We start from the raw sequence: 53,409 nt of genomic DNA, 5'->3' as shown, positions 1-53,409 counted from the left end.
GAAATTATGGCTCTATTGGTCAAGCTAGTGCGGCTAGCGTAGAGGAATAGGACGGGGAGAGGGGGAGAGGAAGCGGGGACGCGGGGACGCGGAGACGCGGAGAGCTTGATTAGCAACGCCTCCCTCATCCCCCTTTCTCCCCATCCCCCTTTCTCCGTGTCCGCCTTTACTCTTAAAAAAAACGCGGAGAGAAATTTGCAGCTTATTGTTAGTGCTACGATCAAACCCTGAGCCTTAGCAAGCGGGACAATCAAGACATCAAGCTATCGGTTTCTATGGCTATTTTTTGGTGTTGCAAAAATTGAGGAATTCAAATGAGTACGATTCAAGTTGAAATTCCAGACGAAGTTTTAATCAGCCTCAAAGAAACCGCTGAAACGATGCCAGAAGAGTTGTGTCTTATGGCGGCCATTAAACTGTTTGAGTTAGGCAAGTTGTCATCCGGTCGAGCCGCTCAGTTAGCAGGAATTTCTAGAGTTACTTTTTTAATGAAAATTGGTCGTTATCAAGTTTCGCCCTTTGCACTGACGGCAGAACAGCTTGCTGATGATGTGAGGAATGCCTGAACCTCTGGTGATTGTGAATACATCCCCTTTGCTCTATCTGTATCAGGCAGGTTATTTAGCCCTGCTTAAACAGCTCTATGGCAAGGTCATTACCCCTATGGCGGTCAAGAAAGAGTTAGACGCCGGACAGCAACAGGGTATTCAAGTACCTGATCTCAGCCAGTTGGAATGGCTGAAGGTAGTGACTGCTCAGTCTTCAGCGTTAGTTCCGGTCGTTACTGATTTAGGAGCAGGTGAGACTGAAGTGCTGGCGCTTTGTCTAGAAAACCCCAATAGCTTGATGATCTTGGACGATCAACTAGCTAGACGAATGGCGAATATTTATCAGCTCAAGTACACAGGAACCCTGGGCGTTTTAATAAAAGCAAAACAAGCAGGATATCTAGAATCTATTGCACCTGTTATCACCAAATTCCAGAGTTTAGGTATGTGGCTTTCAGCCAACATCATGAGTGAAGTTCTAAATTTGGCAGGTGAAGCAGATTAAATTCTGCCAATATTTTTGTAGGCTATAGGGCGTCGCCCCTAATTCTTAGCCTTACATGACTTCCCTGAGAAATTACATTAATGGCCAGTGGCTTGCCTCTAGCGCTTCAGAGCATTTGCTGGTTACTAATCCGGCTACGGCTGAAACCCTGGCAAAGGTGCCGCTCTCGCCTGCCGAGGAGGTAGCCCAGGCTGTCGAAGCTGCTGCCGAGGCATTTAAACAGTGGCGACGGGTGCCGCCGACTGAGCGGGTGCAGTTTTTGTTTAAGCTCAAAGGCTTGCTAGAAGCCAACGTAGACGACATTGCTCACACCATTACCTTAGAGTGCGGCAAAACCCTAAAAGAATCGGCAGCAGAGCTACACCGAGCAATTGAGAATGTCGAAGTTGCTTGCGGCATTCCGACGCTGATGCAAGGTCGCAACCTCGAAGACATTGCCCGTGGCATTGATGAGTTTATGTTTCGTCAGCCTTTAGGTGTTGCTGCTGCGATCGCCCCTTTTAACTTTCCGGCGATGATTCCTTTTTGGTTTTTGCCCTACGCGATCGCCTGTGGCAACACCTACCTGGTCAAGCCGTCTGAAAAAGTGCCGCTGACGATGCAAAAGATCTTTAACTTAATTGATCAGCTCGATTTGCCCGCCGGGGTCATCAACTTGGTCAACGGCAGCAAAGCCACCGTAGACGCAATTTTGGATCATCCCCAAATTCGTGCCATTAGCTTTGTCGGTTCAACGCCTGTGGCTCGTTATATCTATAGTCGGGCAGCAGCCAACGGCAAGCGGGTGCAGTGCCAGGGAGGTGCCAAAAATCCGCTGATTGTGCTGCCAGATGCCGACATGGAAATGACCACACGCATTGTCGCCGATAGCGCCTTTGGCTGTGCCGGACAGCGTTGCTTGGCCGCTTCGTTGGCGATTACCGTGGGCGAAGCCAGCCAGACCTTTACCGAGGCGATCGCCGAAGCCGCCACCAATCGCGTCGTCGGCAACGGCCTCGACCCAGCCGTGCAGATGGGGCCTGTAATTACAGCGCCAAGTCGCCAGCGAATTGAAGGCTTAATTCAGCAGGGGGTTGATGACGGTGCCGATATTCTAGTAGATGGTCGCCATCCTGAAATTGAAGGCAGCGAGGCAGGGCACTTTGTCAGGCCAACGCTGCTGGCTAACTTAGCGGCTGAAAGTGCGATCGCCCATACTGAGATCTTTGGCCCCGTTTTGGGGTTAATGGCTGTCGATACGGTCGATCAAGCGATCGCCTTAGTAAACCGTAGCCACTGGGGCAACATGGCCTGCCTATTCACTAGCAGCGGCGCGGCAGCTCGCAAATTTCGCTACGAAGCCGAAGCAGGCAATATCGGCATTAATATTGGCGTAGCTGCACCGATGGCTTTCTTTCCCTTTAGCGGTTGGAAAGATAGTTTCTTTGGGGATTTGCACGGTCAAAGCGATCACGCCGTTGAATTTTTTACCCAAACAAAGGTGGTGGTCGAGCGCTGGCCGCGGGAGTGGTCGAGGCAGTTTTAGGTCAGGAAGATAGAGAAGGTAGGGGAGAGAGGGGGTGCCGACCGTTGGGGGCGACTGGGTATTGCAACGCTAGAGAAACCAGGCAAGTGAAAGACAATATTCAAATTAGCGGTATTCGCGCCTATGGCTACACAGGGGCGCTACCCGAAGAACAGGTGCTGGGGCAATGGTTTGAAGTGACGTTGACGCTGTGGCTCGATCTTTCGGTGGCGGGGCAAAGCGATCGCCTATCAGACACCCACGACTATGTCAGCATCGTTCAGGCAACCCAGCAGATTATTCAAAGCCAAAAATACGCCCTGCTGGAAAAGCTGGCAGAGGCGATCGCCCAAGCTGCCCTTGCTAACGATCAGCGGCTCACGCAAGTTCAGGTGCGGCTAACCAAGCTAACGCCCCCCATCCCCAACTTTAGCGGCCATATCACAATAGAAATTTTGCGTTCTGCATCTGTCTGTCAGTAGCAGCCTATCAGTAGCAGCTCTGTAAGTAGCAGCCCTGTCATTTCAAACACCAGTAGAGGGAGTCAGACAGGGCTGGAGACGCAGTTAGGAGGTATCTGCAAAACACTCTAACGGTAGAATTGCCGCGTCTAGAGACTCTTAACAAGTTCTTAACGTCTCAATTAGCATCAGCAGTTGAAATGTTTACATTTCGACTTATTAAACAATCTATACGTTTTGCCGTCGTCTCCTGCTTTCTGCTGCCACATTAGAGAAAGAAAAGAAATTTCCGGCTTTGAAGCAGCCTGTCAACAAACGCTACGTCACTTGCCATCAGTGATGGATTGGCTAAGTTTTCTGGCATTCATACAAGCGCGAGTGAAATCTAGCACAGGGCTTCAGAGCATTGGAACGGCATTTGCAGGAGGTCGGATATGGGTATTGCCAGTATTAACCCTACCACTGGTGAAAAATTACAGGTTTTTGCAGCGCTCACAGACGAGGCGATCGCCGCCAAGATCGCTTTAGCCCAGCAAACGTTTGCAGACTATCGCCAGACTTCATTTGAGCAGCGATCGCAGTGGCTACAGGCTGCTGCAGAGGCGCTAGAGCAAAGACAAGATCACCTGGGTCGGCTGATGACCCTGGAAATGGGCAAGCCGCTCAAATCAGCGATCGCTGAAGTAAAAAAATGTGCCTGGGTGTGCCGCTTTTATGCTGAAAATGCAGCGACGTTTTTAGCCGACGAAAGCGCCGAAACAGACGCTAGCCAGAGCTATGTGCGCTACTTGCCCCTGGGCATTGTTTTAGCGGTCATGCCCTGGAACTTTCCCTTTTGGCAGGTTTTTCGGTTTGCCGCGCCAGCGCTGATGGCAGGTAATGTCGGTTTGTTAAAACATGCTTCTAACGTGCCGCAGTGTGCCCTGGCTATTGAAGAAATTTTTCAGCAAGCCGGGTTTCCAGCCGGGGCGTTTCAAACGTTGCTGATTGGGGCTGACCAAGTTGAGGCCATTGTCAAAGATGCGCGGGTAAAAGCAGCCACCCTCACGGGCAGTGAAGCCGCCGGAGCCAGTTTGGCTTCTATAGCCGGAGCCGAAATCAAAAAAACGGTGCTAGAACTTGGCGGTAGCGATCCGTTTATTGTGCTGCCCAGTGCCGATATTGACACTGCCGTTGAAACGGCGGTTACAGCAAGAATGCTCAACAACGGCCAATCTTGCATTGCCGCCAAGCGGTTTATTGTACATACAGCGATCGCCGACGAGTTTACCGCCCAGCTCATCGAAAAATTCCGCGCCCTCAAAACAGGAGATCCGCTGGCAGACGACACCGACCTCGGCCCGCTGGCAACACCTGCCATTTTGCACGACATTGATCAGCAAGTGCAGGCTTGTGTGCAAGCAGGTGCAAAAGCGCTAGTAGGTGGAGATATCGCTGCTTTGCAAGCCCAGCTACCAGACTCGCTGAAAAAAGGTAACTTTTACCCAGCCACCCTGTTAAGCCAGATTCCCCCCCATACCCCCGCTGCCGAAGAAGAATTTTTTGGCCCAGTGGCGCTGCTCTTTTGCGTAGACAACTTAGACGCCGCCATTGAACTAGCCAATTCCACCCCGTTGGGGCTAGGGGCGAGTGCCTGGACCCAAGACGAAGCCGAGCGCGATCGCCTGATTAACGAACTCGAAGCCGGGGCTGTTTTTATTAATGGTCTGGTTAAATCCGACCCGCGCTTGCCCTTTGGAGGCATTAAGCGATCGGGCTATGGCCGCGAACTCGGTCATCATGGCATTCAAGAGTTCGTCAATATCAAAACTGTCTGGGTAAAATAGCGCCCCCAGCGCCGACCATGGCCGATATCTCTACGGGCAGGTTGAGCCGAACAGCGTTGCCTACGACGGTTCACTAGCCGCTAGATGTTGCTTCTATAACCTGCCTTTAACCTGCCTTTCCCTTGTCTGTGTACGGGCGAGTTGAGCCGCTGCTGGTTCGCTCAGAGCCACTAACGTTTTTTCAAAACCTGCCCCTACTGTTTACCTTACGTTCTTTTTCATCACTCCTATGACCGAACTTAATACTGCTGAATTGCTCGTTCGCTGCCTTGAAAACGAAGGCGTTGAGTACATTTTTGGCGTTCCTGGCGAAGAAAACCTGCAAGTCCTGCAAGCCCTCAAGCACTCCTCCATTCAGTTCATCACCACCCGTCATGAACAAGGAGCCGCTTTTATGGCCGATGTTTACGGTCGGTTAACGGGCAAAGCAGGCGTTTGTCTTTCAACCTTAGGCCCCGGTGCCACCAACCTGATGACGGGCGTAGCGGATGCCAATCTCGATCGCGCCCCTTTAGTTGCCATCACCGGGCAAGTCGGCACCGATCGCATGCACATTGAATCACACCAATATCTGGACTTGGTGGCAATGTTTTCACCCGTCACCAAGTGGAATACGCAAATTGTGCGGCCTAGCAACACACCCGAAATTGTCCGCAAAGCCTTTAAGCTAGCCCAAACCGAAAAACCAGGTGCCGTTCATATTGACCTCCCTGAAAACATCGCCAGTATGGCGGCTAAAGGCTTACCGCTACGACCCGACAGCCGCGAGAAAACTTTTGCTTCCATTCATAGCTTGCAGCAGGCAGCGGTGGCCATTTCTCAAGCCACCAATCCGATGATTTTGGTGGGCAATGGGGCTATTCGCGCCAACGCCAGCGACGTGCTGACCGAATTTGCCACTCAGCTCAATATTCCAGTGGCAAACACCTTTATGGGTAAAGGGGTGATTCCCTATACTCACGCGCTTTCCCTCTGGACGCTGGGGTTGCAACAGCGCGACTTTATTAGCTGTGCCTTAGAAAAAGCCGACTTAGTCATTGCCGTCGGCTATGATTTAGTCGAATTTTCGCCCAAACGCTGGAACCCTAACGGCGAAATTCCCATTATCCATATTGGGCTAACGCAGGCTGAAATTGACAGTAGCTACATTCCCAGAGTGGAAGTGGTGGGCGATATTTCAGACTCTTTGCAAGAAATTTTGAAGCGAGTCGATCGCCAGGGTTTGCCAGAATCTTATGCGGTGAGTTTGCGGCAAGACATTCGATCCGACTACGAACAGTACGCCGACGATACTGAGTTTCCGGTTAAACCGCAAAAGCTGATTTATGATCTGCGTCAGGTGATGGGCGCAGAAGACATTGTCATTTCAGATGTGGGCGCTCACAAAATGTGGATTGCCCGTAACTATCACTGTATGCGACCCAATACCTGCCTGATTTCTAATGGTTTTGCAGCAATGGGGATTGCCATTCCAGGGGCGATCGCCGCTAAACTGGTGCATCCTAGCCGCAAAGTGGTCGCCGCCACAGGCGATGGGGGCTTCATGATGAACTGCCAGGAGCTAGAAACCGCTCTGCGGGTTGGCGCTAACTTTGTCACGATTATTTTTAATGATGGCGGCTACGGTCTGATTGAATGGAAGCAGCATAACCACTACGGCGAATCGGCTTTTGTTCACTTCAAGAATCCAGACTTTGTCAAATTTGCCGAAAGCATGGGACTGAAAGGCTATCGCATCCAATCTACCGAAGACTTTGCCCCTACGCTTAAAGAAGCCCTAGAACAAGACGTTCCGGTTGTGATTGATTGCCCGGTTGATTACCGCGAAAATTTGCTCTTTAGCCAAAAAACTGAAGACTTGAGCTGCTTAGTTTAGAAAAATTTTTCTACACTTTGGCCATAACTTAGTCAACAATTTTGGCCAATCTCCCCCCATCTCAAGCGGTAGCGGTTATCTTGAAACTACGTTATTCATTCAACTAAACCGCTACCGACTTGAAAAAGTCAGGGCGAACTTTAACGAACAGCCTATATCGCTGGCTCACCGTTCACTATAAATAGACAACATTAACTGTTTTGCAGAGGCTTTGTTGCTCTAGCCATTAAGGTTGAAATACCTCAATTTCTGCCAGCCTCTTAGAGAAAACCTTTCCTTCTGGCTTCTGCCTTTAGCTTTAACTGCCAAGGGGTTGAATGATGATTTCTCAAATTTCTCAGACCGTATCGGCTGCAGGTCTTTCTGCTCTAGCCCAAACGACTCAGCCCGCCCAGCCCTATTCGCGCGATCGCGGCCTTTATTGCTCTATTAACTATGCTCAGCACCATAGCGCTCAGCACTATAGCTATTTAGAGCTATTGGTTGGAGATGGCTAAAAGACTTAGCCAGTAACCAATCGGCTCTGTTTGAGCGGCAGAACATCGCTGGCTAACCTGGCTCAAGCCTGGGGATTAGCTTAAGACTGAGCCGGGTTGGCAAGATTGGCCTAACAATAGAAAAGATGCGTTGGGCGATCGCGGTCTATGACCCTTACTCAAGTTTGGGGTGCCCTGCTAATTTTTGTGCTGTGTCCGCTGCTGGGCGGCTTGCCCCTGACAGGTTGGCTAACCCGTTTAGTCAGCGGTAAACGGCTGAGCCAAATTGGCACAGGTAACGTGGGGGTTTCAGCCGCGTTTTATCATGGTGGGCGCTGGGCAGGCATTTTAGCCGTTGGGGCAGAAGCGTTTAAGGGGGTTGCGGCGGTGCTGCTGGCTCGCTACTATTTCCCTACTGACCCGACCTGGGAAATTGTGGCGCTGATTGCGCTGGTTTTAGGCCGCTACTGGATAGCCAAAGGGGCAGGCACCACCAACGTAGTCTGGGGCATTTGGGTACACGACTGGATTACCGCAGGGCTAACTTTTTTAATCAGCGGCATTGGCTTTACCCTGGTGCGCGAGCGGCGGCAGGGGCGGATTTTGGTGCTGATTTTGCTGCCGCTGATTACAATGCTGCGCCATAGCCAAGCAGGAGAGTTAGTCTTAGCAATGGTTTGCCTAAGTGGTCTGATTGCTTGGATTTATCAAAAACTGCCCGATGATTTAGATTTGTCAGCAGAATCAGGTCGCGTTGAGTCTCAAAAGATGTTTCGATTTTTTCAGGGCGATCGCGCTTTGCGATCGCTCGATCAGCAATTAAAAGCCGATCAGGTTGGAGCCAAAGCGGCAACCCTGGCGCAGTTGCGTCGCTGGGGTTACCCGGTGCCTTTGGGCTATGTGCTGCCTGCGGGGGATGACCCTGCTCCTCTAGTCGCCATTACTCAGCCCTCGCCGCAACAACCCGTGATTGTGCGCTCCTCCGCCGTGGGCGAAGATTCTGCAACGGCTTCGGCAGCAGGTCAGTATGTTTCTATTGCCAATGTGACTCACCAAGCCACGCTAACAGCGGCGATCGCCCGTTGTTTTGCCTCTTATAACAGTGAATCCGCCCAGCAATATCGCCGCGATCGCGCTTTGCCAGACGCTCAAATGGCGGTGCTGGTGCAAAGTCAGGTGCAGGGCGTTTTTTCGGGGGTGGCTTTTAGCCGCGATCCGATTGCCCGTCACGGCGATGCTGTCGTCATTGAAGCGCTACCCGGAGGAGCCGCTCAGGTCGTTTCTGGCCAGGTCACCCCCCAGACTTATCAGGTAATCGTGCAACCTGAAGATATCCCGGAGTTTGAACGCACAGAGCCGTCAGAGACTTGGCAGTTGCCATCGGCGCTGACCCTACAGATAGCGGCTCAAGCAGGTGATGATGACACCATTCCGTCTCGCCTCTTGCAGCAGGTGGCCTTTCTCGCCCGCCATCTAGAAACCCGTTACTACGGCATTCCTCAAGATATGGAGTGGAGCTATGACGGTCAGCAGCTTTGGGTGTTGCAAAGCCGCCCGATTACCACCTTGCTGCCCATCTGGACGCGCAAAATTGCGGCAGAGGTGATTCCGGGCTACATTCGGCCTTTAACCTGGTCAATTAATCGGCCTTTGACCTGTGGCGTTTGGGGCGATATTTTTACCCTGGTGCTGGGCGATCGCGCGAGCGATCTAGACTTTGAGCAAACTGCAACCTTACAGGCGTCTCAAGCCTACTTCAACGCTTCTCTGCTGGGTGACATTTTTCGCCGTATGGGGCTACCGCCAGAGAGCTTAGAATTTTTGACCAGAGGAGCCAAGTTTAGCAAGCCACCGCTGGCCTCTACACTACGAAATCTGCCGGGGCTGCTGCGCTTAGCCAGCCGAGAACTGCGGCTGCGGCGTCAGTTTTACCGAGACAATCGCCGTCAGTTTCAGCCTGCTTTAAACCAGTTCACGGCTCGTCCAGCGAGTCAGTGTAGCCCTGTAGACCTCTTGGCACGGGTAGATAGATTACTCGAACTGCTACGACAGGCGACTTATTACAGCATTTTGTCGCCTCTCAGCTTAGCTATCCGCCAAGCCATGCTCAAAGTTGACGAAGCTAGCTTAGACACCGCTGCCTTGCCCGAAGTTGCTTCAATGCGAACGCTACGGGCGATCGCCCAAGACTCGCGCCCAATTTTATCCAGCTTGCCTGTCCGTCCAGACAATAGCGCTTCCCTTTTTGCCGCCCTGTCAGAAACGACCGATGCCCAGCCTATTCTAGAAAAAATAGACCAGTTTTTAGAGCGTTACGGCTACCTCAGCGAGGTCGGCACCGACATTGCCGTTCCCACCTGGCGAGAAAATCCTCACCCGGTGCGCGAACTGTTTGCCCAGTTTTTGCTTAATCCACCACCGGAGTCAACAAAAACGCGTCCGGCCTCGCGTCCCAAAGGCTGGAAAATCCGCCAGGTACAACGCCGGGTCAACCTCAAAGGGCAGGTAACCGCCGTCTATAGTCGCCTGCTAGCTGAATTGCGGTGGAGCTTTATCGCCCTAGAACAGCAGTGGCTACAGACCGGACAACTGGAAAAATCGGGCGACATTTTTTTCTTAGAGCTAGCCGAAATTCGCCAGATGATTCAGCCCAGCGGCCAAACGCTGCCCGTCTCGCTGCCAGCGTTAGTGCAAGCAAGGCGATCGCGCTTTGAGCAAGACCAAACACTCAAACCCACCCCTTACATTGTCTATGGCAACCAGCCCCCTAGCCGCTGGACGCTGGCAACGTCGCAGCATCCGGTACAAACCCTCAAGGGGATTGGAGCCAGTCCGGGGCAGGTGGTAGGACGCATCCAAATTTTAGAAACCTTACAAAACCTACCTGAAATCTCAGCCGAGACGATTTTGGTGGTGCCCTACACCGACTCTGGCTGGGCACCGCTGCTATCGAGAGCCGGGGGGCTGATTGCAGAAGTGGGGGGGCGGCTCTCTCACGGGGCAATCGTGGCGCGAGAGTATGGCATTCCGGCAGTGATGGATGTCACCCATGCGTTGCAACGGCTGCACGACGGGCAGCGGGTACGCCTTGATGGGCAGCAAGGGACGATTGAGGTACTGGATTAAGGTTGTCTTGTATCTAGGTTTTAGAGAGCGACTGCGATCGCCAAAGAGAGAACTCTCCAGCTAACAATGGGGGAGTTTAACCTCACCCTGATGCAGGCAAAGCCGCGATGAACAAGTTTGGGGCTAAACTCAAAGCACCACGCTGGTAACGCCAAACGTTTCTAAAAACATCCAGATCACAAAGCCCACATATAGCCCCAGCAGCACCACGCTTTCACGCTTTTGCAACATCAGCCCCGTACGCATAAAGGCAAACAAAACAATCGTGGCAAAGGTTAGAATCGCCATCATCGGTGCGGCCACCGCAAAATCAATTGGCGAAGCCCCGGCAATCAACACCCCGACCGGAATCGCCACCAGCAGATCAAAAATATTGCTGCCCAAGACGTTGGCTAAACTGATTGTGCCTTGCCCCTTTTTCGCCGCCCGAATGCTCACCAGCATATCTGGCAAGCTAGTACCCGCCGCGATCACCGTTAAGCCCCAAAGAAACGTCGGCGTATTGAAAAGTTCACCAAAACCGATCGCCGATCGCACCAAACCCTCCACACTAAAGACAATCAGCACCAAACTCAGCAACAGACGTAGCCACTGTCGGCCTGGGTTGATCTCTCGTCTAGCCAAATTTTCGGGATGCCCCCCCAACTCAGCCTGATATTCTGCCGTATCTTGCTGCTGCAAAAAAATATAAAGTCCGTACATTGCTAGGGGCATGAGGGCAATCGGGCGGGTCATTAAGCCCTCCCACTCGGTATTGGGCACAGGGTTGTAGATTAAGGCAAAGGTAAAGGCCAAAAGCAACACTGTGACACTGGTGATATAAAACTGAGCGTCTTTGTAAACCAACAGGCGATCGGCGGCCAAGCGCCCCCCCAGCAAACCCGAAACCCCCGGAATCACCAAAATGTTAAAGATAGCAGAGCCGACAATTGCGGCAATCCCCAACTCAAATTCCCCGTGAACTAAAGTTGCCAGCACCGTACTTGACAACTCTGGAAAACTAGACCCCACCGCTGCGATCACCGCCCCTTGCACCACTTCGGGTAGCTGATAATAGAGGGCTAGCTTTTCTGAAGCTTCTTCTAGCAGGGCACTCGACTTCCAAACGACAGTGGTTGAGACAATCGCTAGAGCGAGGTAAAGCAAAAGTTGTAAAGCGTCCATGCTGGGTCTGGTTGAGACGGGCGATCGCAGGGCAGACCTTTCTGTCCCTCACGAATTTATCACCTGTTGGTTACAGCGCCCATTTGCAAGTGAGCTTTAGCAACCAGCGCAAAGATAAATCCATCAAAAAGCCAATCAGCCCCAGCACAATCAAACAAGCAAAAATTTCGTCGGTTCTAAAAAACTTTTGAGCAATCAAGATGCGTTTACCCAAGCCCACCTCTGCCGCCACCAACTCCGCCACGACCACTAAATTCCAGGAAGAGGCCATGTTGATGCGAAAGGTGTCGATAATGTTAGGCAACACATAAGGGGCAATCACCTGAAACAAAATTTGGCGGCGCTTACCCCCCAGCGTGTAAGTGGTTTCAATTAGGTCTTTGGGCACAAACTTAACCGCATCCATAATCATCAGCGTGTTAAAGAAAACTGTGCCAATGAAAATTAAGGCGATTTTCGGTTCTTCCCCCAGCCCCAGATAAATAATTAAAAGTGGAATAAAGGCCGGAGCAGGCATATAGCGAACAATGCCAATAATCGGTTCAAACAGTGCCCGAATGCTGGGAAAAGCCCCCATCGCAATCCCCAGGGGTACAGACAATATCCCAGCCAAAACAAAGCCAGCCAGCACCCGGCCAAAGCTAGCCAGCGTATCTCCTAGCAAGTAGCCCTGCGTCCAAAGCTCAATTAGAGCCTGGATCACCATTACCGGAGACGGCAAAAACTTAGGGTTAACCCAGCCCGAACTGGCCAACCCCCACCACAAGCCAAACGGAATTGCAATCGACAAGCACAAAAGCAAAAGACTCAGCGATCGCGGCACTTCCTCCCCAATGCGCCAAAATACCGTGGGCTTGAGATTGCTTTGCACCGTTGCAACCGACTCGAGCGGATTCGCTGCCGGGTTTGCCATAGTTGTTAAGGGTTAATCGCTACAGGAAAACGTCTCCATCTTGCCAAAGACATCGAGATGGGGATTGCATCAAAGGCTACGCAGACTCGGCATAGGCTTGCACAAACTGATCATCTAAGATCACTTCTAAATCGGGCACCTCTGGAATAAAACCCACACTCACCATAAAGTCAGCCATCTTTTGGGCAGCAAACGACATGTATTGCATCTCTTCGCCACTGCTAAAGGCTTCTAAGTTGTCTTCGATGGTGAAAAAGCGCGTGCCTTCGAGATAAAGGTCAAACTCATCCGGGCTGACGCTGGCTCGCTTGGCCATGATGGCGTTGGCGGCTTCGGGGTTTTCGGTCATAAAGGCGCGAACGTCAAACCAGGTTTTGACCAGCGCTTGCACCTGATCAGGCCGCTCATCGATCAGGGTTTGAGTCACCACCAGCAAGTCGGGGATCGCTCCTGGAAATTGCTCAGAGCTAAGCAGTTCTTTGCTGCCTTCGCGCTCTAGCGCTGTAGCCCAAAACGGCACCCAGCCCGAAAAAGCATCGGTTTGTCCGGCAGCAAAAGCTGAGGCAGCGGCTCCGGTTTCTAAGTTGCGAATGGTGACATCATCGCGAGAGAGTCCGGCATCTTCGAGGGCAAGTGATAGCAAAAAGTCACCGACGACGCCTTCTTCGAGCGCCACTTCTTTGCCTTGCAAATCAGGCACGCTGTTAATTTCTTCAGCCACAATCACCTTGTCGTTGCCGGCTGAGTTGTCGTTAACCAGCACCGCCACTTCACCGTTAACAGCATCGGCGGCAAATGAAATTGTGTCGTTGAGGGTTTGGCAGTTGGCGTCAAGTCGCCCAGAAGCGAGCGATTCCATCGATTCTAGGTAGCCATCAAACCAGATTAGCTCCACATTCAAGCCATTGGCGGCAAAGAGTCCTTCTTCCTCAGCGATCGCCCACGGCCACCAGCCCGCCCAACTGCTATAGCCCATGCGAATTGGCTGATCATCAACCTGTTCGACAGCGGGTTCTGCAGCTTCTTCGGCGGGGGTCTCTGGCTCAGAGGTACGCTGGCCGCAGCCAACTGTAACCAGCACAGTGCAGAGAAAGGCTAAACAAAGCGGAATTAATCGGCGTCGATTCATCGTTGTTACCTCGTATTTAGTTACAGCTTTCGCAGCGCGATCGCGCTGCGACAAAAGTTTTTACCCAGTCAAACCAAAGCGGCAAGCCGTCTCCTGACTTAGCCGAAACTGGAATCACCGTCACCTGGGGGTTCACCTGCCTGACATTGGCTTCGATTTGGTTTAAATCAATGTCGAGGTAAGGGGCTAAGTCAGTTTTAGTGATCAGCAAGCAGTCGGCTTCGCGAAACATGATGGGATATTTCAGCGGTTTGTCTTCGCCTTCGGTAACACTCAGGAGGGCGACTTTGGCATGTTCACCCACTTCAAATTCGGCAGGGCAAACCAGATTACCCACGTTTTCGACAATCACCAACTCAAAGTCTGTAGGCGTGTATTGTTGGCTAAGCTGATGCAGCCCGCCCGCCACCATTTTGGCGTCGAGATGGCAGGCTCGTCCGGTATTAATGGCAATCACAGGCACGTTGAACTGACGCAGGCGATCGGCGTCGAGTTCGGTGGTCATATCGCCTTCAATCACCGCTAGGGTAATTTGCGAACTCAAAGCGGCCACAGTCCGCTCTAGCAAAGCAGTTTTACCTGCCCCAGGGCTGCTCATCAGGTTTAAGCAGGTAATGCCCCATTGGTCAAAGTGAGCCTGGTTGTGTTCGGCATCGGTCTGGTTGGCATGGAGCAGGTTGATGCCCAGGGCAGCGTCAAAGGTTTGGTGCATGAGTTGAATCTAGACAGGGCAGGCGATCGCAAGCAGGTATAGCTAAAAGCAGCAGGCTGAGGGCAGACGGAAAGCTTTTGGGTCAGCGGCTTTCAGCACTTAAAGGTTTCAACGCTGGTGGCTACCGCTATCAAAACAGGGTTAGCAAAGGCGATCGCATTTTAATTAAACAACAGCTTGACCAAGCCAGTCCTTATGGCCGCAGCTTGCCAGAATTAGCCCCAGCAGCAGGTTGAGTACATTCAATGCGATCGATTTTTAGCTCTCGGCCAGCACGAATCTCTTCCATTGGTGACTGACAGGTGGGGCACGCATACTGCAACCCTATCTGCGGTGCATATTCCTGCTGACAAGCGTGACAAAATGCCACCAGCGGCACCTCTTGAATCACCAATTCAGCTTTAGCCAAAAACGTGCTTTGAACTTGGGCTTGAAAGGCATATTGCAAACTGGCAGGCTCAACACAGGTAAATTGACCCACCATTAGATGAATTTTTTCAATCTGGGGGGACGCTGGCTGCGACTCCCACCAGTCACGCACGGTGAGAATCAAAGCTTTGGTCATATCCACTTCATGCATAGCTTAAGACCACCGCTGATCGACATTCATATTGGCTTCAGCCTGAATATAGGCAGGCTTTTCTGAACGGGGTAGCTGGCCTGAAACCACCAGATGCGCCATCGTGTCACAAATCACGCGAGTCGCCATCAGCGCCGTCATATCGCTGACATCATAGGGAGGCGAGACTTCTACCACTTCCAGGCCACAAATGGGGGCATTTTGCACAATCTTTTTGAGCAGATACAGGGCTTCACGAGGCAGCAAGCCACCGGGTTCCGGCCAGCCTGTGCCAGGGACAAACCCAGCGTCAATGCAGTCAATATCAAAGCTAATCCAGACACAGTCGGTACCGTCTAGCGCTTTTTCTAAGGCAAAGTCAGCCGCCGCGTCTAAGCCCATTTCCATAATGTCGGTAACGGTCAAAATGTTAGTCGCCCGTTCACGGCAAACCTTAACCCCCTGACGCGGTACCTGCCAGCCGCCAATACCGAGCTGTACCAGGTTTTTGGCTGGGGCATTGGCCATGTTGGTAGCGTGGAACCAAGGGCAGGTGTGCATGCGCTCGTCGAGGTCGGTTTCTTGGGTGTCAACATGGCGATCGAAGTGAATAATGCCCACTTTTTTGTCTCCCAGGTGGCGGCAAATGCCCCGCACTGTGGGAAAGCCAATGGAATGATCGCCGCCTAAAATGATCGGGAACGCGCCTGAGCTAAAAATGTGGGCAATGCCTTTGGAAATTTGGTCAAAAGACTTTTCGTTATTGGCTGGAATGGTAAAAATATCGCCAACATCGCAAAGGGTAATTTGCTCTCGCAGATCTACGCCTAGCTCAAAGTTGTAGGGCGTATAAAGAGCCGAAATGCGGCGAATCCCTTGAGGCCCAAAGCGGGTACCAGGGCGATAAGTGGTGCCAGAGTCGTGCGGGACACCGACGATCGCCACATCGTAGTTTCCTACTTTGCGGACGTCTTCAATGTAGGGCGCTTTGAGAAAGGTATTAATTCCAGCGAAGTGGGGCAGTTCACCTCGCGAAAAGGTAGAAATTGAGCGATCGCGGATACTCTCTGCGGCTTCTAGGCCAAACTCTAAACCTTGAGAAACCTCCTGCTGCCAGCCCGTCAGCGGCAGTTGAGCTTCTTTGGCTAAGGCTTGGTTGGCTTCTGTAGCAGCCGAATCAGAGCTAGAGGCAGGCGTACGAGATTCTTCAGTCATAACAGACCCGTAATAGAGGTATAAGGCAGCAAGGAAGGCAATGAAATCAAGCCGGGAAGAATGGACGGCAGGGAGAGGCTCTGGCTAGAAACCCTGGGGGAAAGTAGCGGCGATCAGGGTTGAGTATTGCCCTAAAGCTCAGACCTGACAGGGCCAGACCCTTGACTAAAAAACCCAGAAGAGATGCTGTGGAAAACGACCACTGCTCTCTCCCGGGCTTTTATCCCTCCGTGTAACCAGCGTCGCCAAGATATCGCTCAATTGATTAGCCTAAAGCGGCGATCGCTGGGAGCTTCTCTTGGACCAGACATTTGCAAAGCACTATACGCCTTCAAACCGGAACCCTAGAAGCCAGGTTTCTAATTTTTAGCAAACGTTAACTCAGGTTTAACCTTATTTAACTCGTTTGATGAAAGATTTCTGGCTCAACAAATAGCAAAGTTCCTTGCAGCAAAGCGTAGTCATCACTACCAAATCCTAGAAGGCGACTTGCCGCAACCCAGAGGCGATCGCATTTTTTCGCCTCCTGACTGGCAAATGCCTAAGTTAACCGAGCATTTGCGCCTAAACCCCATTAAAATCATGGATAGTTAAACAACAGTGGTATGGACACCAACTCCTCGCAAGTGAGCGCCATTGAGTATCCACTGGCAACGCTTGAGCGGGCAAACCGAGCAGTGCAATGTTCCCCGTTCAGGCTAAAGCTACTCGCCGACATGCGCAGCCAAAGTGTCTCTATCAAAGCGATCGCAGATGATCGCGGTATTAGTAACGGCTACACGCTGCGTCCGCTAGCCGAACTTATTGCCGAAGATGAATTGCTTTGGCTGATTCAAGTCGGTCTATTGCGCCGAGAAGTCGATGGCCAAGGATTGACGGATAGCTTTCGCCTGACCCCACTCGGTCGCCAACTGGTGGAGAGGTGGGCAGCAACCGGATTTCCGGATCGGCGTCCGTCCCTTCGGGATCAATTATATAATGCCTTGAACCGCTGGCTAAGGCTGCCAAACTGGCTACAGTAATCAGCAGGTTCGTTTCTCAGCATCAGTCGTTGGCCCAATTTGAGCAATCTGTCCTGGAGGACTCCGCATGAAGGCAATTATGGTAGTGGGGACAACTTCACATGCCGGTAAATCCTTGTTAGTCACTGCCTTGTGTCGTATCTTGAGTCGTCGAGGCTGGCGCGTTTCCCCCTTTAAGGGGCAAAACATGGCGCTTAATGCTTATGTCACCACCACTGGGGCAGAAATCGGCCATGCGCAAGCGGTGCAAGCTTGGGCCGCTGGGGTAGCCCCCCAGGTTGAAATGAACCCAATTTTGCTTAAACCCCAAGGGGATGCTACTTCTCAGGTCATTCTTAAAGGACGGGCAGTTGGACGTACAACAGCCACCAACTATTATGAGCAATATTTCGAAGCGGGCTGGCAGGCCATTCAAGAATCACTGGCTCGCTTGGGGCAAGAATTTGATCTGATTGTGTGTGAGGGGGCAGGTAGTCCGGCAGAGATCAACCTTAAGCACCGCGACCTCACCAACATGCGGGTTGCCACTTACCTAAAAGCCCCTACAATTTTGATTGCCGATATCGATCGCGGCGGCGTTTTTGCCCATATCGTTGGCACGCTAGAGCTATTAGAGCCAGAAGAGCGATCGCTGATTAAAGGCATCGTCATCAACAAATTTCGCGGCCAACGAGAACTCCTCCAGCCCGGTATTGAATGGTTGCAAGAACGAACTGGCATTCCGGTGATTGGGGTGATTCCCTGGCTTGACGAATCCTTTCCGGCGGAAGATTCGTTGTCGCTTCTCGATCGACAGCAGTCTAGCGACAATAGCGAAATCAACGTCGCGGTGATTCGACTGCCTCGCATTTCTAACTTTACCGACTTCGATCCGCTAGAGGCGGAACCTAGCGTTTCAGTTCGCTATGTCGGCCCCAAAGAAACGTTGGGGTATCCAGATGCCGTGATTTTGCCGGGATCTAAAGCCGCGATCGCCGATTTAATTTTGCTCCAGCGCACAGGCATGGCTGAAGCCATTCAAAACTATGCAGCCGCTGGTGGTACCGTTATGGGCATTTGCGGTGGATTTCAAATTATGGGTCAACTGCTAGCCGACCCCGAAGGCATTGAAGGTCATGAAGGTCGCTACAAAGGACTAGGCTTGATTCCGCTGCGCACCGTCATCACATCGCAAAAGATTGCCCGCCAGCGTTCAGTCACCTCTAAATATCCTCAAACTGGGCTGCCCGTAGTGGGCTACGAAATTCATCAAGGTCGCACCCAACTGGTGACTAACGACAAAGAAGAAACCGAAGCGCCCGTCTATCACTCTCTGTTTGACGACCGCAGTTTGGGCGTGGTAGATGATAGCCTCTCAATTTGGGGCACTTATTTACACGGCATTTTTGACAACGGCCCCTGGCGGCGAGCCTGGCTCAATCGCCTGCGCCAGCAGCGAGGCTTGGGTTCTCTGCCAACCGGGATTTCTAATCACCGTGAACAGCGCGAAGCCATGTTAAATGCCCTAGCCGAGACAATTGAATCTCACCTTGACCTTAGCCCCATTATTGAAACCGCCCCCTAAAGTTGTGGCCTTGCCTTGCTTAACCTCACTAGGCGCTAGGAATGCCGCGATCGCTGACGCCTAGCTGCCTCTCGGTTAAACCTAACCTTACGGTACTGCGGCGATCGCGCCACTGCGACGGGCATCGCCAGCCCCCTCAATGCGTCCGTCAGCATGAGCCATAACGGCGTGGACACCCCCAAAAAACATATTTTGCTGCTGCCACCAGATCCAGCGATCGACAGTCCAATGGGGAGCAGCTTCTAAGCTGGAACGATCAAAGCCAGGTTCTAAGTTTAAAACACCCCGCTCCCAGTGAATCCGGGGGGCTTTGACAGCGGCCTCAATGGGCATACCAAAATCAATTAGATTTGAAATCACCTGCAAAATAGCCGTGCGAATTCGGTTAGAGCCGCCCGAACCCAGCGCTAAACAAGGGCGTCCCTCTAATAGCAGCAACGTTGGTGCCATCATTGAAGACATCCGCTGATTTTCCTGCCACTGGTGAAAACCTTGCGGATTAAGGTCTTCTTCGCCCAGCATATTGTTCATCATCATGCCCGTACCCGGAATAATATAGGACGAGCCTTCACCGTTAGAAGTGGTGATGCTAGCGGCATTGCCCTCGGCGTCAATCACGCTAATGTGCGTGGTGCTGCCCCATTTGCGGCCAATAGGGCTAAGGTCAGCGCTATAGCTGGTTAAATGGCTAGGCGATAGAAAAAAATCGGCAATATTCTTTTGATATAAGTTGGCATCGTAGCCGTCACGACGCGCCTCATTGGTTAGCCGCATAACAGTGGCTAACGTTTGCAGATGGGCAGGGCTACCCGGTTCTAAATTGCTAAAATCAACGTGTTCTAGCAGTTTGAGGGCAAAAGCAATCAGGGTGCCCCCCGAACTGGGCGGCGGGTTAGTTAAAAGCGTCGCTCCCCGATAGCAAATTTTCAACGGCGATCGCTCGATCACCTGATAATTGGCCAAGTCAGCCGCTGTAAGATAACCGCCCTGCTGCTGACAATCTTGCACAATCTGCTGGGCGATCGCCCCTTGATAAAACTGTTCCGGTGCCTGCACCAGCGCAGCTAAAGCCGTCGCAAAATCGGCCAAATAAAACTGTTCTCCCGCCTGTAAAGGAAAACCTTGCGGCGCATAAATGGCCTGGGTGGCCGGGTTGGCCGTCAAAATTGGCTGTAGCAGGTCATAGCAATAAGCCTGAAAATCATTCACCCGAATTCCGGCTGTGGCCCAGTGCATCGCGGGTTCAGCCACGACTGACAACGGTAGCCGCCCCAACTGACGGTGTACCTGCACCAATCCTTTGAGTACGCCAGGTGTGGCGATCGCCCCCAAACCAATATGAAACTGCTGGACAGCATCACCAAAGTTAGCTTCAATCGGATAAAAATTCAGCGGTTGCAGGGTCTGCTTTTGGCGCGGCGTTTGGGTAAAAAAATCAAACAAGGTATCGCGACCCTCTGCCGTATGAGCTAGTAAAAAGCCGCCACCCGCCAGGGATGTCAGCACCGACTCGCTGACACAGGCAGTCAAAACAGCCGCGATCGCCGCGTCAAAAGCATTCCCGCCCGCTTCTAGCATGGTTGCCCCCGCTGCGGCTGTTGTCGGATGCCCCGCAGCAACACAACCTTTATTTTGTTTTCCTCTCATTATCCCCACCCCCCGCATTTCTCCGCTGAGAGACTAGTGGTAACGTAATCAGCAGCCACCGCGAAATTTTGGCTTGACCCAATTTGATCTCAGTTCTATCCATCCTTATAAACGTATCCATTATCTTTTCAGGACTGGATCGATTTTTAGCTGAGTATGCGTTCTCTTTGTTTGACCGCTTTTGCGCTGACCGTTGGGGATTAGACTACCACTTGAGGAGAAACGAAGATGAATCGACCAGCCTCTATCTTGTTGTCTGGAGCGGCTGTCGTAACAGCTTTTTTAGGCGGATGTACTGCCTCCGATCAGCCACAAACGCAGACTGCTGATGAGCCTGGAACGTTGGCACTAAGAGCAAATGGCGAAGATTTTGTTCGCCAAGGATTTGTCACCAAGGATGGCTGGCAAATTGATTTTGAGCATGTCTACGTCAACCTGGCTGATGTCAAAGCCTATCAAAGTGATCCCCCTTTTGATGCCAACGCCAATGAGTCGCTTAAAGCGATCGCAGAAATCCCATTAACCCAAACGCAAACAGTTGACCTAGCCGAGGGAGACGAAAACGCTGAGCCAATCTTAGTAAGTGAGGTAGAAGCACCTGCCGGACAGTACAATGCCCTTTCCTGGGATATGGTGCCAGCCCAAGCAGGGCCAGCAGCGGGTCAAGTGATCATGCTAGTAGGTACCGCTAATAAAGACGGTCGCACCGTAGACTTTACGCTCAAGTTTGATCAGCCCTATAGCTACGTCTGTGGTGACTTTGTCGGCGAAAGTCGCAAGGGTATTTTGCAACCGCAAGCCAATGCTGACCTAGAAGCGACCTTCCACTTTGATCATCTCTTTGGCGATGGCGAAGCCGCTGCCGACGATGAAATTAATACGGGTGCTTTAGGATTTGATCCTATTGCAGATCTAGCCGCAGGCTCAGAAGTTGAAGCCGACCTAGCCCAGCTAGAACAGCAGCTCTCGGCTGAAAACTACCAGCTTTTGAAAAACGCTCTGATGGGGTTAGCCCACGTGGGCGAAGGGCACTGCAAAGAAACTGAGGTAACGACTTAAGCCGGGTTGCAGCCATCTTGATGGGGTAACCGTTGCCGCTGCAAAACTGATTCGCTAGCTTTAAATAATTTGCAAAGAAGGTAAGTGTGAAAGGCAAACTCATAGTGCCACTCGTGGCCTTCGCCTGCTTAGGTGCTCAAACTCAGGCGATCGCCCACGGCGCTAAAATTGACTATCAAGTTCAGTCAGCCGTTGCCATCCAAAGTAGCTATGACAACGGCGAACCCATGAGACAAGCCCAGGTAGCTGTTTACGCGCCGGATAATCCCTCAGAGCCGTGGCTGACGGGGCAAACCGATGATGCAGGCAAGTTCGTTTTTACGCCCGATCCAGCGATCGCAGGCAATTGGGAAGTGCAGGTTCGTCAAGCTGGCCACGGTGACATTGTCGCGATTCCTCTCAATGCCGATTCAGAACTCCAGGCTGCCATTGTTAAAGGCAGTACGGGGTACAGCTTGCCGCAACTAGTGCTGATGGGGCTAGCCGGGATTTGGGGCTTTGTCGGTACAGCGCTTTTCTTCTCACGGGGGAAACGCTAATGCATATTCCTGATGGCATTTTACCTGCGTCCGTTGTGCTGACTGGATATGCGGGCACAGGTTTGGCTACCTGGTATTCACTGCTACAGATCAATCAACTGGAGAATCCGCAAGCGGCTGTACCCAAGGCATCTCTGCTGACAGCCGCTTTTTTTGTCGCCTCCTGGATCCACATTCCCGTTCCCCCCACCAGCGTCCATCTGATTCTTAATGGTCTGCTAGGCACGCTGTTGGGCTATTTTGCTTTTCCAGCCATTCTCATTGGCTTGCTGTTTCAGGCTGTCATGTTTCAGCATGGGGGTCTGTCTACCTTAGGCGTCAATGCTTTGATGATGGGTATTCCTGCGATCGCAGCGCATCATGTTTTTCAACTGCGCTATCGCTTTAAGCTTACTCAAGCCAAAGGGCTAGCGGTATTGGGCTTCATTTCCGGCGCGTTAGGACTCGGCCTCGCTGTTTTGATTTTTTTCAGCTTGCTGATCACCTTTTTGCCAGCCGGACTGAATCCTCAAACAGAGCGGGCTGCCATTACCGGATTAGCGCTGGCTCACCTTCCAGTGGTGGTGCTAGAAGGATTTTTCACCGCCTTGCTGGTGTCGTTTATTTATCGAGTCAAACCAGAACTTTTACCGCAGCGATGAAACTTGGGCTTGATGACTACGCTCGTTTAGATTCTCCTATCCATCGGTGGCTGCCCAAATATAAGCTAGTGGGACTGATGGCCTTGATTCTCGCTTTTTCATTTGTTCGCAGTCTGGCTTTGTTACCGGTGATGGCGCTTAGCACCTTTGGGTTCTATCGCAGTGCTGGGCTGCCTTTTCAGTTTTGGCGACAGCGATTGCAGATTCCAGGCATTTTTCTGGCGGTTGTGGTGTTGCTGTTGCCTTTTCTATCTGGCAGCACCGTTTGGCTTAGCCTGGGGCCACTGTCGCTCTACCAAGAGGGCAGCCTCGCTGTGGTGCTCATCTCCGTTCGCTTCGTCTGCATTTTGACGTTGGGCTTGGTTTTGTTTGGTACCGCTCCCTTTTTTGAGACTATTCGCGCGATGCGATCGCTGGGTTTGCCACCCATCCTGGCCGACATGACGGTGCTGACCTATCGCTATATTTTTGAAATTGGTGACTATTTTCAGGCCATGCGCACAGCGATGCAACTGCGGGGCTTTGAAAGCCATCGACTAAACTGGCGAACCCTAAAAACGTTAGCCGCTCTAGCTGGCAGTCTGTTGATTCGCAGCTATGAAAAATCTGAACAGGTTTATCAAGCCATGTTGCTACGGGGGTATGGCCAGCGTTTAGCCACCACGCGCCAGCCGAAGCCAACACCGCCCGATACGGTGCTACTAGTTATGACGTTGACGCTATCAGTCGGCATTTTGATCGCAGAGCTTTTCTAAACGGGCTATTGAGGCATCCTTTTATTTCTTTTCAAAAAGTTTAATAAATACCTTTGAACAATTTTCTGATTCACCTGGCTTTCAAGGCGGTTTTAGCAAATTATTTTTAAGCTGGTAAACAAGTGTATGTTGTGTCGCCCCTATGCTAAATCAAGCTCAGCAGGCCATCAGCAGACTGCCCTATCAATCGGTTGAGCAGTCTGAAATGGACGCTTTGAAGGTTACTCGTCTGGCCTATGCCTATCCTGATTGTCCCGCTGTGCTGCAGGGAATTGATCTCAGCATCGCTACCGGAGAGCGAGTCGGTCTAATTGGCCCCAATGGAGCAGGTAAGACTACGTTATTTCTCTCCATTTGTGGCGTGCTAGCCCCTCAAAGCGGCCAGGTTCAGTTGTTTGGCCAGCCTGTTCAACCCGGCAGATTCAGACCAGAGATTGGTTTAGTTTTTCAAAATCCTAGCGATCAGCTCTTTTCACTCTCCGTTGAAGAAGATGTCGCCTTTGGCCCCACTAACATGGGGTTTTCTTGTGAGGCGATTGAGGAACGGGTTTGCGAAGCGCTGCAACTCACAGGTGTCTTTGACTTGCGCCACCGTCCACCCCACCATCTATCCGGGGGAGAACGGCGTATGGTGGCGATCGCCAGTGTTCTAGCTATGCGGCCTCAGTTGGTCATTTATGACGAACCCAGCGCTAACTTAGATATGCGATCGCGGCGGCGTTTAATTCGCTTTTTGCAAGCGGCTTCTCAAACTATTCTGGTTTCCTCGCACGATTTAGAACTTGTGCTAGAAGTCTGCGATCGCGTCATTTTGCTCGATCAAGGACGTATTATTGCCGATGGCGCAGCCAGTGAAATCATGGCAAACGCCCCCTTAATGGAAGCACATGGCCTAGAGCGCCCGCATTCCCTCAGTCATCGGTGCTAATTTACCCCGCACGCTAAAAACAGAAGGTTAAGGGCAGCGGCTTTCGCCAGTTGAAAGGCTTTAATGCTTGAGGTTATAGCTATATAACTAAAAAATCCCTACCTGTTTGATTAGGTAGGGATTTTTGCAGTAGCCGTCACGATAACGTCAGTGATGGTTTTGACTAACGCATACCGGATGCCGGATTCAGATCAAATAGCCTGTCGCGGCCAACCGCTAACGGCAGACCAACGACACTATCTAAATCTACTTAACGCTAACCTTAGCGCCGGCCTCTTCCAGTTGCTTCTTGGCATCTTCGGCCTTTTCTTTCGCGACTGCTTCTTGAACAGCCTTTGGCGCAGATTCAACCATTTCTTTAGCTTCCTTCAGCCCTAAACCCGTTAGAGAGCGAACGACCTTAAGAATAGCAATCTTCTTATCAGCAGGTACTTCTTCAAGCACTACATCAAACTCGGTCTTCTCTTCTTCAGGTTCAGCAGCGGCAGCGCCCCCTGCAGCACCCGGCATCATCCCCGGCATCATCATCATGCCGCCACCCGCCGAAGCGGAGGCATCAACACCAAAGGCTTCTTCAATTTGCTTAACCAGCTCAGAAGCTTCTAGCAAAGATAAAGTCTTAAGCTGCTCGAGAATTTGATCAGTTTTTTCAGACATGAGTGGGACTCCCTAATAGTCAGTCAAACTTTATAGATAACAAACAACAAATTGGGCACAAGCGTTAAGCAGCATCGGCTTGATCTTTGTCCGCGACTGCTTTGATAGCCCGTGTCAGAGAAGCCGGAACTTCCTTGATACCAACAGCCAGCTTGGTCGGTACCGCCTTGACGCCCACCGCTAGCTTGGTTGTGTTGGCCTGGATAGCTCCCGCAATCCGAGCAATCAACTCTTCCTTGGAAGGCAGATCAGTGATGGCCTTAATATCGTCTTCACTGAGTGCCCGACCTTCCATCACCCCACCCCGCAGGATGGTTTTTTTGGTGTCTTTTTGAAAGCCTTGATAGGCTTTAATAGCACCGCCTAAATCGTCTTGAACCAGCAAAAAGGCAGAAGATTCCTTAAGAAACTGCTGCATAGGCTGCCAGGTCTTGTTCCCATCTACGGCAATCCGCATCAGGGTATTTTTAGTCACCTTACAAACAGCCCCTTTTTCCCGCAGGCGATTGCGCAGGTCGGTAATTTCGGCTACGCTCAGACCTTTGTAATCAATCACTAACGCCAGTTGAGCCTCACTTAAGAGGTTCTGTAGCTCAGCGACGATTTCTTTTTTGCCTTCTAACGTTCTCCCCATACTGGGTTTCACCTCCTCTATTCGGGGATAACAACGAAGCTCATTTCCCTAACTACCAGTACATCAAAGCCCCAGTCTTTCAACCGAGGCTTAGCAATCCCCTAAACCAAAGCTTACCTAAAGCAAACTTCAGCTTCTTGGAGATGCCATACCTCGGCAGGCTATTAAGCAATTCAAATTGCTAATGACGCCCCTGCTGTCTTCGGCTGGCTATTCAGTTAAGGAACTCTTCCAATGGCGTCCTCTCAAAAACTAGGGCTTTGATGTATAACCAAACTTTATTAAGCGATATCAGCTAGCTTGAAATCCCGCAGCGCTGCTGTATCAACCGGAATTGCTGGCCCCATTGTCGCCGCTACAAACACGCTGCGCCAATAACGACCCTTAGCACCAGACGGTCGATTACGGTCAATCGTCTCTTGCAAAGCTTTTAGGTTAATCAACAAATCTTCGGCTGAAAAGCGGGCTTTGCCAAACATAACATGAACAATCCCCGTTCTGTCAGCTCGAAATTCGAGTTTACCTGCCTTAAATTCTTCAATGGCCTGTGCCAAATCAAACGTGACGGTACCCCCCTTAGGAGAAGGCATAAGACCTCGCGGCCCCAACAAGCGACCCAGCTTGGCCACTTTGGGCATCATGTCAGGGGTAGCAATCAAGATGTCAAAATCCATCATGCCTTTTTGAATTTCGTCAATCAGTTCCTCAGAACCCGAAATGTCTGCGCCAGCATCAGAGGCTTCTGATACCTTTTCGCCTCTAGCTACAACCGCCACCCGTACTTCTTGGCCTGTTCCTTTGGGTAAAGCAACGGTTGTTCTTAACTGCTGGTCAGTATATTTAGGGTCAATTCCTAAGCGGATATGAGCCTCAGCCGATTCTGGAAACTTAGCAGTTGCCGTTTCTCTGAGGAGCTGAAGCGCTTCTAAAGGCTCGTATAAACGATCTTCAACCTTAGTTCGCAGCTCCTGCATTCGACGTGAAACTTTTCTAGTCATAATTAACTCCTTGGGGTGCTAACGAAGCTAAACCTCTCCCCCGAATTACTAAAATTCTTGGTTTTACCTAATTGCTAACGGTAATGCCCATGTTGCGGGCAGTTCCTTCAACAATTTTCATAGCCGCTTCAATGTCATTGGCATTGAGGTCAGGCATTTTAGTTTGAGCGATTTCTTGGAGTTGGGCACGTGTGATTGAGCCAACTTTGACCCGGTTGGGTTCACCCGATCCTTTTTCTAGACCTGCGGCCTTTTTAATCAAAACCGAAGCAGGCGGCGTTTTGAGGATAAAGGTAAAACTTCTATCTTCAAAAACAGAAATTTCAACCGGAACCACTAAGCCAACCTGATCAGAGGTTCGGGCATTATACTCTTTGCAAAACGCCATAATATTCACCCCGTGTTGACCCAAGGCGGGGCCAATGGGGGGAGCTGGGTTTGCCTTACCTGCCGGAATGGCTAGCTTAATAATTGCAACAACCTTCTTCGCCATCGATTAACTCTCTTTTTGCACTTGATTGAATTCCAGCTCCACAGGCGTATCTCGACCAAAAATGGACAACAGCGCCTTAAGTTTGCTGCGTTCTGGGCTGACCTCAATGACTTCACCTTCAAAGTCTTTAAAAGGCCCTGAGAGAACCACAATTTTGTCTCCCGGAGCCATGTCTACCTTGACGACAGCTTTTTGCTCTTGGGTTTGTTTGAAGATGCGCTCAACTTCAGAGGGGCTAAGGGGCATCGGCTTAACGTGGCCGCGACCGCGACCGTAGTGTCGCCGTTGCTCAGCGCCGACAAAGTTGATAACGTGGGGCGTGTTTTTAACCACTGACCACGCTTCATCATCCATCACCATTTTGACCAAAACATAGCCTGGGAAGACTTTTTCATCAATATTTTGGCGGCTACCATCTTTGCGAAGCTTGACAGCAGGCGTTTGGGGAATCTCAATTTGAAAAACTCGGTTGGCAACGTCTAGAGTCTTGATCCGCTGTTCCAAATTGAGCTTGACTCGCTTTTCACAGCCAGAAGCCACTTGGACGGCGTACCACCGACCCTTGACCGCAGAAACGCCCTCGTCTGAGGAATCGAACTCTGCCTCCATCGGTTCTTCATAATTGAAATCATCCGATGTGAAAGCCATTTAAAATACCTGTCTAGAAGCAAAACTGAAGAGTTTATCAATAAGATAAATAAGCGTTGCTGAAAGGCTAACCATAAGAATGACAGCCGCCGACTCGCTAATTAGTTGTTGGCGGCTTGGCCAAACAACCTTGCCAAGTTCTTCTTGAGTTCCCTTCAAGAAATCTGCGACGCCAAAGCTGCTATCGGAGGTTTTCACTTCCGCCGCCTCTTTTTTCGTCTCTGTGTTACTGGACGTAGTGTCTTTTTTAGCCACAGTTAACCTAGTAATCCTCCGTCAAGCTGACCCGCGAGCAACCTGCTTTTGGCACACAAAGCACGAGGATGCTTTTCACCTCATCCGCTAGCCTGCTTTCACAAAGCAGCCAACCTTTACCCTGAACCACCCAAACAACAATTCTACCCGAAGTTTAGCCACTTGAGTATTTTGACCAAATACCCCTGTGCTTCGGGTAGCCGTTGATAGCAGTGATCCAGCGCGCCCTCGAGGACTCGAACCCCGGACATCAGGTTTTGGAGACCTGCGTTCTACCAACTGAACTAAGGACGCATGTAGCCCAAAGGCCAATACTTAACGTTACTAAGTTAATAGTAGACCTTAAGGCGACCCTAGGAGGCAACGACTGCGAAACTTTATTTCGTTAGACAGGGCGGTCAAACCGCTGCTTCAGTCGAGTTGCTTTACCGACGCGATCGCGTAGATAGTAAAGCTTAGCGCGACGAGCCTTGCCTCGACGCAGCACTTTAATGTTTGCCACTCGCGGAGCATGGAGCAAGAAAACCCGCTCGACACCAACCCCTTGGAAGACCCGACGAACCGTAATCGATTCGTTGATGCCACCATTGCGCATAGCAATCACAGTGCCTTCGTAAGGCTGGATCCGCTCTTTGCCGCCCTCTTGAATACGGACGCCGACGCGAACAGTGTCGCCGACATAGATCTCAGGGAGATCGTCTTTTAAGTGTTTCGCTTCGATTGAGCGAATAACTGCTTCAGCGTTCATAGAGCCTTAAAAAGCACACGGTCTTTTATAGTACGTCAAAGTTCACAAAAAGACTAGCCCCTTCTAGGATTTTTCGCCTCATTTTTTAACCCTGTAAGTTGAAACCGTTGCTACGCTGCTGAGGTGGCTGCAATCAACGCACCTAGCGCTAGAGCGTTGTTGGCAGATTGCCTTACCATTGAAGTTAAGGCTGCTTGATTTGGCTTAGTTTTTAAGTCCAAGTGCCCAAGTCCAATTTCAAAAACCATGCAATACCTCCAACAATCGCTTCGTACTTTTTGCATTAGCCTGGTTCTGCTGATTGTGCTAGCCACGGGTATTGGCCTAATTCTGGGGTGGACAGAAGCAGCAGGCGCTGTGGCCGCAGTTAGCCAAGCCCCGATTGAAGTACAGATCCACCTTGGCAACTCAGCTAACGAGCTAAAATTCGAGCCAAACTCCTTAGAATTTGCGGTGGGTCAACGCTATCGGCTAGTGCTCGACAACCCCAGCGGCCAAAAACATTACTTCACGTCCAAAGACTTTGCTGACAATCTTTGGACGCAAAAAGTGGAGGCGGCGGGGGTTGAGGTAAAAGGGGCCGTGCATGAACTAGAACTGAAGCCAGGTGCTGAGGCAGAATGGTTTTTTGTGCCGATGAAGCCAGGGACTTATGAGCTGTATTGTTCCATTGCTGGCCATGCTGAAGCGGGTATGGTGGGGCAAATTACGGTCGAGTCTACTTAAGAACCACCATTCTGTAGCTATCTCAAGCCATTATTGACTCAGTTTTGTATGAACATCCTGACCAATTTGATTTCTAAAGCTTCTCCGCGTTTGCCTGTAATTGATCGGCCTAAAAAGCGGGTTCGGGGCGTAGAGCTTAAAAACGAAGCTGAAATTGCCACCATGCGTCAGGCGGCTCGAATTGTCGCAACTGTGCTGAAGGAAATTTCTGAGCGGGTAAAGCCCGGAATGACGACGGCAGACCTAGATGCCTATGCCGAGCAGCGGATCCGAGCTTTGGGCGCAACGCCTAGCTTCAAGGGCTATCACGGTTTTCCGGGATCGATTTGTGCTTGTATTAACGATGAAGTTGTCCACGGCATTCCCCGGCGACGCAAAGTGATCCGAGCGGGAGATGTGCTAAAGGTGGATACGGGAGCTTACTATGAGGGCTTTCATGGAGATTCTTGCATCACTATTGGTATAGGCCAGCTTCAGCCAACTGCGCAAAAGTTAGTACAAGCAGCGGAAGCGGCTCTTTATGCGGGCATTGCTCAGGTTAAACCGGGCAACTCGCTGCTAGACATTGCTGGGGCGATTGAGGATTCTGTGCAGGCTAGCGGTTTTAGCGTGGTGGAAGAATTTACTGGCCATGGCGTGGGACGCAACTTACACGAACCCCCTTCTGTTTTTAACTTTCGTACTCGCCAGCTACCTAACGTTAAGCTACAAGCGGGGATGACGCTGGCGATTGAACCGATCTTAAACGCGGGTTCTAAACACACTAAGACCTTAAGCGATCGCTGGACAGTTGTAACCGTCGATCGATCGCTATCGGCTCAGTTTGAGCATACGGTTTTGGTGACTGAGTCAGGATATGAAATTTTGAGCGATCGCATGTTAGTTGAGTAATGCTCTAGCGGCTGTAGAATCAGCCCTATCATCGGCCTTAGCAGGCTGAAAGCAGCGAGCAGCATCATAGTCAATTGTTACGTCATAAACGTAGGTTTGCGATCGCTCTGTTTGCTCAAATGACTGGGCTTGAATAGCTGCGATCGCCTTTTCGTTAAGACCTTCGTACCCGGTACTTTTCAGCAACACGGGGAGATCGATCAGGTTGCCGTTAGCAGCGACTAAAGCCCCCACTTTGGCAGATTGCGGTGCTTCGTGCAGGCAAACTTTGAGCGGATAGGCAAGCGTTACCTGGGAAGAAATCGGCGGCGCTAAATCAGCCGTGGCCGCAGTTGCGCTTAATTGAGCCGTCCACGCCGCTAAGTTTGCGGTTGCTTCTGCCGGAGTGGTATTGCGCGGGTTGTAGGTATAGGCACGGCTAAGGTAATCAATGTAGCTAATCAGGGCTTCGGAAGCAATCATGGGTTGGGCTGCTAGCGTTTTTGCATAAGCCAGCAACCCTGCTAGTGGTTGAGCATTATCGGTTGTCTCCGATGCAGAGGGCGTCAGCGATCGCGTCCTACCGTCAGCGGCAGGGGTGGTTCTGGCATCAGCGTCGGCTGGCAAAGCTGAAATTTCGGCTTCAACCGAGCGCTGAGACTCAGATTCTGTCGCAGTTTGGGTAGATTGCCGACGTCTAGAGGCAGCGGGACGTGGCGAACTGTTCGGCCTGGTTACCCTGGCAGATGGCTGGGCTGATCGCTGAGTTCCGCTTTGAGCCGCAGACGGGCGGGCAAATTGCTCAGCAGGTTTAGCTTCTGAGGCGGTAGCGGCTTCGGTTGGGGCGGTTGGCGGGGGTAAGCGAGAAATGGTAACCGTTTCTTCAGCCGTCGCTTCTGGGCGGGGGATTTCTTGCGAAGAAGACAGCGGCACAAATAACACAAAAGCATGTAGCCCCAGGGCTACCAAAAAGCCCAAAGGCATCCAGCCAATGAGCGATCGCGTCCAAGGATTAGGCTTATCGGGGGGCAGCATTGTATTTTCTTGGGTACTTAAGTCGCTTGGTTAGGGTTGTCTCAATACTCAGCGATTTATCCGCCAGCAGCCCCAGCAGCCCCGCTGGCTAAAACCCGTTGATGCCAGATCGATCAAATCTGACGAGGATCGCTTTGCCAAACTAGAACCGCCGTTCCACCTCTGAGATCAACCAAAGAAACATAGGCCGCAGGGGTTCCTTCAGCATTGATTAAGGTATAAAGCCGCTGGTTGCCGTAAAGCTCGTACTGAGTGACATCAAACGTTAATCCAGCGGCTTCAGCCGTGGGAGCTAAGTCTTCACTGGCCACTAGCTCAACATTGCGGGTGATGTACTTAAAAATACTAACGTCAGCAACAGGCTGGCGATCGCCATTAAAAAAAAGGCTGCGCTCTTCTGGCGGCAAATAGCGATCGATTAAAGCTGAGTACAAGTTACTCCAATTGGCGGTTTGATCAAAGTTACCGTAGTCAACCGCTTCAAGGCTGCCGACAAAGCGTCCTTGCCCTACCCCATCGAAGGTCGATGTATCAGCTTCTACATCTTCACTCTGATCGGTGCCTGAGCTATCAGACTGCTCGGTTTCAGCCTGTAGGTTCTCTAATTCTTCTGGCGGCAACGTTTCCTGTAGCTGGGCTAGCTTTTCGGCAGAAGGGGGAACAGGTGGCCTCGCAGATGGCTGAGGGTGCTGAACAGGGGGCTTAGCAGCGGGGGGCGCAGCCGTGGGAGGTGCCAGGTTAAGAATATCTACCGGAATAATTTCTTCTTCGGGTTCAGGCAGGGGTTCTGCTTCGGCAGGGGTCTTTTCGGGATCAAGGGCTGAGGGCAAGGGCGCTACCAGCAGCAAGCTATGCAGCGCTACCGACGTCAATACTAGCGGATGGTAAAACCACCGCCACAGGGTCAATTGACTAAACTTCGAGTTTGAGAAAAGTGCCATTTAGCGGCATCTAACCAATATCAGCTAGTTAGCCTAAAGCCCTAGGACAACCTATGGGGCCGTCCTAGGACTCGACTGGCTACAGGTTGGGTAGTTTTGGTCTTTTAGTTGCCGTTAACAGCCGAGTTGAGCAGAGCCAACACGCTGCTCTCAGCCGGAGCGTTGCTGAAGACAGAACCGGTAATGCCAGCATCTACAAGCTGCTGACCTAGCATATAGGCTTCTTCAGGCAGCGGTACATAGCCGACTTCTGAGATCAGGCCACGATTGCTCTCACTGAGATAGAAATCAACAAACTGGCTGACTTCAGGCATCTCTAGGGCGTCTTTGCGGACGTACATAAAGATAGGCCGAGACAACGGCTGATAGGTACCATCATTAACCGTCTCTGGGCTAGGAGATACTGGGCCACTGCCATTGTCAACGGCGACCGCTTGGAGTTGGTCTCTGTTTTCTTCGTAATAAGCCAAACCAAAGTAGCCTAGGCCACCAGGCGTGCCAGCAACTCCTAGAACAATGACGTTGTCATCTTCGCTAGCAGTGTAGTCAGCGCGGCTGTCGCCATCGAGGATGACTTCACCAAAGTAATCAAACGTACCAGAATCGGTACCTGGCCCAAAAAGAACTAGGGGCTGGTTGGGGAAGTTGGGACGAATTTGGTTCCAGTTGGTGATCGTACCTTCAGCCGAAGCTTCCCACATGCGCTTCAGTTCGTCTACGGTTAAAGACGAAGCCCAGGTATTGCTATTGGGTACAACTACCGTCAGCGCGTCGTAGGCAATAGGGATCTCGACATACTCGATGCCGTTAGCGGCGCACAGTTCTTTTTCTGAGTCTTTGATGGGGCGAGAAGCGTTGGAAATTACAGTCTCACCTGCGCAAAACTTCTTGAAACCGCCACCTGTTCCAGAAATGCCAACAACCACACTGATGTTGGGGTTCTCAGCGATAAACTCTTCTGCCATAGCCTCACTGATGGGGCCGACAGTGCTGGAACCATCGATTAAAACTTCTGTTCTATTTTGGGCAGATGTGTTAGCAGTTAAAAGCCCTAACGTGGCAGCTACAGCCGCTGCACCCAGGAAAACACGACGATTCAGCATACAAACACTCCGCAGCGCTTAAGTTTTTTTACGTAAAATCCAAGCCAAAATTTAGGCTACGGCGTAAAGATTAAGGACAAGTCGCTAGGAGTTTATGAAAACTTTGTGCTTTGGTTAAGAAGACAAAAGCTAGCTTGAGCGTTTGTTGCTGTCTAGACGGTGCTGCAGCAGTACAAAAACTTGAGCGCGATCGCTGCTTTTGATCCCGAACTCACGTTCCGTTAAATCTGCTCGCTGCCTTTGGCGATCGCCGCTGGCTCAAAGTGGCAGCGGCTTTATACCGTGGATAGGCAACGCTTCAGCAGTCATTTTGGGGGTTAGGCGGCTTGGAGGTCGAGCTAAATCTCGGCTACGGCTCGCTCAACCAAACGACGGGCTAGGGTTTGGATTCCCGTGTGTTCGTAATAGTTGGTGCTCATGTCTAAAAAAGCGCCAAAGTAGTCTAGTTTGTCATCGGCGATATCTACAACTTTTTGAAAATTACGGGTAATTTTCTCTGGGGTGAGTCCTTTGCGACTGACAAAGCTCCCCATCCAGTCTTTAGTTGAGTTAAAGCTAGCTTCAATAAAGCCAAGCTGCTGCGCCGTATTGCTACCAGGAATCAGGTCTTGAATTCGCTTAAAAGCACCGTTTTCTTCTAAATCCTTAGGGCCAAGTCGATTCAGCACCAGCCCTGCTTGCTGAATAAAGTTAGGGCCAAGGGGAACTAGACCATCAAACGAAACCAAAGCAGCCATCCGCATCAGCGCTTCGCCGCCATAGTCGCCTAAAGCTCTCACAAAATCCCCAAGACTATCGCCTGGAATGCCATTAATCTGGCAAAAGGCTACCACTTCGGTTACCAGTTTAAGGCTGAGGTCAATCGTTTGAGCTTTTTCGGCCTTGGGTGTCAACTTGTTGAGAAACCCTAAAAAAGAAACATTTTCGCCGACTTTGTTTGCTAAGGCAGCGGTGCCTAAAGCTCCCCCAGTTTTGTCAATCGTTTGATAAAGCCACAGCGCCCGCTGATAACCCTGGGACTTATCGTTAAAAAGCTGGATAGCCCGTTCGCCAATTTGCTGGATGAGGGCTTCGTTCGTTTCACCCGTAACCTTACGAATGGTGTTTTCGAAGCCGATAACGTTGTCCCATTCTCCAGGTAAAGCAAAATCGAGCGATCGCAGGGCATAAACGGTCAGATTACGTTCTGGTAGTTCATCAACCAGTTCATAGATAGGCTTGCTCATGGGATTTTCCTTACCTGAATTATTTAACTAATTGCTCTAATCCGGCCAAGTCAAACTTTTGTAGCCAGACTTCTCGATCGTCAGCCGTAAATGAACTGTCTCTAGAGAGGACTTTCACCTGAATGCGATCGCCAACCAAAATACTGGTTGCCGTATCACCTAAGAGCACAGCCGGATATCCGGCAATTGTGCGATCGCTGCTTTCATACTTAGCCACTGCTGACGGATTGTTAGCCGTGTCTGAAACAGCCAGCATAGCCAACTCAGTTCCGTTTTGCTTCAGCTTGGCCTCAGCAAATCCAGATTTTTCTTGGGTATAGACACGTTCGTAGCCGTTTTCCTCAGGCGGAAAAAACGAGTTGAACTGACTACCGGATAAAACGGCATCCGTCGAAACAGTTTCGGCTGGCTGAGTAGACTGAGCCTGTTCCCAGCGAGACTCCGTTTTAGGAGCACTACAAGCAGACAGGAGCAGAACAACGGCGAGAAATAGAGGCGTAATGAACCGAACCGATTGACGCAACATAGCTTTTTGGCGCATAGCTTTCCATCAGAAACCTTATCTAGCTCTGACAGCATGCTCCGAAATCTAAAGATTTTCTACCGTTGTTTTACCAGAGGACGTGGCTTAGTCCAGCCGATCAGTTCCAGCAGCGGCAGAATTTAAACGGCTAACTAGACGATTAGGTGAAATTTTTGAGTCATGCCAGCCCATAATGAGGACTGTGAAATTCAACCCAGCAACTGAATATGCCAAGAACACCTAGCGAATACATTATTCATATGCTTATGGAAGGCGGACACCGGGAGGAAGTGCGCTTTTCAACCGTTCAAGAATTTCAGAAGTGGTACAGTGGCGAGCTAATGCCCAAAGCGCACTCCGATGACTTTATCAGTGTGCCTGTGCCCAAAATCAATCCGGGGGAGTATATGGTGGTTCGACCCTCTAAGATTATCGGCATTCGCGTGGAACCTGTCTTTAGCTCTAGCGTCGAGCGATATTAGGACAAAGTCTAGAGATTCAGGCATTGCAGTATCTAAAATCCCTTGCTTGGTTTTTAATTAGCGCTGGGCTAGTGATTGGCTTGTCAGTAAGTCCTAGCCTAGCGACTCTGCCGCTCCGCCCCATCACTTTTGCAGCCGCTCAAGCTATAGCAGTTGCGCCGCTAGGGTACGATGCTGAGCTTTGGGGCAGCGAACAGACGGCGGCAGATTGGCGATCGCTTTTAGCAGCGATTGATCATAGCCTGCACTATTTGGCTACGCCTCAGGCGGCGGCAGCATATGCCCAATATCCGGTGGCTCCTATCAGCCGCGATCGCGTTCAGCGCAGTCTTAGACGTTTCCGTCAGTTAGTTCGCACTAGCCCTACCCCTGCGGCATTGAAAGCGGCTGTCGAACGCGAATTTACGCTGTATCAAGCTGTGGGGCACGATGGCGCTGGAACGGTGGACTTTACAGGTTACTTTGAACCGTCCTACCCGGCTAGCCGCGTCCGCACTGATGAATATCGCTATCCGCTTTATCGACGGCCACCGGATTTAGAAAGCTGGCCGCTGCCGCATCCTACCCGGACTGAGCTAGAAGGCAACGACGCGTTACAAAGCAACCAAGGGCGACTGAGAGGCTTAGAACTGGTGTGGCTACGCGATCGCCTACAGGCTTTTTTAATTCAGGTGCAAGGTTCAGCGCGGCTAGAGCTAACGGACGGCACCCAAATGAGCGTTGGCTATGCCGGACGAACAGAATACAACTACACCAGCATAGGCCGCAGCTTGATCGACGCTGGCAAAATCGCTGAAGCAGACCTGACACTACCCGTTTTAATCGACTATTTTCGTCAGTTTCCGGCTGATTTAGATGTGTACCTACCGCGCAATCAGCGCTTTGTCTTTTTTCGAGAAACCTATGGTTCGCCTCCTATTGGCACCCTTTCAGTTCCGGTAACGGCTGGCCGCTCGATTGCCACAGACAAAACACTCATGCCACCTGGAGCTTTAGCCTTAATCAACGTAGCCCTGCCGGTATCGCAGCCCGATGGCACCTGGGTCGCAGAAACGGTCAGTCGCTATGTACTCGATCAAGACACTGGCGGCGCTATTCGAGGGCCAGGGCGGGTTGATTTGTTTATGGGTAGTGGTGCAGCAGCGGGCGATCGCGCCGGACTCATCAACACCTCAGGACAACTCTACTATTTGCTTCTCAAAGAAAACTAGCAAAATCGCTTACCCTTGAGCAGCCCGCTAGTGAATCTAGAAAATCCAGGTAGCGACAATAGCCAACCACCGATCAACCACCGATCAACCATTGGCCAACACACAAAACCTGGCATGTGTAGCAGTAGCCCCAAGCATTGAGCCGTTGACAGACAAGTTTTCCTTCTGCCCTCTGCCCCCAAGCCTTCTATTTTTAACTCTAGCTACAATTGCGGCCTTATCTAGCCACCATCGCTGTTTCAGCCATCGGCTAGCCAAGGAGGTCAATTTGCGGTGGTATACTAGCAAGACTGTCCTGTAGAGTGGCTTGCTCAGGGTACACCGTTGTCATCTGAACTAGACGCGTTACCCTGGGGAGTGAAGCATTTTGTCATCTTGCAAGAGTGATCCGACCCTTAAACAACTGGCTTCGAGGTTTGGGTGCGCGAATCGAGCTTTGCCGAGCGGGTTCCGAGTAGAAACCGTAGCTGTCACCTGCTGAGACGTCTATGGATACTCCTTTTGAGATTACGCTCCAGATTGTATTAACCGTTCTAGCGGGCATTAGTGCTCAGGTGATTGCAGAGCGGCTTAAAGTGCCGAGCATTATTTTTCTGCTGGCCTTTGGCATCTTGTTAGGGCGTGACGGCTTTGGCGTCATCCACCCTGAACTGCTAGGCGTCGGCTTAGAGGTGATTGTTGCCCTTAGTGTGGCTTTGGTGCTGTTTGAAGGTGGCCTTAGCCTCGAACTGAAAGATTTGGGGCGGGTTTCCGGCAGCTTGCGAAATCTGGTTACTTTCGGTATTTTCATTACGCTCATTGGCGGTGGGATGGCGGCTCACTGGTTGAGTGAGTTCCCTTGGCCAATTGCGTTTCTCTATGCCTCTTTGGTGGTTGTCACCGGGCCAACGGTCATCAACCCTTTGCTCAGGCAGGTACAGGTCGATCGCAAAGTAGCCACCCTCCTAGAAGGTGAAGGGGTTCTCATTGATCCAGTCGGCGCTATTTTGGCCGTTGTCGTTTTAGATATTATTCTTAACGGCGATGCCGACCCGCTGGCCGTGGTGAGCGGTCTGCTGGCGAGACTAGGAATTGGCGCACTGATTGGCGCTTTAGGCGGTTCGCTACTGGGTATTTTCCTAAAACGAGCCAATTTTTTAACGGAAGAACTGCGTAACCTGGTGGTTTTGGCGGGTCTGTGGGGATTGTTTGGCTTAGCCCAATCTATTCGCGATGAATCTGGCTTGATGGCTACCGTGGTTGCTGGAATTGTCGTTCGCGCCCTCTCGGTACCCGACGAACGCCTCCTGCGGCGATTTAAGGGGCAGCTAACGATTCTAGCGGTATCGGTTTTGTTTGTTTTGCTAGCCGCCGATCTTTCTATTGCCAGCGTTTTTGCCCTCGGCCAAGGAGCGGTTTTTACAGTGGTGACGCTGATGGTGGTCGTGCGCCCGGTCAACATTGTGCTGTGTACCTGGAATAGTGACCTGAATTTGCGCCAAAAGATTTTTTTGAGCTGGGTCGCACCGCGCGGTATTGTTTCGGCCTCTGTGGCTTCGTTGTTTGCCATTCTTTTAACGGAGCGGGGCATCAACGGGGGAGATGCCATTAAAGCGCTGGTTTTCTTGACAATTTTGATGACGGTACTGGTACAGGGGATTACGGCAGGTTGGTTTGCGCGGCTCCTGCGCATTACCTCAACCCAGGCGCAGGGAGCGGTCATTGTTGGCTGCAATCCACTGAGTTTGCTAGTGGCTCGGCTATTTCGCGACTATGGCGAATCGGTTGTTTTAATCGATACTGATGCCGATGCCTGTGAACAGGCGCGGCAGGCCAGCTTTACCGTTTTTAGCAGCAGCGCCTTAGATGCAGATGTGCTGGAGGAAGCTGGCTTAGACTCTGCCGGAACATTTGTGGCAATGACCAATAACGGGGAGGTCAATGCGGTTGTAGCGCTGCGGGCGATGGAGGAGTTTCAACCACCACGGGTGATGGCGGTATTTCCCAGCACGAACAAAGCGCAAGAAGACAATGGTGCCACCGCGAAGGTAAAACATGCGCTGGTGACAGAGCTGCCGATTAAAGCCTGGAATACTTATCTTAAAGATGGGGCGGTGAAGCTGGGCGAAACCTGCTTGCGGCAGGACGGCTTTTTGTTTCAGCAGGCACACTTAAAAGCACTGGTGCGCAGTGGCGAACTGGTGCCTTTGCTGATTATTCGAGATGAAAAGCTACAGCTCGTAGCAGCCAATGATGACTGGCAAGCAGGCGATCGCATTATTTATTTACTCCATGATCCCAAGCCAAAGCTGCTAAAACGGCTCTCTGGCGGTATTAGCCAAGAACTCACCATTGAGCGATTGCCTGCGGTGGAAGAAGTGCCCATGCCCCAACCCATTGCCAATCCGCCACCGCCGCCACCACCGGGTGAAGCCACTCCACCCAGCCCAGACAACAACGGGGCGGGTCAAAAAGCAGCCAGCCAGCCACCGCTAGAACCCGAATCAACCCCTAGCTAAGCCAGCCTAACCCACTTCGGCCATACTCATGCGGCTGAGAAAGGCTTGCAGGCGATCGCTTTTAGGATTGCTCAACACTTCGCGAGCATTGCCTTCTTCTTCAACCTGGCCTTTGTTGAGAAAAAAGACCCGGTTAGCAACGCCTTTGGCAAAGTGCATTTCGTGGGTAACGACAACCATTGTCATGCCTTCTTCGGCCAGTTGCTTCATCACCAGCAAAACTTCGCCCACCAGTTCTGGATCGAGGGCGCTCGTTGGCTCGTCAAACAGCATAATTTCAGGTTGCATACAGAGCGAACGGGCGATCGCCACCCGCTGTTTTTGCCCGCCTGAGAGCTGGTCAGGAAAGACTCTGGCTTTTTCTGACAGACCCACTTTGTCTAAGTAAAATTCAGCAGTTTCTCGACTTTCCCTCTTAGACTTGCCTAACACCTTGCGCGGCGCTAACGAAAGATTGTCAATCACGCTCATGTGAGGAAACAAATTGAACTGCTGAAATACCATGCCCACCTTGGCTCGTAGCTCTAGCAGGTATTTGCGGCTGAGGTCAGACTTAGATAGATCAATACCGTTGACAACTAGCTGGCCACCGTTGATTTGCTCTAGCCGATTAAAGCAGCGCAACAGCGTACTTTTGCCACAGCCCGAAGACCCAATAATCGCCACCACTTCGCCCTTGTGAATTTGCCCGCTAATACCCCTCAGTACGTGTAGCGATCCATAATATTTTTCTAAATTGCGGAACAAAATGGCTGGCATATCATTGGGCATAGCGTCAGCATCCTCGAAAAAATAGGCACTCGCAATAAGCTGGCAGCTAGCATAGCACCCTGATTACCCTCATACCGTATTTGCGTTAACGACTGTGATACTTATCGTCTGGAAATTGGCTTAAATCATGGCTTCTGTATGCTAGCTGGCTGCATCCGATCGCAAGAACGCGATAGGACATTAAGGGCGATCGCGTTTAGAATGCTTACTTAACCAAAACTTAACGGTGAGGAGACTTAGACAAAATCCATGTTGAATATCAGCCGATCTCGCTTTGTCAAAGGATTTGCGCTAGGGCTGAGTGCATCTCTGGTCTTAGCAGCCTGTGGTGGCGGGAGTGAACCAACTACCAGTGAGGCGGGGGACGCTACCAGTGACAGTGCTGGCGGCACCCTGCGCGTAGCCACAGAACCCGCTTTTCCGCCCTTTGAATCTCAGTCCGCCTCAGGGGATCTAGAAGGCTTTGACATTGACCTGATGACAGCCATTGGCGAAGAAGCCGGACTGACGGTGGAGTTTGAAAGTTTGCCCTTTGACGGCATTATCCCCGCTTTGCAGGCAGGCACGGTAGATGCTGCCATTAGCGCAATTACCATCACCCAGGAACGCGAAGAAACGGTTGATTTCTCGCGACCTTACTTTGTTGCAGGGCTGGCGATCGCCGTCCGTGAAGACGCCCCCGAAGCGGTCGCCTCGCTAGAAGATTTAGAAAACAAAAGAATTGCGGTGCAAATTGGCACCACCGGGGCTGAAAAAGCCGCCGAAATTCCGGGCGCTACGATTACAACTTTCGACTCCGCACCGCTAGCGCTACAAGAACTGGCAAACGGCAATGTTGACGCCGTCATCAACGATGCACCTGTAACCTTAGATGCGATCGCCTCTGGCAACCTCCAAGGACTAGAAGTGGTCGGCGAACTGCTTACAGAAGAGTTTTATGGCATCGCCCTGCCCAGCGACTCTGAAAATGTAGAGGCTGTCAACGAAGCTCTTGGCACCCTGATTGAAAACGGTACCTACGCTGAAATTTACCGTAAATGGTTTGATGCTGAGCCGCCAGAGCTACCAGAATCAGCCTTATAACAGAGCGCAGACCTCAGCACTCAATGCTGAAATTAAGCAGGCGGGCACTGTCTTTAGATGGCGCAGCCCTTTAGGGTACAGTGTCCGTCCTGCCTTTGCGGCTTAATTTTGCCAATCTCGCTTCTGGTGATTTGCCCATGACTTCGGCACAGCCTGCCATGCTTTCGTTTGTTCCTGCCGAAATGGAGGAGCCAGCGCCTTACCACTTACTCACCAGCGTGGTGGCTCCCCGCCCCATTGCCTGGGTTTCCACCCTCAGCGCTGAGGGAATTCCCAATCTAGCGCCCTATTCTTTTTTTAATGCCGTTGCTGGATTTCCGCCCACCATTATGTTTTCGGTTGCCTATCGACGGCGATCGCCGCAGGAAAAAGACACGCTGCGCAACGTTAAAGCTATCCCTGAATTTGTTTGCCACGTTGCCGATGAGTCCTTAGCCGCAGCAATGGTGAAAACGGCGACTGAATGGCCCTACGGCGTTAATGAGTTTGAGCAAACCCAGCTAAAAGCGGTTGCCTCAGTAGATGTGCGCCCCCCCAGAGTAGCCGCCGCAACCGTGGCCATGGAGTGCAAAGTTACTCAGTTGGTACCCGTAGAAGGGGCAACAAACGTCATGGTTCTCGGAGAGGTGCTGCGATTTCATATTCGACCAGATCTGTATCGAGATGACTTGGGCTTAGTCGATACTGTGAAGATGCAGCCTATCACCCGCATGGGTGGCCCGGTTGAATACGCCAAAATTGGCGAAAAAGTTTGTCTAGAAAGACCCAGCTAATACAGCCAAAGACAGAAGGCTGAGGGCAGAAAGAAAGCTGTTCTGTCAGCGGCTGGCAGCCATTGAAGGCTCTCAACGCTGGTAGCCACCGCGATGATAGCCCAGAGATGCTGCCAAGCGTTGCACCAAAGCAGCATCCCTAACAAAATTGACTCAGACATAGTGGCTGAATTAACTATTATACAGACGCCTAGCTAAGTTGCTGAAGCTGGCGTTCAGGCACATCTGCTGTAGCTGTTGCCCCTTTGTACGTTAGGTGGGAAATAACGACAAACGCAACCAGCCCAATCAGCGGACTGAGCAAGGTAGGAATGCCATCAAACTCTGCGGTAAACAGCGAATTGGGAAGATAAAACAGCGTATTTTCAATGCCAAATGTGGTGGGCATCAGCGCAAACAGAGTCAGACGGGTGATTGAACCTAAAACAATGCAGGCCAAAGCCCCTTCACGCGTTGCTTTGGGCCAAAATAATCCCCCCGCTAAAGGAACTAATAAGCCCGCAAACCCCATATCAAAAGCCAGCAGCAGCAAAACCCCTGTTTGCGGTACCCGCAAGGCAAAGAAAACGCCGAGCAGCGTAACCACGACTGCCATAACTCGCGTCAGCAATAGCAGCTTATCTCCCTCAGCATGATGGTCGTCATGACGAATGCCCAAAACATTGTGAGCCATGACTGAAGATGTCCCCAAAATGGCACCATCTGCCGTTGAAAGCGAAGCAGAAAGAATGGCGGCAATAACCAGTAAGCCTAAAACAGGCGGCACCACCCCCTGCAATAGCGCATACAGCAACGGCCCATCGGGCGTGATGCCTGCTTGCTCCAAAATACGCGGGGCTGAAAGCGCCATGATCGAAAAAGGTACACCAATTAGCAACGTGCCGAAAGAACCAATAAAGCAAGCTCTCTGAGCCGTTTCAGGGCTATCTGCAGCAAAGACACGCGCCATAAAATCAATAGCGACGATATCGCCCAAACCCAAAGCCAGCAACGTTGCCCAGTTGATCAAAGCACCGGAAGCGGGGTTGGTAAGCTGCTCAAACGCCAACGGCCCCATACCGGGAGGCATGTCTAGCCCAAAGGTAGTACCTAGAAAGGCAAACAATAAGAGTGAGCCAACCAGGGCAATCAACACTTGAATAGCATCGGTATAGGCCACAGCAAATAAGCCACCGCTAGCCGTGTAGATAAAAACCACCGTGGCAATTAGCATCACCCCTGCTAAGTAGCTGGTGCCTAAAAAGGCTTGAAACAAATAGCCGCCTGCGACCAGGTTGCCTGCCAGCAAAAACGAAAAGCTCAGCACCATCACAATAGAGGCGACAAATTCAGTGATGCGTCCATATTTCACCCGGTAAAAGTCGGGTAAAGTAATTAGCCCCATCCGGTTTAAAGGCTTGGCAAAAAACAGCGCCGTTAAAAACAAACACAGCGCTAGACCAACGGGCAGCGATGCACCTGCCCAAAAGCCAAATTCAGCCGCCAAATCGGTATTGCCTAGCGTTGCATTTGAATCTACCGATTGTGCCATCAGCGTTGCTGCCGCCAAGGGCAACACTAAACCGCGCCCTGCAACTAGGTAGTTGACACTGTCGCCTTTAATCTGTTTAGCGGCCCAAACCCCTACCCCTAGGGTGGCAAACAGAAAAAGTAAAACGCCCCAAAAAAGCACTTTGTCGCCCATAATCCCCCTTTTTACGCTTCAGCCCCAGCGCAAAGGAGCCTTCTCTGACTACGACCTCTTGCGCTTTAAACTGAGCAGACTCGTCAGCATAAAAACAAGTTAAAGAAAGCGACCGAGTCAAGCTGTATTTAAAGGGACGTTTTCACCCAGGTTGGCCTAGTTAGCTACTTGACCAGCCCATCGTTTTTAATAGAAAAGTGGTTTGGAAGCTAGAGACTAGCGGCTATGAATTCTGGCTTAGCTGATGCTTATCGCGAAGATCTTGCCTATATTCACGATGTCGGGTTCGATCGCTATGTGCTGCAGTCAATTCCAGAGATTTTAACAATCCTCAAATCTGTTCAAGTGCCGGGAGATTGGGTGCTGGATCTAGGCTGTGGCAGTGGCCTGTCAACCCAGGCTTTGGTGGCTGCGGGGTACAAGGTAATGGGAGTAGATATCTCTGCGGCGATGATTGCGATCGCCCGCCAGCGAGTCCCCCAAGCGACCTTTAAAGTTGATTCGCTGTTTAAAGTTGAGTTGCGACCCTGTCGAGCCGCGATCGCCATTGGCGAGTGCCTTAACTACTGCTTCGACCCTGACAACGACGCTCAAACGCTACAGGACTTTTTTCGGCGGGTGTATGCAGCGCTGTGTGCCGAGGGTTTTCTAATTTTTGATTTGCTAGAAGCCAATCCGCCAGCAGAGACTCAGCCTGTGCAGGGATTTAGAGAAGGGGAAGATTGGCTAGTGCTATTCGAAAAAATACAAAACCAAGCCCAAACGCTGCTGAAGCGACGGATCATTACCTTTCGGCAAGTCGGGGAAGCGTATCGGCGGGATGAAGAAATTCACTACCAGCGTCTTTACCCCAGCAGCGCCATTAAAGACTGGTTAGCAGCAGCTGGCTTTGTCGTCACCCTAGCAGATAGCTACGGCATCTTTCAGCTACCGCCCCATCACCGTGCCTTTATTGCTCGCAAACCTGCATAAGCTAGAGAAGGGCTAACGGTAAATTTCCGCCTTTAGACATGAACGCCACTCCTGCCGTTGACATCTTGAATTTTTGGTTTGGCAACCCTGCTGATCCGGACAGCGACTACGGTCAGCAGCGGCGCATCTGGTTTCAAAAACAGGCTGCCTTTGATCAGCAGGTGCGGCAGCAGTTTCTAGCTAGCTACGAACAGGCTCGTCAAGGCACCTATCAAAACTGGAGGCAAACACCTCAAGGAACGCTGGCGCTGGTGATATTGTTCGATCAGTTTCCTCGCCATATGTTTCGCGGTACGCCTCAGAGTTTTGCGACCGATGCCCTGGCGCTTTCTACCGCTCAGTCGGCGATCGCTCAAGGAAGCGATCGCCCTTTGCTACCCGTTGAGCGACTGTTTCTCTATTTGCCCTTTGAACACAGCGAAAACCTAGAGCATCAAAACCAATCTGTGGCGCTATTTGAAGCCTTAGTGCAGCAAGCCCCTGATCTACAATCAACCCTAGATTATGCCTATCGCCACCGCGAGGTGATTGCCCGCTTTGGCCGCTTTCCCCATCGCAATGCCATTTTAGGGCGCGATAGCACTGCCGCAGAACTCGCCTTTTTGCAGCAGCCCGGTTCTCGCTTTTAGGCGATCGCCGCTTGAGGTCAGATCAACATTAAGTCCAAGCGTGGTAAAAGGTGAGATCTGGCCACTGGCTGGCGGTGCGTTGAGCGATCGCGGCCATTGTGTTTTCATCTAGCGGCTGAAACTGGCGAGCAGCCCTCACGTTTTGCTCTAGCTGTTCCACATTTTCGGCAGCTACCGTACAAGCGTGAACCCCCGGTACCGAGAGGCTGTATCCCAAAGCCTGTTCAAAGCTATCGAGCAAGCCCGGTTGTAGCAAGCGCCCATAGGCTGGTACTTTCATCGCGATCGTGCCAACGTTTTGCGCTTGGGTAACGGGCAGCACCGTAGCGATAAAAGAGTCAGGATGATGCACCTCAGCCGCATTGACAGGAATGAGCGTCGTATCAAACGGATAGCGTTGCAGCCCTTCAACAATCACAGCCGCATCGTGATGTCCGGTAATGCCCGCTAGCCGAATCACCCCCTGGGCTTTGGCTTCTTCAATCGCTTGAATGGCTCCTTGATCGCTAAAAATTTCGGCAATTTCTTCTGTAAAAGAGACGTGGTGCAGTTGCCACAAGTCTAGATAGTCGGTATTTAAGCGCGTTAGCGAACGTTCTAATTCGCGCCATGCACCATCGCGATCGCGAGCCGCTGTCTTACTGGCAATAAACAACTGATCGCGAAAAGGCGGCAACACCTGCCCTAAGTTTTCTTCGCTAGGGCCATAGCTTGCGGCTGTGTCAAAATAGCGAATCCCCAGTTGCAAAGCGCCTTCAATTAAAGCGCGCGCCTCTGTTTCTTTACCCATTTGAGACAGCGGCGTTCGTCCGGCTCCACCTAAGCCGAAAATGGGGAGTGTGGCTGAACTGTTGCCTAGCGGACGGGTGGGAATAGGCTCGGTTTCAGGCAGGGGCTGGGATTGAGTAGTTTGGAGATCTGGGCTGTCACTTTGCCCTAAAACTCGACAGCCGACAATGCCACCTGCCACCACAGCGCCAGTCAGGAGAAAATTCCGGCGGGTGCTTTTGTTTGTCATGGTTTTTTGGGCTATGCGATCGCCAATTGCTTCTATTTTAACCAGCAGCGCTATTGCACCAAGGTGGCTAAGCGAAAGGCAGCAATTTGAGTAATCTCGGCGATCGCCTGCTGTCTTTCTTGGTCAGCACTGTGGTCTAAGCGCTGCTCAAACGCCTGCAAAATGCTCGCTTTGGTCTGGTTTTTGACCGCTACGATAAACGGAAAGCCAAACTTAGTTTTATACGCCTGATTGAGCTGATGAAAGCGCTCAAATTCTGCCGCTGAGAGGCGATTTAGCCCCACTCCGGCTTGCTCTTGAACTGAAGCTGCGGCCATCTGAGCTTTGCTACCCAGGTCAGGGTGGGCACGAATCAGCGCTAGCTGCTCAGCGGCTGACAAAGACTCCACAATCGTCACCATTTTTTGGTGTAGATCGGCTATCCCCGTAAACGGTCGCTGGTGCCAGACTTGAGCCGCGATCGCAGGCGTATCTTCAAAAACAGACCCCAGAACCGCTACAAACTCAGACTGGCTCATCTGATTGAGGGCTGTAACCGCATAAACCATTAACGTAGTGGCCCTTTGAGAATCGTCTTAGCGATCGCGCCCTTGATCGTGGTGCCATCTTCTTGGGCTAGGGAGGCGTACCACTGCTGGGTTTTATCCGGTGCTTTGCCGTGAATCATAGCGGCGCGTTCTCGCGCTTTGAGAATAATTTCAGCTACGCGGTCTTTACGAGCCAATTCATAGCGCTTAAGCGCATCGGCAACGCTGATATTAGTCGTCAATAGCAAGTTGCTCAAAACCCAGGCATCTTCCATGGCCTGACAGCCACCCTGACCTAAATCAGGGGCGGTGCTGTGTCCGGCATCCCCCAGCAGCACAATCCGGCCTTTGGCTAAGGTTTGCAGGGGTTCAATATCGTGGATTTCAACCCGGTTGGTTTTTTCGGGATCTAGCCGCTGAATCAGCCGCTGCACAGGCTCAGCCCAATCCTTAAAGTAGCCCGCGAGTTCCTCACGGTAGTTTTTAGCCTCATGGGGGGTGTCTTTGGGCAAAGGCACATCTAAAAAGAAATAAAAGCGATCGCCGCCGACAGGCATCATTGAAGCCCGCTGACCATCCCCAACATAGATCACCCAGCTATTTTTAGGGGCGAGGTCTTCGCTGGCAGGCACCAGCCCGTTCCAGTTGACATAACCCACATAGCGACGTTCAACCTTTTCGCCCAGCACATAGGTACGAATAATAGAGTGGGTGCCGTCTGCGCCGACTAAGACATCACCCGTTGCCCGACGGCCATCTTCAAAAATGGCGGTGGCGCTATCGGCGTCTTGCTCAACGGCCACGCATTTAGAATTAAGCTGCACCTGCTCAGCGCCATACGCGTCTAGCAGCATTTGTTGCAAATCGGTACGCGACACCGGGTAAGGACGCTGCCCTACCTGCTCAACAATAGAAGTAAGGCTAAAGTCAGTTAAGGTTTCGCCCGTTTTGGCAATATAGGCCATCCGATCCATCTGGCCGCCAATTTCAGCAATTTTGTCACCCAGCCCAAGGCGATTGAGCACCTTTACCCCATTTGACCACAGCGAAATACCCGCCCCGGCTGGGCGCAACTCTCGCACGCGATCGTAAATTTCCACTGTATAGCCAGCCTGACGCAGGGCGATCGCGGCGGTTAAACCTCCCATTCCAGCCCCGATGACAATAGCTTTCAGATTTTCCATCGCTTTTTACTCAGCTTGTTCAGCGCTTTGTGGGTCATTCTAAGCCTTGAGTAGGGGTGCCAACTGTCAGCGGGATACCCATTGGCCGCATTTGTACGGATCTATTTTTTATCGCTAAAGGCAGCTATAAACGTTTTTCGGCAAGCGGCTAGCAGCGATCGCTAAAGGCAAAGCGCCAAGACAGAAGGGCAACTTTTCTGGCAGCGGCTGGCAGCAAGTTAAACGTCTCAACCTCGGTGCGACAGTTCTCGCAACCCAAGAAACCGGGTTTCTGACGGTACCCTGTCAAAAACCCAGTCCCCAATCTCAGCAGTTAGAAGAAAAACTGCGTTTGCAGGTTCAGCACATAAATGTCGGGGTTGTCGCTAAAGTTGTTGGCATTGCCTATCCAGTAAAAGGACGGCACAATCGCCATGTAATCATTTAGCGGATAGCGATAGGTCACTTCAAGCTCTTCTTGAATGCCGCCGTTACCGCCCCCAGAAACGAGAAAATCGCGGCCATCCAAAACTGAAAAGGGTCTGAGATAGGAAATAGTCGCCAAGGCTCCTTGCTTCAACAAATTAGGAAAAGCAACCCCTAGCTGAATCGACTGGGCATTAATCTCGCCACGGCCAATCCCGGCGGCTGCCGGATAGAGATCTGTACTGCCATAGCTATAACGGCCAAATAGTCCCAGCCAATCAGTGACCAGCCAGTCGAAATTGAACAAAAACGTATCGGCAGCCGCAGCGTTGAGCGCTCCCCCCTGACCATCATCCGCAAAGCCATATAGAGGTTCGCTCAAGGCTCCGCCCACTAACCCAGCCGCATTGGGCTGAAAACTGGTGCGGGTGTAGAGAAAACGCAGGTTCAAATCGTCAAAGGGCGTTACCCCTAGCTGCGCTGTCAGCGTATTGGTGCCGCCAAATAGCCCCCGGTTGGGGTCGCCAGCGGGAGGCTGAGTGGGCAAAAACTCAGTACTTTCATTCATGTAGGCTAGGCGTAAATCTAGCCAATCAGTAATGTCAAACAGGGCTACCGCTCCTGCGCCGCGATCGACAGCATTCACTTGAGTACCACCGCTAGAGTTAAAGCTGTTAGCGCCTGTGACTAAAAAGGTAAAGCGGTTGTTGTCAAAGTAGCGGTACCAGTTAATTCGGGGGCCAATCACTAACTGCAAGCGATCGCCCACCGGAAAAGCATACGACAGCTCTCGCAAAACCGGGACGTTGTTGTCAATTCCGCCTCTTTGCAGCGGAAAGGGCACACCAAAGGTATTAAACAGGCCAGCAGAAGCAAAAGCGTTAGCTGAGGCGTTGCCACTACCAACCGCCATCTGTAGCGTTAGCAAATCAGCGCCGCTAAAGGAAGTATCAAAGTTGATCCAGGCCAGGTAGCTAAAGGTCGTGGCTGGATCATCTGCAATTGTTCGCACAACCGGATCGCCCGTGGCCGGATCACGCGCTGGCACAAAGACGTTGATGCCCTCTGCCTTGATGTCTCCATCCGCAAATGCTGTATTCAAATGGGCAAAAACAATTCCTCTAAGCTTAGTCGTTGTCGAAAATTGACTGGCTTCGAGAAAAGCTGTCCGCGTCTCTAAGCCATCAACTTCAGCCCGCAGATTGGTCAGTTCGGCAGCAAACTGCTCTTGCAATCGCTGCACCGTGCCCAGCAAATCGGCATCTTCTCCGGTTGAAATGACTTGCACAATATTGTCTAAACAGGCATTTAGCCCTGCCGCAAATTCGTAGCGTGTCAATGCCCGTTCGCCGCGAAAGGTGGAATCTGGATACCCTTCTAGACAGAGATATTCTTCAACCAGGCGGCGCAAAGCTTCGTAAGCCCAGTCTCCCGGCGATACATCAGAAAGTTCAGAAACGCTGGTAACTTGCGCTAAGTCACCTTCCAGTCCAAAACCGAGCAAATCGATCGCCGCATTACTATCAGCTTCGGCTGGCAAGTTAAGGTCAGAAATTGAGGATATTGTCTCGATTTCTTGACTTAATTCTGCTGCCGTATCATTGGCGATCGCAGTGGTTTCATCGGTTATCGACTCAGCATCAATCGTTTCAGAGGCGATCGCCACTTGAGAAAAACTACTGAGCCATAAACCCAAACCCCAAACCAGTAGCCAGCGCAAAGCGACAGGAGGATAAACACCCTCCCCTAAGGCTTCTTTAGCAAACATCTCAAAACCTCACACCACAGATTAGGTATTAGAAATTACCAGCATCTATACAGAGCAAGCGTAACAAAGAGAACAGTTTGAAAAATACTTTGCGTAATACTTAAGATGTTCTTAATAGAAGATTCAAACGACACCAAAAGCTGATAAGCTACCTCAAAATGATCGCAATCTTTAATCTTCAAGCGCTTTTAGAAGCTTGCCCTACAGGCGAATTCATGGGTTTACACACGCTCTCTAGCGCAGTTTTTACCTGCTGACACTTTGCGCCAAAATGCCGTAATGTCTTTCAGCCTATTAAACTGCTGTAGCGATTAGCGCTTGCTGAAAAACAGAATATTTCAGGGTGATTGCGTTAACCAAAAAATGTTTTGCAGTCACTTAGAAGCAAAAGATTGTGTCCTCAAAACCGGGCGAAAACTTCAAACTTTTGGTGCAGCAAGAGGGCTAAATAAGCTATGTCCAGTGGCGAAAAACTTCATTTAGAAACAGCCCAGGCTGAACAACCCGTAGCCGCAGAAGCTGTTGTTCCATCTGATTTAATTTACGGTTTAGAAGATAGACCTCCTGTACGCGAAGCTATTTTTGCAGCTTTACAACATGTTTTAGCCAGCTTCATTGGCATTATTACGCCATCGCTCATTATTGGGGGAGCGCTGGGCTTGCCGCCTGAAACAGCAGCTTATTTAGTCAGTATGTCGCTGTTTGTTTCGGGTATTGCCACTTTTATTCAAGCCAAGCGAGTTGGGCCAATTGGCTCTGGCTTGCTCAGCATTCAAGGAACCAGCTTTGCTTTTATTGGGCCAATTCTGGCGGTTGGGGGGGGCGCGGTCGCAGCAGGAGCCGAACCCACCCAAGCGCTGGGTCTTATTTTTGGCATGTGCCTGGTGGGTTCATTTATTGAAATGATCTTTAGCCGCTTCCTGCACCTGGCTAGCCGTGTGATTACGCCGCTTGTAACGGGCACAGTCGTCACGCTGATTGGGCTAACGCTGATTAACGTCGGTATTACCGCCGTAGGTGGGGGGCCATTAGCCAGAGAAGCCGGAACCTATGGCAGTCCTCAAAATTTGATTTTGGCAGCCCTGGTTTTGGTAACCATTATTTTGCTCAACAGTAGCCGCAACTCTTTTTTACGCATGGCTTCCATTGCCATTGGGTTAATCATCGGCTACCTCGTCTCTATCTTTATGGGGCTAGTTGACTTGAGCAACCTGTTAGGCGGTGGCCCTATCTTTGCCTTGCCCATCCCTTTTCGCTTTGGCTTTGGCTTTGAGATTGCGGGCTTTATTCCCTTTGCCTTTTTATATCTGATCACGACCATTGAGTCGATTGGTGACTTAACGGCGACATCTTCAATCACCGGAGAACCCATTCGAGGTGAAGTCTATTTTCGGCGCATTAAGGGGGGTGTCTTAGGCGACGGAGTCAACTCCTTTTTAGCTGCCTGCTTTAATACCTTCCCTAACACCACTTTCAGCCAAAACAATGGGGTCATCCAGTTGACAGGCATTGGTAGCCGTTATGTGGGTTATTTTATTGCCGGCATTTTTGTGCTGCTTGGCTTGTTTCCCGTAATTGGTTCAGTCTTACAAGCCATTCCTCAACCCGTATTGGGTGGAGCCACTTTGATCATGTTTGGCACCGTGGCAGCAGCAGGCATCAAAATTTTGTCAACGGTCAACTTTACCAAGCGATCGGCAATTATTCTGGCAACGTCTTTGGCTTTGGGCTTAGGTGTTACCTTTTCTCCAGATTTGCTAGATGCCATGCCACCGTTGGTCAAAAGCATCTTTTCATCGGGTATTTCTACAGGTGGGCTTTCCGCCTTGCTGCTTAATATCGTCTTACCAGGCCCCAGGGACTAAGCACAGCGCAACCCTGCCACCTAACGTTGTTTGTGCGCCAACTAGCTGGCCGCCGCTAGTTTAGCAACTAGCGGCGTTCGTTCCATAGCTGGGGAGGGAAAGGGAGACTCTTGAGGGGTGGGTGACAGGGGAGGTTCTGCCGGAGTAGGCGGAATGGCAGGTTCCTCTGGTGGAGACGGAATCGTAGGAGGTTCCTCTGGGGGGTTGCTGGGAGGTTCTTCTGGCGGGAACGCTGGTTGCTCAGGTGGAGAAGGCAACGTGGGAGGTTCTTGAGGAGGCAGATTGGGCGACTCAGGCGGTGGCTCAGGAACGCCGGGAAAGGGAGGTGATTCGCTGTTGAGGGTTGAGGACATAAAAGTCAGCCATGAAGTGAGGATTGCGGGCAGACGCAAAAGGTAGCCCCGTCCCTGAGAACGAGGCTGAAGGGAAACAATTTGGCGATTAAGCGTTAGTTGAAGTGGAATTTGTAGCGGCGGTGTCTGTTTCTTCAGACTGCGTATCGATATCGCTTCTGGTCATTTGCTGAGCCATTTCGTAGTCTGAGTCGAAGTCTACTTCAAGGGCATTGTCTTTATCAGCCAGCATTGATTCAGCGACGGCTTTGGCATCTTGAGTAGAAGCGGTATCCGGATTAGATTCAACTTTCTCTTTCATGTGAACTCCGTTGCTAGATTTATGGGGGTCTAGCGATAGGTTGATTTCTCCAATCTACTCATTTGCTTTGCTGCTGATACTGGCTGAAAGGAAGATTTCGACAATTCTCGATCTCATTCCCTAGAAACGCTTAAGTGCCTATTTAGATAGAGACACTTTTGAGTAATAGATAGTTATTGTCAGAAGCTACTTGGCTCTGTACTTCACCAGCAAGTCGTCCAGGGTTTTCTTCAACGCTTCGGTTTTGACAAAAATATGATTCTCAAACGCTTGCGGCCATTTCACCTGATCTAAGCTGGCAACAGGCTCAGGCAAGTAGGGCTGATCCGCACGGGTGCAGTACATTCCCCAGATGGTAGCTGAAGTCATAAACTCAATAAACTCTGGAGGAAACTCACCACCATCCATCAAATGCGCCTTAGTTTTGAGAATTTCAATAATCTCGTCGTTATGACTTTTAAACAAGGTAATAATATCTTGGTTAACTTCTTCAAGTTTTCCTTGAAGCCAGAGAGGATAAATTTTTGAGTTGAGTTTTAATGAAGCATAAATCGGCCCATAAAATTCTTCTATTTGGCGTTTTCTAAACTCTAAATCGGCTTCAGTAAGTAATCTTTCTTTGTGCAAAGCTTTTTGCAACCCGGCTTCAATTACTTTTTCAGCAGAAAACTTGAGAAAGGTACCCGCCCCCAAAGCACTAGCTAAAAAAACGCCCAGTATCTGAACCAGATCCATCTGCCACCCCCTCTGCGTTAAACGCTATTTAGCCTGACGAATACTTTAGCAGCAGAGTTGGTAGCGGTTGGTAGCGATCGCAGAATCAACGCCAATACCTAAATTGAGAGGATAGGGTGGGCTA

Annotated in this window: 53 protein-coding genes, 1 tRNA gene, 1 riboswitch and 1 other annotated feature; of the genes, 25 read left to right on the top strand and 29 right to left on the bottom strand. The window is 51.1% G+C overall.

Translation table 11 applies throughout. The annotated features are described in order from the left end of the window. Positions 1-314 precede the first annotated feature (314 nt). From ACTS3T_RS08090 to ACTS3T_RS08055, 8 genes are all read left to right on the top strand, one after another. The gene (locus ACTS3T_RS08090; protein WP_377963508.1) at positions 315-566 is read left to right on the top strand and encodes a UPF0175 family protein; all 252 of its coding nucleotides are present in this window, start codon (positions 315-317) and stop codon (positions 564-566) included. After that, a complete protein-coding gene (locus ACTS3T_RS08085; protein ID WP_377963506.1) occupies positions 559-1,053 on the top strand; it encodes a PIN domain-containing protein in 495 nt (164 codons plus the stop codon). The genes ACTS3T_RS08090 and ACTS3T_RS08085 overlap by 8 nt, the downstream gene beginning before the upstream one ends. A 55-nt stretch (positions 1,054-1,108) precedes the next feature. Then, complete coding sequence (locus ACTS3T_RS08080) at positions 1,109-2,578, top strand: CoA-acylating methylmalonate-semialdehyde dehydrogenase (protein ID WP_377963504.1); 1,470 nt, start codon at positions 1,109-1,111, stop codon at positions 2,576-2,578. Positions 2,579-2,664: 86 nt separating this feature from the next. Continuing rightward, the gene (gene folB / locus ACTS3T_RS08075) at positions 2,665-3,039 is read left to right on the top strand and encodes a dihydroneopterin aldolase (RefSeq protein ID WP_377963502.1); all 375 of its coding nucleotides are present in this window, start codon (positions 2,665-2,667) and stop codon (positions 3,037-3,039) included. 413 nt (positions 3,040-3,452) lie between these two features. Continuing rightward, positions 3,453-4,844, top strand: a complete 1,392-nt coding sequence (locus tag ACTS3T_RS08070) for an NAD-dependent succinate-semialdehyde dehydrogenase (RefSeq protein WP_377963500.1) — start codon at positions 3,453-3,455, stop codon at positions 4,842-4,844. A gap of 229 nt (positions 4,845-5,073) precedes the next feature. Continuing rightward, positions 5,074-6,720, top strand: coding sequence for an acetolactate synthase large subunit (locus ACTS3T_RS08065; protein WP_377963498.1), 1,647 nt, complete (start codon positions 5,074-5,076; stop codon positions 6,718-6,720). Between the two features lie 317 nt (positions 6,721-7,037). Further along, entirely contained in the window at positions 7,038-7,217 is a 180-nt protein-coding gene (locus tag ACTS3T_RS08060) for a hypothetical protein (protein WP_377963496.1), read from the top strand. Positions 7,218-7,364: 147 nt separating this feature from the next. Continuing rightward, the gene (locus ACTS3T_RS08055) at positions 7,365-10,322 is read left to right on the top strand and encodes a glycerol-3-phosphate acyltransferase (protein WP_462934902.1); all 2,958 of its coding nucleotides are present in this window, start codon (positions 7,365-7,367) and stop codon (positions 10,320-10,322) included. Positions 10,323-10,451: 129 nt separating this feature from the next. Here the strand turns inward: ACTS3T_RS08055 and ACTS3T_RS08050 are convergent, their stop codons facing one another. The 6 genes from ACTS3T_RS08050 to ACTS3T_RS08025 form a co-directional block, all read right to left on the bottom strand. Continuing rightward, positions 10,452-11,486, bottom strand: coding sequence for a sodium:calcium antiporter (locus ACTS3T_RS08050; RefSeq protein WP_377967650.1), 1,035 nt, complete (start codon positions 11,484-11,486; stop codon positions 10,452-10,454). 70 nt (positions 11,487-11,556) lie between these two features. Further along, positions 11,557-12,399 (bottom strand): ABC transporter permease, encoded by an 843-nt coding sequence (locus tag ACTS3T_RS08045; RefSeq protein ID WP_377967648.1) that lies wholly within the window; start codon positions 12,397-12,399, stop codon positions 11,557-11,559. A 76-nt stretch (positions 12,400-12,475) separates the two neighbouring features. Continuing rightward, entirely contained in the window at positions 12,476-13,528 is a 1,053-nt protein-coding gene (locus ACTS3T_RS08040; protein ID WP_377967646.1) for an ABC transporter substrate-binding protein, read from the bottom strand. Between the two features lie 16 nt (positions 13,529-13,544). Further along, complete coding sequence (gene hypB, locus ACTS3T_RS08035) at positions 13,545-14,240, bottom strand: hydrogenase nickel incorporation protein HypB (RefSeq protein WP_377967644.1); 696 nt, start codon at positions 14,238-14,240, stop codon at positions 13,545-13,547. Between the two features lie 193 nt (positions 14,241-14,433). Then, the gene (gene hypA, locus ACTS3T_RS08030) at positions 14,434-14,820 is read right to left on the bottom strand and encodes a hydrogenase maturation nickel metallochaperone HypA (RefSeq protein ID WP_377967642.1); all 387 of its coding nucleotides are present in this window, start codon (positions 14,818-14,820) and stop codon (positions 14,434-14,436) included. Between the two features lie 3 nt (positions 14,821-14,823). Next, a complete protein-coding gene (locus ACTS3T_RS08025; RefSeq protein ID WP_377967640.1) occupies positions 14,824-16,014 on the bottom strand; it encodes an agmatinase family protein in 1,191 nt (396 codons plus the stop codon). A 207-nt stretch (positions 16,015-16,221) separates the two neighbouring features. Further along, positions 16,222-16,373: riboswitch (guanidine-I (ykkC/yxkD leader) on the bottom strand. A gap of 246 nt (positions 16,374-16,619) precedes the next feature. Between ACTS3T_RS08025 and ACTS3T_RS08020 the strand changes: the two genes are divergently transcribed. Further along, entirely contained in the window at positions 16,620-17,036 is a 417-nt protein-coding gene (locus ACTS3T_RS08020) for an Npun_F0494 family protein (protein WP_377967638.1), read from the top strand. Between the two features lie 67 nt (positions 17,037-17,103). Continuing rightward, positions 17,104-18,600 carry a cobyric acid synthase CobQ gene (gene cobQ / locus ACTS3T_RS08015; RefSeq protein ID WP_377967636.1) on the top strand — a complete coding sequence of 499 codons (1,497 nt, stop codon included), beginning with the start codon at positions 17,104-17,106 and terminating at the stop codon, positions 18,598-18,600. A gap of 87 nt (positions 18,601-18,687) precedes the next feature. Here the strand turns inward: cobQ and ggt are convergent, their stop codons facing one another. Then, positions 18,688-20,247, bottom strand: a complete 1,560-nt coding sequence (gene ggt / locus ACTS3T_RS08010; protein WP_377967634.1) for a gamma-glutamyltransferase — start codon at positions 20,245-20,247, stop codon at positions 18,688-18,690. A 228-nt stretch (positions 20,248-20,475) separates the two neighbouring features. On the opposite strand from ggt, the gene ACTS3T_RS08005 reads away from it, so the two are divergent. From ACTS3T_RS08005 to ACTS3T_RS07985, 5 genes are all read left to right on the top strand, one after another. After that, complete coding sequence (locus tag ACTS3T_RS08005) at positions 20,476-21,306, top strand: DUF4382 domain-containing protein (RefSeq protein ID WP_377967632.1); 831 nt, start codon at positions 20,476-20,478, stop codon at positions 21,304-21,306. Positions 21,307-21,419: 113 nt separating this feature from the next. After that, the gene (locus ACTS3T_RS08000) at positions 21,420-21,845 is read left to right on the top strand and encodes a carboxypeptidase regulatory-like domain-containing protein (RefSeq protein ID WP_377967630.1); all 426 of its coding nucleotides are present in this window, start codon (positions 21,420-21,422) and stop codon (positions 21,843-21,845) included. Further along, positions 21,845-22,486 (top strand): cobalt transporter CbiM, encoded by a 642-nt coding sequence (gene cbiM, locus ACTS3T_RS07995; protein WP_377967628.1) that lies wholly within the window; start codon positions 21,845-21,847, stop codon positions 22,484-22,486. The genes ACTS3T_RS08000 and cbiM overlap by 1 nt, the downstream gene beginning before the upstream one ends. Beyond that, complete coding sequence (cbiQ, locus tag ACTS3T_RS07990) at positions 22,483-23,241, top strand: cobalt ECF transporter T component CbiQ (protein ID WP_377967626.1); 759 nt, start codon at positions 22,483-22,485, stop codon at positions 23,239-23,241. Before cbiM ends, cbiQ begins: the two co-directional genes overlap by 4 nt. Positions 23,242-23,383: 142 nt before the next feature. After that, positions 23,384-24,169 carry an energy-coupling factor ABC transporter ATP-binding protein gene (locus tag ACTS3T_RS07985; protein ID WP_377967624.1) on the top strand — a complete coding sequence of 262 codons (786 nt, stop codon included), beginning with the start codon at positions 23,384-23,386 and terminating at the stop codon, positions 24,167-24,169. Positions 24,170-24,415: 246 nt separating this feature from the next. Here the strand turns inward: ACTS3T_RS07985 and rplL are convergent, their stop codons facing one another. The 8 genes from rplL to rplS all read right to left on the bottom strand — a co-directional run bounded on the left by rplL (position 24,416) and on the right by rplS (position 28,602). Beyond that, positions 24,416-24,826 (bottom strand): 50S ribosomal protein L7/L12, encoded by a 411-nt coding sequence (gene rplL, locus ACTS3T_RS07980; protein ID WP_377967622.1) that lies wholly within the window; start codon positions 24,824-24,826, stop codon positions 24,416-24,418. A gap of 64 nt (positions 24,827-24,890) precedes the next feature. Then, positions 24,891-25,460: a 50S ribosomal protein L10 gene (gene rplJ, locus ACTS3T_RS07975; RefSeq protein ID WP_377967620.1), complete on the bottom strand. Its 570-nt coding sequence runs from the start codon at positions 25,458-25,460 to the stop codon at positions 24,891-24,893. 53 nt (positions 25,461-25,513) lie between these two features. Further along, positions 25,514-25,684 (bottom strand) — a sequence feature (ribosomal protein L10 leader region). A gap of 57 nt (positions 25,685-25,741) precedes the next feature. After that, the gene (gene rplA / locus ACTS3T_RS07970; RefSeq protein ID WP_377967618.1) at positions 25,742-26,458 is read right to left on the bottom strand and encodes a 50S ribosomal protein L1; all 717 of its coding nucleotides are present in this window, start codon (positions 26,456-26,458) and stop codon (positions 25,742-25,744) included. Positions 26,459-26,525: 67 nt separating this feature from the next. Continuing rightward, on the bottom strand, positions 26,526-26,951 hold the full coding sequence (rplK, locus tag ACTS3T_RS07965; RefSeq protein ID WP_377967616.1) for a 50S ribosomal protein L11: 426 nt from the start codon (positions 26,949-26,951) through the stop codon (positions 26,526-26,528). 3 nt (positions 26,952-26,954) lie between these two features. Further along, entirely contained in the window at positions 26,955-27,560 is a 606-nt protein-coding gene (nusG, locus tag ACTS3T_RS07960) for a transcription termination/antitermination protein NusG (protein ID WP_377967656.1), read from the bottom strand. A 39-nt stretch (positions 27,561-27,599) separates the two neighbouring features. Then, on the bottom strand, positions 27,600-27,854 hold the full coding sequence (gene secE / locus ACTS3T_RS07955) for a preprotein translocase subunit SecE (RefSeq protein WP_377967614.1): 255 nt from the start codon (positions 27,852-27,854) through the stop codon (positions 27,600-27,602). A gap of 221 nt (positions 27,855-28,075) precedes the next feature. Then, a tRNA-Trp gene (locus tag ACTS3T_RS07950) sits at positions 28,076-28,148 on the bottom strand. Between the two features lie 91 nt (positions 28,149-28,239). Next, positions 28,240-28,602, bottom strand: a complete 363-nt coding sequence (gene rplS, locus ACTS3T_RS07945) for a 50S ribosomal protein L19 (RefSeq protein ID WP_377967612.1) — start codon at positions 28,600-28,602, stop codon at positions 28,240-28,242. A gap of 246 nt (positions 28,603-28,848) precedes the next feature. Between rplS and ACTS3T_RS07940 the strand changes: the two genes are divergently transcribed. Both ACTS3T_RS07940 and map read left to right on the top strand, forming a co-directional pair. Next, on the top strand, positions 28,849-29,328 hold the full coding sequence (locus ACTS3T_RS07940; RefSeq protein WP_377967610.1) for a cupredoxin domain-containing protein: 480 nt from the start codon (positions 28,849-28,851) through the stop codon (positions 29,326-29,328). Positions 29,329-29,376: 48 nt separating this feature from the next. Beyond that, positions 29,377-30,219 carry a type I methionyl aminopeptidase gene (gene map / locus ACTS3T_RS07935; protein ID WP_377967608.1) on the top strand — a complete coding sequence of 281 codons (843 nt, stop codon included), beginning with the start codon at positions 29,377-29,379 and terminating at the stop codon, positions 30,217-30,219. Here the strand turns inward: map and ACTS3T_RS07930 are convergent. The 5 genes from ACTS3T_RS07930 to ACTS3T_RS07910 form a co-directional block, all read right to left on the bottom strand. Continuing rightward, positions 30,208-31,233 carry an energy transducer TonB gene (locus ACTS3T_RS07930; protein ID WP_377967606.1) on the bottom strand — a complete coding sequence of 342 codons (1,026 nt, stop codon included), beginning with the start codon at positions 31,231-31,233 and terminating at the stop codon, positions 30,208-30,210. The genes map and ACTS3T_RS07930 overlap by 12 nt on opposite strands. Before the next feature lie 113 nt (positions 31,234-31,346). After that, on the bottom strand, positions 31,347-32,174 hold the full coding sequence (locus ACTS3T_RS07925) for a hypothetical protein (protein ID WP_377967604.1): 828 nt from the start codon (positions 32,172-32,174) through the stop codon (positions 31,347-31,349). 104 nt (positions 32,175-32,278) lie between these two features. Beyond that, complete coding sequence (locus ACTS3T_RS07920) at positions 32,279-33,277, bottom strand: PstS family phosphate ABC transporter substrate-binding protein (RefSeq protein WP_377967602.1); 999 nt, start codon at positions 33,275-33,277, stop codon at positions 32,279-32,281. Between the two features lie 338 nt (positions 33,278-33,615). Further along, the gene (locus ACTS3T_RS07915; RefSeq protein ID WP_377967600.1) at positions 33,616-34,503 is read right to left on the bottom strand and encodes a hypothetical protein; all 888 of its coding nucleotides are present in this window, start codon (positions 34,501-34,503) and stop codon (positions 33,616-33,618) included. A 19-nt stretch (positions 34,504-34,522) separates the two neighbouring features. Next, the gene (locus ACTS3T_RS07910; protein WP_377967598.1) at positions 34,523-35,044 is read right to left on the bottom strand and encodes a hypothetical protein; all 522 of its coding nucleotides are present in this window, start codon (positions 35,042-35,044) and stop codon (positions 34,523-34,525) included. A gap of 209 nt (positions 35,045-35,253) precedes the next feature. Here ACTS3T_RS07910 and ACTS3T_RS07905 point away from each other — a divergent pair, with 209 nt between their 5' ends. From ACTS3T_RS07905 to ACTS3T_RS07895, 3 genes are all read left to right on the top strand, one after another. Next, on the top strand, positions 35,254-35,508 hold the full coding sequence (locus ACTS3T_RS07905; protein WP_377967596.1) for a hypothetical protein: 255 nt from the start codon (positions 35,254-35,256) through the stop codon (positions 35,506-35,508). 23 nt (positions 35,509-35,531) lie between these two features. Beyond that, positions 35,532-36,719 carry a murein transglycosylase A gene (gene mltA / locus ACTS3T_RS07900; protein WP_377967594.1) on the top strand — a complete coding sequence of 396 codons (1,188 nt, stop codon included), beginning with the start codon at positions 35,532-35,534 and terminating at the stop codon, positions 36,717-36,719. A 488-nt stretch (positions 36,720-37,207) separates the two neighbouring features. Further along, positions 37,208-39,217: a cation:proton antiporter gene (locus tag ACTS3T_RS07895; protein ID WP_377967592.1), complete on the top strand. Its 2,010-nt coding sequence runs from the start codon at positions 37,208-37,210 to the stop codon at positions 39,215-39,217. Positions 39,218-39,223: 6 nt separating this feature from the next. Here ACTS3T_RS07895 and ACTS3T_RS07890 read toward each other — a convergent pair whose 3' ends face one another. After that, the gene (locus tag ACTS3T_RS07890) at positions 39,224-39,988 is read right to left on the bottom strand and encodes an amino acid ABC transporter ATP-binding protein (RefSeq protein WP_377967590.1); all 765 of its coding nucleotides are present in this window, start codon (positions 39,986-39,988) and stop codon (positions 39,224-39,226) included. Positions 39,989-40,237: 249 nt separating this feature from the next. Here ACTS3T_RS07890 and ACTS3T_RS07885 point away from each other — a divergent pair, with 249 nt between their 5' ends. Both ACTS3T_RS07885 and ACTS3T_RS07880 read left to right on the top strand, forming a co-directional pair. Further along, the gene (locus tag ACTS3T_RS07885) at positions 40,238-41,071 is read left to right on the top strand and encodes a basic amino acid ABC transporter substrate-binding protein (protein WP_377967588.1); all 834 of its coding nucleotides are present in this window, start codon (positions 40,238-40,240) and stop codon (positions 41,069-41,071) included. A 137-nt stretch (positions 41,072-41,208) separates the two neighbouring features. Further along, entirely contained in the window at positions 41,209-41,844 is a 636-nt protein-coding gene (locus ACTS3T_RS07880; RefSeq protein ID WP_377967586.1) for a flavin reductase family protein, read from the top strand. A 190-nt stretch (positions 41,845-42,034) separates the two neighbouring features. Here the strand turns inward: ACTS3T_RS07880 and ACTS3T_RS07875 are convergent, their stop codons facing one another. Continuing rightward, positions 42,035-43,528 (bottom strand): high affinity choline transporter 1, encoded by a 1,494-nt coding sequence (locus ACTS3T_RS07875; protein ID WP_377967584.1) that lies wholly within the window; start codon positions 43,526-43,528, stop codon positions 42,035-42,037. 225 nt (positions 43,529-43,753) lie between these two features. Between ACTS3T_RS07875 and ACTS3T_RS07870 the strand changes: the two genes are divergently transcribed. Together ACTS3T_RS07870 and ACTS3T_RS07865 are read left to right on the top strand one after the other, a co-directional pair. After that, positions 43,754-44,500 (top strand): methyltransferase domain-containing protein, encoded by a 747-nt coding sequence (locus ACTS3T_RS07870; protein WP_462934901.1) that lies wholly within the window; start codon positions 43,754-43,756, stop codon positions 44,498-44,500. Between the two features lie 38 nt (positions 44,501-44,538). After that, positions 44,539-45,129: a DUF924 family protein gene (locus ACTS3T_RS07865; RefSeq protein WP_377967580.1), complete on the top strand. Its 591-nt coding sequence runs from the start codon at positions 44,539-44,541 to the stop codon at positions 45,127-45,129. Positions 45,130-45,157: 28 nt separating this feature from the next. On the opposite strand, the gene ACTS3T_RS07860 is transcribed toward ACTS3T_RS07865, so the two are convergent. From ACTS3T_RS07860 to ACTS3T_RS07845, 4 genes are all read right to left on the bottom strand, one after another. Beyond that, the gene (locus ACTS3T_RS07860; RefSeq protein WP_377967578.1) at positions 45,158-46,147 is read right to left on the bottom strand and encodes an aldo/keto reductase; all 990 of its coding nucleotides are present in this window, start codon (positions 46,145-46,147) and stop codon (positions 45,158-45,160) included. 50 nt (positions 46,148-46,197) lie between these two features. Continuing rightward, positions 46,198-46,695: a 2-oxo-4-hydroxy-4-carboxy-5-ureidoimidazoline decarboxylase gene (uraD, locus tag ACTS3T_RS07855; protein ID WP_377967576.1), complete on the bottom strand. Its 498-nt coding sequence runs from the start codon at positions 46,693-46,695 to the stop codon at positions 46,198-46,200. Next, complete coding sequence (gene hpxO, locus ACTS3T_RS07850; protein WP_377967574.1) at positions 46,695-47,858, bottom strand: FAD-dependent urate hydroxylase HpxO; 1,164 nt, start codon at positions 47,856-47,858, stop codon at positions 46,695-46,697. Before hpxO ends, uraD begins: the two co-directional genes overlap by 1 nt. 313 nt (positions 47,859-48,171) lie before the next feature. Continuing rightward, positions 48,172-50,031, bottom strand: coding sequence for an iron uptake porin (locus tag ACTS3T_RS07845; protein ID WP_377967572.1), 1,860 nt, complete (start codon positions 50,029-50,031; stop codon positions 48,172-48,174). 455 nt (positions 50,032-50,486) lie between these two features. Here ACTS3T_RS07845 and ACTS3T_RS07840 point away from each other — a divergent pair, with 455 nt between their 5' ends. Beyond that, positions 50,487-51,896 (top strand): uracil-xanthine permease family protein, encoded by a 1,410-nt coding sequence (locus ACTS3T_RS07840; protein WP_377967570.1) that lies wholly within the window; start codon positions 50,487-50,489, stop codon positions 51,894-51,896. Between the two features lie 41 nt (positions 51,897-51,937). On the opposite strand, the gene ACTS3T_RS07835 is transcribed toward ACTS3T_RS07840, so the two are convergent. The 3 genes from ACTS3T_RS07835 to ACTS3T_RS07825 all read right to left on the bottom strand — a co-directional run bounded on the left by ACTS3T_RS07835 (position 51,938) and on the right by ACTS3T_RS07825 (position 53,285). After that, positions 51,938-52,249: a hypothetical protein gene (locus ACTS3T_RS07835; RefSeq protein WP_377967568.1), complete on the bottom strand. Its 312-nt coding sequence runs from the start codon at positions 52,247-52,249 to the stop codon at positions 51,938-51,940. An 88-nt stretch (positions 52,250-52,337) separates the two neighbouring features. Next, on the bottom strand, positions 52,338-52,550 hold the full coding sequence (locus ACTS3T_RS07830; protein ID WP_377967566.1) for a hypothetical protein: 213 nt from the start codon (positions 52,548-52,550) through the stop codon (positions 52,338-52,340). Between the two features lie 186 nt (positions 52,551-52,736). Further along, positions 52,737-53,285 (bottom strand): hypothetical protein, encoded by a 549-nt coding sequence (locus ACTS3T_RS07825; protein ID WP_377967564.1) that lies wholly within the window; start codon positions 53,283-53,285, stop codon positions 52,737-52,739. Positions 53,286-53,409 lie beyond the last annotated feature (124 nt).

Origin of the sequence: Almyronema sp., assembly GCF_052168255.1 — a bacterium.
GTDB classification, from domain to species: Bacteria; Cyanobacteriota; Cyanobacteriia; order Phormidesmidales; family Phormidesmidaceae; genus Sphaerothrix; species Sphaerothrix epifaneia.
The sequence above is the reverse complement of the archived record's forward strand: the minus strand, read 5'-3'. Positions and strand labels throughout refer to the sequence as shown.

Coding starts and splice junctions, on each gene's coding strand:
- ACTS3T_RS08090 (WP_377963508.1), top strand. CDS start 315: ATGAGTACGATTCAAGTTGAAATTCCAGACGAAGTTTTAATCAGCCTC.
- ACTS3T_RS08085 (WP_377963506.1), top strand. CDS start 559: ATGCCTGAACCTCTGGTGATTGTGAATACATCCCCTTTGCTCTATCTG.
- ACTS3T_RS08080 (WP_377963504.1), top strand. CDS start 1,109: ATGACTTCCCTGAGAAATTACATTAATGGCCAGTGGCTTGCCTCTAGC.
- ACTS3T_RS08070 (WP_377963500.1), top strand. CDS start 3,453: ATGGGTATTGCCAGTATTAACCCTACCACTGGTGAAAAATTACAGGTT.
- ACTS3T_RS08065 (WP_377963498.1), top strand. CDS start 5,074: ATGACCGAACTTAATACTGCTGAATTGCTCGTTCGCTGCCTTGAAAAC.
- ACTS3T_RS08060 (WP_377963496.1), top strand. CDS start 7,038: ATGATGATTTCTCAAATTTCTCAGACCGTATCGGCTGCAGGTCTTTCT.
- ACTS3T_RS08055 (WP_462934902.1), top strand. CDS start 7,365: ATGACCCTTACTCAAGTTTGGGGTGCCCTGCTAATTTTTGTGCTGTGT.
- ACTS3T_RS08050 (WP_377967650.1), bottom strand. CDS start 11,486: ATGGACGCTTTACAACTTTTGCTTTACCTCGCTCTAGCGATTGTCTCA.
- ACTS3T_RS08045 (WP_377967648.1), bottom strand. CDS start 12,399: ATGGCAAACCCGGCAGCGAATCCGCTCGAGTCGGTTGCAACGGTGCAA.
- ACTS3T_RS08040 (WP_377967646.1), bottom strand. CDS start 13,528: ATGAATCGACGCCGATTAATTCCGCTTTGTTTAGCCTTTCTCTGCACT.
- hypB (WP_377967644.1), bottom strand. CDS start 14,240: ATGCACCAAACCTTTGACGCTGCCCTGGGCATCAACCTGCTCCATGCC.
- hypA (WP_377967642.1), bottom strand. CDS start 14,820: ATGCATGAAGTGGATATGACCAAAGCTTTGATTCTCACCGTGCGTGAC.
- ACTS3T_RS08025 (WP_377967640.1), bottom strand. CDS start 16,014: ATGACTGAAGAATCTCGTACGCCTGCCTCTAGCTCTGATTCGGCTGCT.
- ACTS3T_RS08020 (WP_377967638.1), top strand. CDS start 16,620: ATGGACACCAACTCCTCGCAAGTGAGCGCCATTGAGTATCCACTGGCA.
- cobQ (WP_377967636.1), top strand. CDS start 17,104: ATGAAGGCAATTATGGTAGTGGGGACAACTTCACATGCCGGTAAATCC.
- ggt (WP_377967634.1), bottom strand. CDS start 20,247: ATGAGAGGAAAACAAAATAAAGGTTGTGTTGCTGCGGGGCATCCGACA.
- ACTS3T_RS08005 (WP_377967632.1), top strand. CDS start 20,476: ATGAATCGACCAGCCTCTATCTTGTTGTCTGGAGCGGCTGTCGTAACA.
- cbiM (WP_377967628.1), top strand. CDS start 21,845: ATGCATATTCCTGATGGCATTTTACCTGCGTCCGTTGTGCTGACTGGA.
- cbiQ (WP_377967626.1), top strand. CDS start 22,483: ATGAAACTTGGGCTTGATGACTACGCTCGTTTAGATTCTCCTATCCAT.
- ACTS3T_RS07985 (WP_377967624.1), top strand. CDS start 23,384: ATGCTAAATCAAGCTCAGCAGGCCATCAGCAGACTGCCCTATCAATCG.
- rplL (WP_377967622.1), bottom strand. CDS start 24,826: ATGTCTGAAAAAACTGATCAAATTCTCGAGCAGCTTAAGACTTTATCT.
- rplJ (WP_377967620.1), bottom strand. CDS start 25,460: ATGGGGAGAACGTTAGAAGGCAAAAAAGAAATCGTCGCTGAGCTACAG.
- rplA (WP_377967618.1), bottom strand. CDS start 26,458: ATGACTAGAAAAGTTTCACGTCGAATGCAGGAGCTGCGAACTAAGGTT.
- rplK (WP_377967616.1), bottom strand. CDS start 26,951: ATGGCGAAGAAGGTTGTTGCAATTATTAAGCTAGCCATTCCGGCAGGT.
- nusG (WP_377967656.1), bottom strand. CDS start 27,560: ATGGAGGCAGAGTTCGATTCCTCAGACGAGGGCGTTTCTGCGGTCAAG.
- rplS (WP_377967612.1), bottom strand. CDS start 28,602: ATGAACGCTGAAGCAGTTATTCGCTCAATCGAAGCGAAACACTTAAAA.
- ACTS3T_RS07940 (WP_377967610.1), top strand. CDS start 28,849: ATGCAATACCTCCAACAATCGCTTCGTACTTTTTGCATTAGCCTGGTT.
- map (WP_377967608.1), top strand. CDS start 29,377: ATGAACATCCTGACCAATTTGATTTCTAAAGCTTCTCCGCGTTTGCCT.
- ACTS3T_RS07930 (WP_377967606.1), bottom strand. CDS start 31,233: ATGCTGCCCCCCGATAAGCCTAATCCTTGGACGCGATCGCTCATTGGC.
- ACTS3T_RS07925 (WP_377967604.1), bottom strand. CDS start 32,174: ATGGCACTTTTCTCAAACTCGAAGTTTAGTCAATTGACCCTGTGGCGG.
- ACTS3T_RS07920 (WP_377967602.1), bottom strand. CDS start 33,277: ATGCTGAATCGTCGTGTTTTCCTGGGTGCAGCGGCTGTAGCTGCCACG.
- ACTS3T_RS07915 (WP_377967600.1), bottom strand. CDS start 34,503: ATGAGCAAGCCTATCTATGAACTGGTTGATGAACTACCAGAACGTAAT.
- ACTS3T_RS07910 (WP_377967598.1), bottom strand. CDS start 35,044: ATGCGCCAAAAAGCTATGTTGCGTCAATCGGTTCGGTTCATTACGCCT.
- ACTS3T_RS07905 (WP_377967596.1), top strand. CDS start 35,254: ATGCCAAGAACACCTAGCGAATACATTATTCATATGCTTATGGAAGGC.
- ACTS3T_RS07895 (WP_377967592.1), top strand. CDS start 37,208: ATGGATACTCCTTTTGAGATTACGCTCCAGATTGTATTAACCGTTCTA.
- ACTS3T_RS07890 (WP_377967590.1), bottom strand. CDS start 39,988: ATGCCCAATGATATGCCAGCCATTTTGTTCCGCAATTTAGAAAAATAT.
- ACTS3T_RS07885 (WP_377967588.1), top strand. CDS start 40,238: ATGTTGAATATCAGCCGATCTCGCTTTGTCAAAGGATTTGCGCTAGGG.
- ACTS3T_RS07880 (WP_377967586.1), top strand. CDS start 41,209: ATGACTTCGGCACAGCCTGCCATGCTTTCGTTTGTTCCTGCCGAAATG.
- ACTS3T_RS07875 (WP_377967584.1), bottom strand. CDS start 43,528: ATGGGCGACAAAGTGCTTTTTTGGGGCGTTTTACTTTTTCTGTTTGCC.
- ACTS3T_RS07870 (WP_462934901.1), top strand. CDS start 43,754: ATGAATTCTGGCTTAGCTGATGCTTATCGCGAAGATCTTGCCTATATT.
- ACTS3T_RS07865 (WP_377967580.1), top strand. CDS start 44,539: ATGAACGCCACTCCTGCCGTTGACATCTTGAATTTTTGGTTTGGCAAC.
- ACTS3T_RS07860 (WP_377967578.1), bottom strand. CDS start 46,147: ATGACAAACAAAAGCACCCGCCGGAATTTTCTCCTGACTGGCGCTGTG.
- uraD (WP_377967576.1), bottom strand. CDS start 46,695: ATGGTTTATGCGGTTACAGCCCTCAATCAGATGAGCCAGTCTGAGTTT.
- hpxO (WP_377967574.1), bottom strand. CDS start 47,858: ATGGAAAATCTGAAAGCTATTGTCATCGGGGCTGGAATGGGAGGTTTA.
- ACTS3T_RS07845 (WP_377967572.1), bottom strand. CDS start 50,031: ATGTTTGCTAAAGAAGCCTTAGGGGAGGGTGTTTATCCTCCTGTCGCT.
- ACTS3T_RS07840 (WP_377967570.1), top strand. CDS start 50,487: ATGTCCAGTGGCGAAAAACTTCATTTAGAAACAGCCCAGGCTGAACAA.
- ACTS3T_RS07835 (WP_377967568.1), bottom strand. CDS start 52,249: ATGTCCTCAACCCTCAACAGCGAATCACCTCCCTTTCCCGGCGTTCCT.
- ACTS3T_RS07830 (WP_377967566.1), bottom strand. CDS start 52,550: ATGAAAGAGAAAGTTGAATCTAATCCGGATACCGCTTCTACTCAAGAT.
- ACTS3T_RS07825 (WP_377967564.1), bottom strand. CDS start 53,285: ATGGATCTGGTTCAGATACTGGGCGTTTTTTTAGCTAGTGCTTTGGGG.